General features: G+C 50.3%; 58 protein-coding genes (2 of these 58 cut by a window edge). 41 read left to right on the top strand and 17 right to left on the bottom strand.

The window, feature by feature from the left end; genetic code table 11:
- A protein-coding gene (gene tsaE, locus P2W84_RS16930; RefSeq protein WP_276091343.1) for a tRNA (adenosine(37)-N6)-threonylcarbamoyltransferase complex ATPase subunit type 1 TsaE crosses the window boundary here: on the bottom strand, window positions 1-272 show its 5' portion. Its footprint begins 157 nt before the window's first position; only the first 272 of its 429 coding nucleotides appear in the window; it begins with the start codon at window positions 270-272; its stop codon lies off the left edge, out of view.
- 196 nt (window positions 273-468) lie between these two features.
- A complete protein-coding gene (locus tag P2W84_RS16925; protein WP_276091342.1) occupies window positions 469-2,022 on the bottom strand; it encodes a bifunctional response regulator/alkaline phosphatase family protein in 1,554 nt (517 codons plus the stop codon).
- Window positions 2,023-2,117: 95 nt separating this feature from the next.
- On the opposite strand from P2W84_RS16925, the gene P2W84_RS16920 reads away from it, so the two are divergent.
- From P2W84_RS16920 to P2W84_RS16890, 7 genes are all read left to right on the top strand, one after another.
- On the top strand, window positions 2,118-3,341 hold the full coding sequence (locus P2W84_RS16920; protein ID WP_276091341.1) for an HD domain-containing protein: 1,224 nt from the start codon (window positions 2,118-2,120) through the stop codon (window positions 3,339-3,341).
- Between the two features lie 216 nt (window positions 3,342-3,557).
- Window positions 3,558-4,640, top strand: a complete 1,083-nt coding sequence (lpxD, locus tag P2W84_RS16915) for a UDP-3-O-(3-hydroxymyristoyl)glucosamine N-acyltransferase (RefSeq protein ID WP_276091340.1) — start codon at window positions 3,558-3,560, stop codon at window positions 4,638-4,640.
- Window positions 4,630-6,042, top strand: a complete 1,413-nt coding sequence (locus P2W84_RS16910; RefSeq protein ID WP_276091339.1) for a bifunctional UDP-3-O-[3-hydroxymyristoyl] N-acetylglucosamine deacetylase/3-hydroxyacyl-ACP dehydratase — start codon at window positions 4,630-4,632, stop codon at window positions 6,040-6,042. The genes lpxD and P2W84_RS16910 overlap by 11 nt, the downstream gene beginning before the upstream one ends.
- Window positions 6,039-6,824, top strand: coding sequence for an acyl-ACP--UDP-N-acetylglucosamine O-acyltransferase (lpxA, locus tag P2W84_RS16905; protein WP_276091338.1), 786 nt, complete (start codon window positions 6,039-6,041; stop codon window positions 6,822-6,824). The genes P2W84_RS16910 and lpxA overlap by 4 nt, the downstream gene beginning before the upstream one ends.
- Before the next feature lie 8 nt (window positions 6,825-6,832).
- Window positions 6,833-7,456, top strand: coding sequence for an ABC transporter ATP-binding protein (locus P2W84_RS16900; RefSeq protein WP_276091337.1), 624 nt, complete (start codon window positions 6,833-6,835; stop codon window positions 7,454-7,456).
- Between the two features lie 95 nt (window positions 7,457-7,551).
- Window positions 7,552-8,112, top strand: a complete 561-nt coding sequence (gene efp, locus P2W84_RS16895; RefSeq protein WP_276091336.1) for an elongation factor P — start codon at window positions 7,552-7,554, stop codon at window positions 8,110-8,112.
- A gap of 301 nt (window positions 8,113-8,413) precedes the next feature.
- Window positions 8,414-8,977, top strand: coding sequence for a 5-formyltetrahydrofolate cyclo-ligase (locus tag P2W84_RS16890; RefSeq protein WP_276091335.1), 564 nt, complete (start codon window positions 8,414-8,416; stop codon window positions 8,975-8,977).
- A gap of 21 nt (window positions 8,978-8,998) precedes the next feature.
- Here P2W84_RS16890 and P2W84_RS16885 read toward each other — a convergent pair whose 3' ends face one another.
- Both P2W84_RS16885 and P2W84_RS16880 read right to left on the bottom strand, forming a co-directional pair.
- Window positions 8,999-9,781 (bottom strand): exodeoxyribonuclease III, encoded by a 783-nt coding sequence (locus P2W84_RS16885; protein WP_276091334.1) that lies wholly within the window; start codon window positions 9,779-9,781, stop codon window positions 8,999-9,001.
- A complete protein-coding gene (locus tag P2W84_RS16880; RefSeq protein ID WP_276091333.1) occupies window positions 9,778-10,527 on the bottom strand; it encodes a peptidylprolyl isomerase in 750 nt (249 codons plus the stop codon). The genes P2W84_RS16885 and P2W84_RS16880 overlap by 4 nt, the downstream gene beginning before the upstream one ends.
- Window positions 10,528-10,634: 107 nt before the next feature.
- Between P2W84_RS16880 and P2W84_RS16875 the strand changes: the two genes are divergently transcribed.
- The 9 genes from P2W84_RS16875 to P2W84_RS16835 all read left to right on the top strand — a co-directional run bounded on the left by P2W84_RS16875 (window position 10,635) and on the right by P2W84_RS16835 (window position 16,733).
- Entirely contained in the window at window positions 10,635-11,033 is a 399-nt protein-coding gene (locus P2W84_RS16875) for a hypothetical protein (protein WP_276091332.1), read from the top strand.
- A gap of 146 nt (window positions 11,034-11,179) precedes the next feature.
- Window positions 11,180-11,713 (top strand): heavy metal-associated domain-containing protein, encoded by a 534-nt coding sequence (locus tag P2W84_RS16870; RefSeq protein WP_276091331.1) that lies wholly within the window; start codon window positions 11,180-11,182, stop codon window positions 11,711-11,713.
- Complete coding sequence (locus P2W84_RS16865; protein ID WP_276091330.1) at window positions 11,710-12,549, top strand: hypothetical protein; 840 nt, start codon at window positions 11,710-11,712, stop codon at window positions 12,547-12,549. Before P2W84_RS16870 ends, P2W84_RS16865 begins: the two co-directional genes overlap by 4 nt.
- A gap of 69 nt (window positions 12,550-12,618) precedes the next feature.
- Window positions 12,619-13,191 carry a YceI family protein gene (locus P2W84_RS16860; protein WP_276091329.1) on the top strand — a complete coding sequence of 191 codons (573 nt, stop codon included), beginning with the start codon at window positions 12,619-12,621 and terminating at the stop codon, window positions 13,189-13,191.
- A 6-nt stretch (window positions 13,192-13,197) separates the two neighbouring features.
- Entirely contained in the window at window positions 13,198-14,025 is an 828-nt protein-coding gene (gene ygiD / locus P2W84_RS16855) for a 4,5-DOPA dioxygenase extradiol (protein ID WP_276091328.1), read from the top strand.
- Between the two features lie 183 nt (window positions 14,026-14,208).
- Window positions 14,209-15,378: an FAD-dependent oxidoreductase gene (locus P2W84_RS16850; RefSeq protein ID WP_276091327.1), complete on the top strand. Its 1,170-nt coding sequence runs from the start codon at window positions 14,209-14,211 to the stop codon at window positions 15,376-15,378.
- A 147-nt stretch (window positions 15,379-15,525) separates the two neighbouring features.
- Entirely contained in the window at window positions 15,526-16,158 is a 633-nt protein-coding gene (locus tag P2W84_RS16845) for a peroxiredoxin (RefSeq protein WP_276091326.1), read from the top strand.
- An 18-nt stretch (window positions 16,159-16,176) separates the two neighbouring features.
- The gene (locus tag P2W84_RS16840) at window positions 16,177-16,485 is read left to right on the top strand and encodes a thioredoxin family protein (RefSeq protein ID WP_276091325.1); all 309 of its coding nucleotides are present in this window, start codon (window positions 16,177-16,179) and stop codon (window positions 16,483-16,485) included.
- Window positions 16,485-16,733 (top strand): hypothetical protein, encoded by a 249-nt coding sequence (locus P2W84_RS16835; RefSeq protein ID WP_276091324.1) that lies wholly within the window; start codon window positions 16,485-16,487, stop codon window positions 16,731-16,733. The genes P2W84_RS16840 and P2W84_RS16835 overlap by 1 nt, the downstream gene beginning before the upstream one ends.
- 78 nt (window positions 16,734-16,811) lie before the next feature.
- Here the strand turns inward: P2W84_RS16835 and P2W84_RS16830 are convergent, their stop codons facing one another.
- From P2W84_RS16830 to P2W84_RS16795, 8 genes are all read right to left on the bottom strand, one after another.
- Entirely contained in the window at window positions 16,812-19,400 is a 2,589-nt protein-coding gene (locus tag P2W84_RS16830; protein WP_276091323.1) for a phosphoenolpyruvate carboxylase, read from the bottom strand.
- A gap of 243 nt (window positions 19,401-19,643) precedes the next feature.
- Entirely contained in the window at window positions 19,644-21,191 is a 1,548-nt protein-coding gene (locus P2W84_RS16825; RefSeq protein ID WP_276091322.1) for a DHA2 family efflux MFS transporter permease subunit, read from the bottom strand.
- A gap of 2 nt (window positions 21,192-21,193) precedes the next feature.
- A complete protein-coding gene (locus P2W84_RS16820; protein WP_276091321.1) occupies window positions 21,194-22,237 on the bottom strand; it encodes an HlyD family secretion protein in 1,044 nt (347 codons plus the stop codon).
- Between the two features lie 21 nt (window positions 22,238-22,258).
- Window positions 22,259-23,593 carry a TolC family protein gene (locus P2W84_RS16815; RefSeq protein WP_276091320.1) on the bottom strand — a complete coding sequence of 445 codons (1,335 nt, stop codon included), beginning with the start codon at window positions 23,591-23,593 and terminating at the stop codon, window positions 22,259-22,261.
- 2 nt (window positions 23,594-23,595) lie between these two features.
- A complete protein-coding gene (locus tag P2W84_RS16810) occupies window positions 23,596-24,231 on the bottom strand; it encodes a TetR/AcrR family transcriptional regulator (RefSeq protein WP_276091319.1) in 636 nt (211 codons plus the stop codon).
- A gap of 249 nt (window positions 24,232-24,480) precedes the next feature.
- Window positions 24,481-25,035 carry a DUF2911 domain-containing protein gene (locus P2W84_RS16805; protein WP_276091318.1) on the bottom strand — a complete coding sequence of 185 codons (555 nt, stop codon included), beginning with the start codon at window positions 25,033-25,035 and terminating at the stop codon, window positions 24,481-24,483.
- A 1-nt stretch (window position 25,036) separates the two neighbouring features.
- A complete protein-coding gene (locus P2W84_RS16800; protein ID WP_276091317.1) occupies window positions 25,037-25,219 on the bottom strand; it encodes a hypothetical protein in 183 nt (60 codons plus the stop codon).
- 77 nt (window positions 25,220-25,296) lie between these two features.
- Entirely contained in the window at window positions 25,297-25,479 is a 183-nt protein-coding gene (locus P2W84_RS16795) for a hypothetical protein (RefSeq protein ID WP_276091316.1), read from the bottom strand.
- An 87-nt stretch (window positions 25,480-25,566) separates the two neighbouring features.
- Here P2W84_RS16795 and P2W84_RS16790 point away from each other — a divergent pair, with 87 nt between their 5' ends.
- The gene (locus P2W84_RS16790; protein ID WP_276091315.1) at window positions 25,567-26,025 is read left to right on the top strand and encodes an NUDIX domain-containing protein; all 459 of its coding nucleotides are present in this window, start codon (window positions 25,567-25,569) and stop codon (window positions 26,023-26,025) included.
- A gap of 21 nt (window positions 26,026-26,046) precedes the next feature.
- Here the strand turns inward: P2W84_RS16790 and P2W84_RS16785 are convergent, their stop codons facing one another.
- Together P2W84_RS16785 and P2W84_RS16780 are read right to left on the bottom strand one after the other, a co-directional pair.
- Entirely contained in the window at window positions 26,047-26,550 is a 504-nt protein-coding gene (locus P2W84_RS16785; RefSeq protein WP_276091314.1) for a DinB family protein, read from the bottom strand.
- Window positions 26,528-27,745: a HAMP domain-containing sensor histidine kinase gene (locus P2W84_RS16780; protein ID WP_276091313.1), complete on the bottom strand. Its 1,218-nt coding sequence runs from the start codon at window positions 27,743-27,745 to the stop codon at window positions 26,528-26,530. The genes P2W84_RS16785 and P2W84_RS16780 overlap by 23 nt, the downstream gene beginning before the upstream one ends.
- Before the next feature lie 45 nt (window positions 27,746-27,790).
- Between P2W84_RS16780 and gltX the strand changes: the two genes are divergently transcribed.
- The 8 genes from gltX (at window position 27,791) to P2W84_RS16740 (ending at window position 37,208) form a co-directional block, all read left to right on the top strand.
- A complete protein-coding gene (gene gltX / locus P2W84_RS16775; RefSeq protein WP_276091312.1) occupies window positions 27,791-29,302 on the top strand; it encodes a glutamate--tRNA ligase in 1,512 nt (503 codons plus the stop codon).
- Between the two features lie 111 nt (window positions 29,303-29,413).
- A complete protein-coding gene (locus P2W84_RS16770; RefSeq protein WP_276091311.1) occupies window positions 29,414-30,250 on the top strand; it encodes a neutral zinc metallopeptidase in 837 nt (278 codons plus the stop codon).
- 98 nt (window positions 30,251-30,348) lie between these two features.
- Entirely contained in the window at window positions 30,349-31,473 is a 1,125-nt protein-coding gene (locus tag P2W84_RS16765) for a hybrid sensor histidine kinase/response regulator (RefSeq protein WP_276091310.1), read from the top strand.
- Between the two features lie 18 nt (window positions 31,474-31,491).
- Window positions 31,492-35,076: a response regulator gene (locus P2W84_RS16760; RefSeq protein ID WP_276091309.1), complete on the top strand. Its 3,585-nt coding sequence runs from the start codon at window positions 31,492-31,494 to the stop codon at window positions 35,074-35,076.
- Window positions 35,077-35,079: 3 nt separating this feature from the next.
- On the top strand, window positions 35,080-35,445 hold the full coding sequence (locus tag P2W84_RS16755; RefSeq protein ID WP_276091308.1) for a response regulator: 366 nt from the start codon (window positions 35,080-35,082) through the stop codon (window positions 35,443-35,445).
- A 2-nt stretch (window positions 35,446-35,447) separates the two neighbouring features.
- The gene (locus P2W84_RS16750) at window positions 35,448-36,269 is read left to right on the top strand and encodes a protein-glutamate O-methyltransferase CheR (protein WP_276091381.1); all 822 of its coding nucleotides are present in this window, start codon (window positions 35,448-35,450) and stop codon (window positions 36,267-36,269) included.
- Entirely contained in the window at window positions 36,266-36,844 is a 579-nt protein-coding gene (locus P2W84_RS16745) for a chemotaxis protein CheB (RefSeq protein WP_276091307.1), read from the top strand. The genes P2W84_RS16750 and P2W84_RS16745 overlap by 4 nt, the downstream gene beginning before the upstream one ends.
- A 7-nt stretch (window positions 36,845-36,851) precedes the next feature.
- Window positions 36,852-37,208, top strand: a complete 357-nt coding sequence (locus P2W84_RS16740; RefSeq protein ID WP_276091306.1) for a response regulator — start codon at window positions 36,852-36,854, stop codon at window positions 37,206-37,208.
- Window positions 37,209-37,211: 3 nt separating this feature from the next.
- On the opposite strand, the gene P2W84_RS16735 is transcribed toward P2W84_RS16740, so the two are convergent.
- The gene (locus tag P2W84_RS16735; RefSeq protein WP_276091305.1) at window positions 37,212-38,906 is read right to left on the bottom strand and encodes a Zn-dependent hydrolase; all 1,695 of its coding nucleotides are present in this window, start codon (window positions 38,904-38,906) and stop codon (window positions 37,212-37,214) included.
- A gap of 127 nt (window positions 38,907-39,033) precedes the next feature.
- Here P2W84_RS16735 and P2W84_RS16730 point away from each other — a divergent pair, with 127 nt between their 5' ends.
- Entirely contained in the window at window positions 39,034-39,867 is an 834-nt protein-coding gene (locus tag P2W84_RS16730) for an N-acetylmuramoyl-L-alanine amidase (protein WP_276091304.1), read from the top strand.
- 7 nt (window positions 39,868-39,874) lie between these two features.
- Here P2W84_RS16730 and P2W84_RS16725 read toward each other — a convergent pair whose 3' ends face one another.
- On the bottom strand, window positions 39,875-41,536 hold the full coding sequence (locus P2W84_RS16725; RefSeq protein ID WP_276091303.1) for a glutamine--tRNA ligase/YqeY domain fusion protein: 1,662 nt from the start codon (window positions 41,534-41,536) through the stop codon (window positions 39,875-39,877).
- A gap of 78 nt (window positions 41,537-41,614) precedes the next feature.
- Between P2W84_RS16725 and P2W84_RS16720 the strand changes: the two genes are divergently transcribed.
- The 8 genes from P2W84_RS16720 (at window position 41,615) to P2W84_RS16685 (ending at window position 49,234) form a co-directional block, all read left to right on the top strand.
- Entirely contained in the window at window positions 41,615-42,394 is a 780-nt protein-coding gene (locus P2W84_RS16720) for an enoyl-CoA hydratase-related protein (RefSeq protein WP_276091302.1), read from the top strand.
- 128 nt (window positions 42,395-42,522) lie between these two features.
- On the top strand, window positions 42,523-43,923 hold the full coding sequence (locus P2W84_RS16715) for a sigma-54 dependent transcriptional regulator (protein ID WP_276091301.1): 1,401 nt from the start codon (window positions 42,523-42,525) through the stop codon (window positions 43,921-43,923).
- Window positions 43,924-44,010: 87 nt separating this feature from the next.
- Window positions 44,011-45,567: a PAS domain-containing protein gene (locus P2W84_RS16710; RefSeq protein ID WP_276091300.1), complete on the top strand. Its 1,557-nt coding sequence runs from the start codon at window positions 44,011-44,013 to the stop codon at window positions 45,565-45,567.
- 5 nt (window positions 45,568-45,572) lie between these two features.
- Window positions 45,573-47,030 (top strand): hybrid sensor histidine kinase/response regulator, encoded by a 1,458-nt coding sequence (locus tag P2W84_RS16705; RefSeq protein WP_276091299.1) that lies wholly within the window; start codon window positions 45,573-45,575, stop codon window positions 47,028-47,030.
- 9 nt (window positions 47,031-47,039) lie between these two features.
- The gene (locus P2W84_RS16700; RefSeq protein ID WP_276091298.1) at window positions 47,040-48,092 is read left to right on the top strand and encodes an AI-2E family transporter; all 1,053 of its coding nucleotides are present in this window, start codon (window positions 47,040-47,042) and stop codon (window positions 48,090-48,092) included.
- A gap of 45 nt (window positions 48,093-48,137) precedes the next feature.
- The gene (locus P2W84_RS16695; protein WP_276091297.1) at window positions 48,138-48,404 is read left to right on the top strand and encodes a YtxH domain-containing protein; all 267 of its coding nucleotides are present in this window, start codon (window positions 48,138-48,140) and stop codon (window positions 48,402-48,404) included.
- A gap of 19 nt (window positions 48,405-48,423) precedes the next feature.
- A complete protein-coding gene (locus tag P2W84_RS16690; protein ID WP_276091296.1) occupies window positions 48,424-48,807 on the top strand; it encodes a phage holin family protein in 384 nt (127 codons plus the stop codon).
- Window positions 48,785-49,234: a hypothetical protein gene (locus tag P2W84_RS16685; RefSeq protein ID WP_276091295.1), complete on the top strand. Its 450-nt coding sequence runs from the start codon at window positions 48,785-48,787 to the stop codon at window positions 49,232-49,234. Before P2W84_RS16690 ends, P2W84_RS16685 begins: the two co-directional genes overlap by 23 nt.
- Before the next feature lie 55 nt (window positions 49,235-49,289).
- On the opposite strand, the gene aspS is transcribed toward P2W84_RS16685, so the two are convergent.
- On the bottom strand, window positions 49,290-51,035 hold the full coding sequence (gene aspS / locus P2W84_RS16680; RefSeq protein ID WP_276091294.1) for an aspartate--tRNA ligase: 1,746 nt from the start codon (window positions 51,033-51,035) through the stop codon (window positions 49,290-49,292).
- Between the two features lie 145 nt (window positions 51,036-51,180).
- Here aspS and P2W84_RS16675 point away from each other — a divergent pair, with 145 nt between their 5' ends.
- From P2W84_RS16675 to P2W84_RS16645, 7 genes are all read left to right on the top strand, one after another.
- Window positions 51,181-51,732: an RNA polymerase sigma factor gene (locus P2W84_RS16675; protein WP_276091293.1), complete on the top strand. Its 552-nt coding sequence runs from the start codon at window positions 51,181-51,183 to the stop codon at window positions 51,730-51,732.
- Window positions 51,729-52,265: a hypothetical protein gene (locus tag P2W84_RS16670; RefSeq protein WP_276091292.1), complete on the top strand. Its 537-nt coding sequence runs from the start codon at window positions 51,729-51,731 to the stop codon at window positions 52,263-52,265. The genes P2W84_RS16675 and P2W84_RS16670 overlap by 4 nt, the downstream gene beginning before the upstream one ends.
- Window positions 52,262-53,458 carry a hypothetical protein gene (locus P2W84_RS16665; protein ID WP_276091291.1) on the top strand — a complete coding sequence of 399 codons (1,197 nt, stop codon included), beginning with the start codon at window positions 52,262-52,264 and terminating at the stop codon, window positions 53,456-53,458. The genes P2W84_RS16670 and P2W84_RS16665 overlap by 4 nt, the downstream gene beginning before the upstream one ends.
- A 93-nt stretch (window positions 53,459-53,551) precedes the next feature.
- Entirely contained in the window at window positions 53,552-54,346 is a 795-nt protein-coding gene (locus P2W84_RS16660; protein WP_276091290.1) for a TerC family protein, read from the top strand.
- Window positions 54,347-54,363: 17 nt separating this feature from the next.
- On the top strand, window positions 54,364-55,422 hold the full coding sequence (locus tag P2W84_RS16655; protein WP_276091289.1) for a nucleoid-associated protein: 1,059 nt from the start codon (window positions 54,364-54,366) through the stop codon (window positions 55,420-55,422).
- A 61-nt stretch (window positions 55,423-55,483) separates the two neighbouring features.
- Window positions 55,484-57,019, top strand: a complete 1,536-nt coding sequence (locus P2W84_RS16650; protein ID WP_276091288.1) for an MFS transporter — start codon at window positions 55,484-55,486, stop codon at window positions 57,017-57,019.
- 22 nt (window positions 57,020-57,041) lie between these two features.
- A protein-coding gene (locus tag P2W84_RS16645; RefSeq protein ID WP_276091287.1) for a DUF6814 family protein crosses the window boundary here: on the top strand, window positions 57,042-57,149 show its beginning. It continues 156 nt past the right edge of the window; 108 of the gene's 264 nt are visible here — the first part of the coding sequence; the start codon lies at window positions 57,042-57,044; the stop codon falls past the right edge of the window.

Here is a 57,149-nt window from a genome sequence, read left to right as displayed (position 1 = left end):
TAGGCCTCCCGCAGGTCCCTGATGCGGTAAAAATCAAAATGATAGACAATGGTATCGCCGGCATGATATTCATTGACGATGGAGAAGGTCGGGCTGGAGACAGTCTCTTTTACCCCCAAAGCACTGGCCAGCGACTTGATGAGGGTGGTTTTCCCCGCCCCCATGCTACCCCTGAAAATAAAAATCCGTTCATTTCCCGCATGCTCCAGAATGACTTTGGCCACTTCGTCCAGTTCCTGCGGGCTGCTTACAGAGATTTCGGTTGTTTGCATGTCCAAATTTAAGAATGATTCTTCAATCATTGCCACAACGCTGCGATCAGGATCGTATTGCCAGCATGTTCAGGGCAAATTGAATCCACGTTGAGTCCATGTTTTTTATATAAAAAGGTGGACTTAACGTGGACTCAACATGGACTCAACACGGACTTAAGGTATAGTATCACCCATCTCAGGCCAAATGGTAAGCTTATCTTGAAGAATACGTAACCACAGGAATGATCATTTCCTCCAGGGAAATCCCGCCGTGCTGAAAGGTTTCGTTGTAATAATTGACAAACTGATTGTAGTTGTTCTGGTAGACGAAATACTGGTCCTCCTTGGCAAAGATGTAATTGGAACTGATATTGATCTTAGGCAGCTGGGCCTCATGCGGGTTTTTGACCAGGAAGACCTCCTTTGGATTGTAATTGAGGTTGCGGCCCTGTTTATAGCGGAGATTGGTATTTGTGTTCCGGTCGCCAATGACCTTGCTGGGATGCTTAACCCTTATTGTACCGTGATCGGTCGTGATGATGAGCTTTACGTTTTTCTGCGCCAGTTTCTTGATCAGGTCCATAAGCGGAGAATGCTCAAACCAGGATAGGGTAAGTGAACGGTAGGCGGCATCGTCATTGGCCAGTTCCCGGATCATCTGCATATCGGTGCGCGCATGGGAGAGCATGTCCACGAAGTTGTAGACGATGGCATTGAACTCATTTTGCATCAGGTTATTGACCTGGTCGTTAAGCGACCTGCCCTCGTCATAAGTGAGGATCTTATGGTAGCTGAATTTACAGTCTTTGCGTAAACTTCTTTTGATCTGATCGGCGAGAAAAGTGCCCTCGTGCAGGTTCTTGCCCCCTTCATCGTCATCATTCTGCCAGAGGCCGGGGAAGCGTTTTTCCATTTCCAGGGGCATCAGGCCGGAAAAGATGGCATTTCGTGCATATTGTGTGGCGGTGGGAAGAATGCTGCAGTAGATGTCTTCTTCTTCCAGGCGGAAATGTTCCGTGATGAGCGGGTTAATGATGCGCCACTGGTCATAGCGCAGGTTGTCAATGAGGATAAAAAAAACCGGAACACCGCCGCCAAGCAGCGGGAACACTTTTTTTTTGAGCAGTTCACTGGACATTAACGGGGCCTTGCTGCGGTCCTTGATCCAGTCCAGGTAGTGATCTTCCACGAACCTGGAGAACTGGGTATTGGCCTCCGATTTCTGCATGGTCAGGATTTCGTGCATTTGCGGATCATCCAGCTTTTCGAGTTCAAGTTCCCAGAAGACGAGTTTTTTGTAGACGTCTACCCATTCCTCATAGCTGAGCTTGTCATTGAGGGTCATTCCGATGCTGCGGAAGTCCTGCTGGTAGGCCATGGAGGTTTTTTCGCTGACCAGCCGCTTGTTGTCGATGAGCTTCTTGATCGTGAGCAGGACCTGCTTGGGATTGACCGGCTTGATGAGGTAATCGTCGATCTTGGAGCCGATGGCATCTTCCATGAGATTTTCCTCCTCGCTCTTGGTAATCAGTACTACAGGAACATCGCTGCGGATGTTCTTAATCGCGCTGAGGGTCTCCAGGCCGCTCATGCCAGGCATGTTCTCATCGAGAAAGACCAGGTCATAATGGTCTTTGTCAAAGGCCTCCAGGGCATCATTGCCATTGGTGAACGTGGTGACCTGGTATCCTTTTTCGTTGAGAAGGAGAATATGGGGCTTCAGAAGATTGATCTCATCATCTGCCCAGAGAATTTTGGTTTCCTGCATCTTTTGTTTCCGCTATTGGATTTTGTTTCGGCTATCGGATAAAATTAGCAATTTTTGTACCGTAACATTTGCTTGTCCACATTTAGCTTTTCACTTTGAATAAAAAGAAAATCATTAACGATCCGGTGTACGGCTTCATCAGCATCCCTTCGGCGATGGTGTTCGACCTGATCGCTCATCCGTATTTTCAGCGGCTCCGTTATATTAAGCAACTGGGTATGACGCACCTGGTGTATCCGGGTGCACTGCACACGCGCTTTCACCATGCCCTGGGCGCCATGCACCTGATGGGTCTGGCGATCGAGGTGCTGCGGGGCAAGGGCCACGTGGTGACACCGGGAGAGGAAGAGGCGGCGACGATAGCGATACTGTTGCACGACATCGGACACGGCCCGTTTTCACACGCGCTGGAACATTCTCTGGTAAAGGGCATCAGGCACGAGGACATTTCGATGTTTGTAATGGAGCGCCTGAATGAGGAATTTGGCGGCAGGCTGGAGGCCGCGATAGCGATTTTCCGGGGACGCTATCCGAAGAAGTTCCTGACCCAGCTGATCTGCAGCCAGATGGACCTGGACAGGATGGATTACCTCAACAGGGACAGTTTCTTTACCGGGGTCAGCGAGGGCGTGATCAGCTTTGACCGGATCATCAAGATGTTCAATGTGCTGGATGATGAGCTGGTCGTGGAAGAAAAGGGAATTTATTCGGTAGAGAAGTTCCTGATTGCGCGGCGGCTGATGTACTGGCAGGTGTATTTGCACAAGACGGTGGTGGCGGGAGAGATGGTACTGGTGAAGATCCTGAAAAGGGCCAAATCACTGGCCGCCGCGGGTGAAAGCCTTTTCGCCTCACCTGCACTGGCGCATTTCCTGAAGCAGGAGGTCTCGGAGGCAGAATTTTTTTCGGGAAATTTCCACCTCCGGGAGTTTATGAAGCTGGACGACCAGGATATTTTTACTTCGGTGAAGGTCTGGTGCGACCATCCGGACCGGATCCTTTCACGTCTTTGTCATATGCTGACGGACCGTAACCTGTATAAGGTGGAGATTGGAAGCGTGGTGCCGAATCCGGAGCGGGTAGCGATGCTCAGGGAAAATGCCATGCGCCTGTTCAGGCTTTCAGCGGAGGAAGCGGGATATTTTGTGTTTACTGATGTGATCATGAACAGGGCTTACAATGCGGGCATGGGAAATATTAATATCCTGCTGAAGAACAGCAGCATCATCGATATTGCGAAGGCCTCGGACCTGTCCAATCTGGAGTCCCTGGACCGGACGGTGGAGAAGTATATCCTTTGTTATCCGAGATTGATTTAAGCGGATAAATGGGATTTAGCATTTTTTAACAAAATATCTGGTTTTTTATGCCGTTTTTAGTTTTTCTAAACAACTAACCCGGAATCTGGCATGATCAGAACAATTCTGAGCATCGGCGGATCTGTATGAACAATGAAAAACCATTACTGCAAACGGATAAAAACGGGCCTAAGGAGGTTTATTTGTTCATATCAATTTAACATTTAACTTTGTAGAATGCAATTTACTGCCAAGCAGATAAGCGAATTTATAAATGGTTCTGTCGAAGGTGATGCGGGCGTCAAGGTCGGTGAACTTTCGAAGATAGAAGATGGTAAGGAGGGCTCGCTCTGTTTTCTGTCCAATCCTAAATATGAGGGTTTTTTATACTCGACGAAGGCTTCTGTGGTCATTGTAGGTCAGGATTTCGTGCCTTCCCAACCGGTGCAGAGCACGCTGATCAGGGTAGCAGATCCCTATAGTGCTTTCTCATTATTGCTGGAAAAATACAATGAGGCGGTGAATATGGCGGGTGCCCGGTCGGGGATCGAACAGCCGAGTTTTATCCATCCTTCGGCCAAGATAGGCAGGAATGTTTACGTCGCCGCTTTTTCCTACATCGCGGAGGATGTGGAGATCGGTGACAATACAAAGATTGAGGCGCAGGTATATCTGGGTGCAGGAACAACGGTCGGATCGGACTGTATACTTTTCCCTGGAGTGAAGGTTTACAACAAGTGTGTGATCGGCGACCGGGTGGTGCTGCATTCAAATACGGTGATCGGAAGCGATGGCTTTGGCTTTGCGCCTCAGCCTGATGGTACTTATTCGAAGATCGCACAGATCGGGAACGTGGTGATCGAGGATGATGTGGAGATCGGGGCGAATACGACGATCGACCGGGCTACGATGGGCTCTACATTTATCCGGCGGGGAGTAAAGCTGGATAACCTGATCCAGATCGCACACAACGTAGATGTGGGCGAACACAGCGTAGTGGCCGCACAGTCGGGCATTTCCGGCAGTACGAAGCTCGGGGAGAAATCTGTGGTGGGGGGGCAGGTCGGTATTGCAGGCCATCTTTCCCTGGCACGCAGGACGCAGATCGGCGCCCAGGCCGGCATCAATTTCAGCATTGCTGAGGAAAACAAGCAGTGGCACGGCAGCCCGGCGCAGCCCCTGCGCGACTGGATGAGGGCTTCTGTGATCTTCCGGCAGCTGCCCGCGGTAGAGAAGCGCATCGGTATGCTGGAGACCAGGCTTGCTGAACTCAGGTCATTAATCGAACACAACAGTACAACACAAAATAATGAACGTTAAGCAAAAAACGATAAGAAACGAGGTCTCTGTTACAGGTGTCGGACTCCATACCGGCGTGAACGTAACGCTGACCTTTTGTCCGGCCCCGGAGAACCATGGTTTTAAGTTCCAGCGTACGGATCTTCCCGGGCAGCCGGTGATCGATGCGGACTGTGATAATGTAACGGATACGGCAAGAGGAACAACAATCACCCAGAACGGCGCCAGCGTAAGCACGGTCGAACATGTCATGGCTTCGCTGGTCGGCATGGACCTTGACAATGTGCTGATGAAGCTGGACGGCCCCGAAACGCCGATCATGGACGGTAGTGCCATCCAGTTTATTGATGCGCTGGAAAACGTGGGCGTGCAGTTGCAGGACGCTGACCGCGAGTATTTTGCGATTCCCCATAACATTACTTATACCGAACCCGACAGGAAGGTGGAGATTGTGGCGATGCCGCTGGATGACTACCGCTTTACCTGCATGATCGATTATAATTCGCCGGTACTGGGCAGCCAGCACGCGGGTATTTCAAGCATCGGTGAATTCAAAAAGGAAATTGCTTCCTGCCGTACGTTCTGCTTTCTGCATGAGCTGGAATACCAGCTGCAGAACAACCTGATCAAAGGCGGCGACCTGAATAATGCGATCGTGATCGTGGACAAAGAGGTGACTAAGGACGAGCTGGACCACCTGGCGCTGATCTTTAACCGCAAGGCGATGGAAGTGGCTCCGCAGGGCATACTGAACAATATGGAGCTGCGTTACCAGAATGAGCCGGCGCGGCATAAGCTGCTGGACATGATCGGTGATCTGGCGCTGGTGGGTGTGCACCTGAAGGGGCATATCATGGCAGCCCGTCCGGGACATGCCGCAAATGTGGCTTTCGCCAAGAAGATCAAGGCGGCGATGAAGAAGGAGAAGAACAAGAAGGTGCAGCATGTATATGATCCCTCAGTGAAACCTCTGTACGATACCGTGCAGATTATGGACATACTGCCGCACCGGCAGCCGTTCCTGTTTGTCGACAAAGTGCTTGAACTTTCCAAGACCCATGTAGTTGGCGTAAAGAACGTGACGATGAACGAGGAGTTCTTCAAGGGACATTTTCCTGGGCAGCCGGTGTTTCCGGGCGTGATCCAGATTGAGGCAATGGCGCAGACCGGAGGTATCCTGGTGCTGAGTACGGTACCTGATCCGAAGAATTACCTGACGCTGTTCCTGAAGATTGACAATGTGCGTTTCAGGGCTCAGGTGGCGCCGGGCGATACGATCGTGTTCCGCTGCGACCTGATGGAGCCGATCAGACGCGGGATCGCGCAGATGAAAGGTGTGGGCATGGTGGCCGGCAAGGTGGTGGTGGAAGCCGAGATGATGGCGCAGATTATAAAAGTAAAAGATAGCGAACCGATAGCATGATACAACCTTTAGCGTATATACATCCGCAGGCTAAGATTGCGGACAATGTAGTCATTGAACCTTTTGCGGTAATCCATAAAGATGTGGTGATCGGGGAAGGAACCTGGATCGGTTCAAACGTGGTGATCATGGACGGGGCCCGTATCGGCAAGAACTGCCGGGTATTTCCGGGATCGGTGATCTCCGGCATCCCCCAGGACCTGAAGTTTGCCGGAGAAGTAACGACAGCGGAGATCGGCGACAATACGACGATCCGCGAGTGTGTCACGATCAACAGGGGAACGAAGGACAAATGGAAGACGGTGATCGGAAGTAACTGCCTGATCCAGGCCTATTCGCATATTGCACATGACTGTGAGGTGGGAGACTATTGTATTTTTTCCAATAGTACGACGCTGGCAGGCCATATTACGATCGGTAACTACGTCGTGCTGGCAGGCCTGGTAGCGATCCATCAGTTTGTGAAGGTGGGGGCACATGCGTTCGTAACCGGCGGCTCGCTGGTGCGAAAGGATGTGCCACCGTATGTAAAAGCTGCCAGAGAACCGCTTTCCTATGCGGGTATCAACTCGGTGGGCCTGAGGCGCAGGGGGTTTTCTTCGGAGAAGATCAACGAGATCCAGGAAATTTACAGGGTGTTGTTCGTAAAGCACAACAATGTGACTAAGGCGCTGGACATGATCGAGGCCGAGTTTAAGCCGACGGAGATCAGGGACGAGATTGTGGATTTTATCCGTAATTCCAACCGGGGTGTCATGAAGGGCTTCGGCATGGGTAGCTGATCTTTCAGATGACCATTACGCTCGAGAATGCAGGCCGCAGGTTTAATCAGGAATGGATTTTCCGGGGTATGGATTATGTGTTCAGCAGCGGCGAAAGCTACGCTGTGCTGGGACCGAATGGTTCGGGCAAGTCTACCTTGCTGAGCCTGCTGATGGGGGCATTGTCCCCTTCCGAGGGCAGGGTTTCGTATGTTTCCGGCAGCCAGGTGGAGGTGGACCAGGTGTATAAGCATTTGAGCTTTGCCGCTCCTTATCTTGACCTGATCGAGGAGTTCACGCTGCGGGAAACGATCAATTTTCATTTTAGTTTTAAGGGTTTCGTTGCCGGGCTGGACGCCGGATCGGTGATGGAATTGCTGGGGCTTTCGGGGGCGAAGGATAAGGCATTGAAATATTTTTCCTCGGGAATGAAGCAAAGGGTGAAACTGGCGCTGGCATGTTGTTCGGATTCAGACTTGTTGTTACTGGATGAACCGACATCTAACCTGGACAGGCAGGGCCTGAGGTGGTACCATGACCTGATGGGCCGGTTTTCCGAAGGAAGGCTGGTTGTGGTGGGGTCTAACCAGGAAGAAGAATATACTTTTTGCAGGCATTCCCTGTACATTACAGATTACAAAACGGGCAAATAAAAATTTTCAAAATATCTATTGTTTAATTTAAAAATAGTCTCTACCTTTGCGGCACGAAAAAAAGCCGGTAGCAGAGGCTGAATTTCAGAAAAAAAATGGCAAAAGCATCAGACGTAAAAAGTGGTAACATCCTCCGTTTCAACGGAGATCTGGTACAGGTTGAGGAATTTATTCACCGTACTCCTGGTAACCTGCGCGCTTTCTACCAATCAAAAATGAGGAACGTAAAGACCGGGAAACTGGTGGAATACAGGTTCCGTGTAGACGAGGAAGTAGAGATCTGCCGGGTAGAGACCAATGACTACCAATATTTGTATGAAGATGGTGACGGGCTTGTGGTGATGGATAACAACACTTTTGAGCAGTATACGATTCCTAAGTTGTTGTTTGGAAAAGGAGTAAGGTTCCTGAAGGAAGGTATGAATGTGATCGTGGCCTTTGAGAGTGATGAGCCGATCATGGCGCAGACACCTTCGCATGTGGAACTGGAGATCACTTATACAGAGCCTGCCGTTAAAGGCGATACTTCCACTAATGCAATGAAGTACGCGACCGTAGAGACCGGGGTAGAGATCAGGGTACCTATGTTCATCAATCAGGGTGACAAGGTAAGGGTGGATACCAGGACCGGTGATTACATGGAGAGAGTAAAATAAGAATTTTCATAGTTTAGTTTTAGGTTTAGGTTGATTGTGGCTTCGGAGTGGTTCCCGAAGCCATTTTTTTTGCGCGGTTTTTTTCGGGCTGGAAAGCAATGTGCGCCTCAGCGGCTGGAATTGTTGCGGCGCTGCGCTTGCAACATCCCTATGCCGCTTCAGCGCAACATTGCTTTCGCCCCTGAGGCGCAGAACGGGGCGTAAAATTGATGGTTTCGGAAACGGGGGGATCGGGTGATGTTGGGAGCGCGGAGATTGGGTGGTGATTTTTGTATTTTTGGCTGGAATAAATGCGGAAAGAATGACTAAGGCAGAACTTAGGAAGCAGTCGCTGCGGGCGCGTAAGGCGTTGTCGGAGCATCAGGCGGAGGTTTACAGTAAGATGTTGCTGGAACAGTTTAAGCGACTGAATTTCGAAGGCGTGCGGGCAGTGCATCTGTTTCTGCCGATCCTGGAGCAGCGGGAGCCGGATACTTTTCTTTTTATTGAGTGGCTGGAAAGGGAGTGGCCGGAGGTGAAGGTCATCGTGCCGAGGGCAGATTTTGATACCGCTTTGATGACGCACCATGTTTATCGCGGGCGGGAAGAGCTGGTGAAGAATTTGTACAATATTCTGGAACCACCGGCGCGGGAATGGCATACCGGGGATATAGATGTGGTGTTGGTGCCGCTTTTGGCGTTTGACCTCAGGGGATACCGTGTGGGATATGGCAAGGGGTTTTATGACCGTTTTTTGGGGGCAATGCAGACCAGGAAGGTCGGCCTTTCTTTTTTCGGGCCGGTTGAGCTGATCGATGACGTACACCAGGATGATGTGAGACTGGATATCTGCATTACGCCGGAGCGTATCTATGAGTTTTCCTGAAAAAGGAGCCTTTCCCTTGTCTTAAATGGTCTGTGTGTCCTGCAGTTCTAACAATACCGGGCAGTGATCGGAGTGGACGGCATCCGGTAAAATAGTGACGCTTTTGAGCCGCTTGAGCATGGGTTCAGTAGCCAGGTGATAGTCGATGCGCCAGCCCAGGTTCTTGGCTCTTGAATTGGCCCTGAAGCTCCACCAGGTGTAATGGTGCGGATCTTTATTGAAGTGCCGGAAGGTGTCGATAAAACCATTGTTAATGAACAGGCCCATCCATTCCCGTTCTTCCGGCAGGAAGCCGGAGGAATTGGCATTGGATTTCGGATTATGGATGTCGATCTCTGTATGACAGATGTTGTAGTCTCCCGAGATGATCAGGTTGGGAACGGTCTTGCGCAGCTCCCGGATGTACTGGTCAAAAAAGCGCATGAACTCATACTTTTTTACCTGGCGTTCATCGCCGCTGGAGCCTGAAGGCATATAAAGGCTCATGAGCGAGAAGTGGCCAAAGTCCGCACGGATGATGCGCCCCTCCCTGTCGATCCATTCTTCGCCGCAGCCATATTCAACGTGATCAGGCTTGATCCTGGTGAATATGGCGACACCGCTATAGCCTTTTTTCTCTGCCGGGAACCAGTAGTGGTGGTAGCCGAGCTGGTCGGCCAGCGTGAGGATGTCCGGGATCTGGGCCGGAAGGGCTTTGACTTCCTGGAGACATACCATATCCGCGTCTACGGCCTGGAGCCAGCCGAAAAAGTTCTTGGTAGCGGCGGAACGGATGCCGTTTACATTGTAGGATATGATCTTCATAATTTGCGGTTTAGTTGGTTCAGCAGGGAGTATCTGTTTTCAGGGTGCTGCGGGTTTTGCAGCTGCAGCTGCTTTTCAAGTTTGCGTGCTTCCCGGCGTTTCAGCAGGCTTACGCTCATGTTGATGTCTTGCCGTGGACGGTAATTTCCATCTTTTTCCTGTGCGGCGATGCGGTCTACCATATCCAGGCCCGATACGATTTCACCAAATACCGTGTAATTGCGGTCCAGATGAGGGGCGCCGCCCAAAGTTTTGTAGACTTCGCGCTGCCATCGGGGGATGACCAGTCCCGGCCGGTTCTGCTGCAGCGCATCCAGTTGTTCGTCGGTGAATACCTTGCCCTGTACCAGGTAGAACTGGCTGCCGCTGGAGGCTTTCTCGGGGTTGTCGTCCCTTGCGGCGGCAAGAGCCCCTTTTTTATGGAAAAGGCTGTCCCGGAACTCGGCTGGAACGGTGTAGCCAACACTGCCATTCCCAAGCAGGATATCGGGTGCGGCTTTTTTGGAATCAGGATCTCCGCCCTGGATCATGAAATTCTGGATGACACGATGAAATAAGGTGCCTTCAAGTACCTTTTTCTTAACCAGACGCACGAAGTTGTCGCGATGCAGGGGCGTTTCATTATAGAGCATGACAATGCATTCTCCAAGGCTGGTCTTGATTTTTACGTACTGATGCTTTGGCTTTGCCGCGAAGGCACAAGAGAAAAGCAGACAGCCAAGCAGCGTAAATAACTTCTTTTTCACATTTGCGAAGTTAGTTATTTTTTACGCGGTGCTAACACGGGTTGTATAGCGCTTCCTGATATTTTGCTACATTTGCAAATGTACTGACTGAGTACATACAGGAATAAATGAAGATCCGTCAGAGAACAGCATTCGGCCTTAGCCTTTTTTACCTGGTCACCGTGATCGGGCTGGCGCTGAATTTGCATTATTGCGGCGGGAAGCTGTCCTCGGTAAAACTCAACGCACCTGCGGAATGCAAAGTTTGTAAAAATGAACGCAAGATCGCTTCTGGCCGGGACTGCTGTAAAACAACCGGTTTCGAGCTTAAGGTAAAGGACAGCCACCAGGCAGGCTTTAAGGTGAAGCTCCCTTCAGATTTCGGCATACAGTTATTTCTTGTACCTGTAAGTACAGTCTTCAACTCCCTGAATGCGGCTTTCGTACAGGTAGCCCGGGGAAATAAGGCTCCGCCCCGTGCGGCGATAGTGCCCCTGCACCTCTTCAACTGCGTTTTCAGAAATTAGGATCCGGACACCTCACATTCGGCCGGATTCCGGGGGCATCGCAGCCTCCGGTCAGGTAGCACCCTATTATTTTTTAGTTCGGGGACGGGTACCGGCAGTTGCTGTGTACTTGTCGAAAACTGAACATCAACACCATACATACAAACATGAAAACGATCAGATTATTTATCATTATACTCCTATCCGGAGCTGCAGGCGCTTCTGCCCAGCAGATCTCCACCGCTGAACTACAGGTAACCGGGCTGACCTGTTCTATGTGTTCACAGGCCACAGAGAAATCGCTGCGGTCACTGGATTTTGTAGAATCCATTAAACCCGACCTTAATAAAAACATCTTTATGATCAGCTTTAAAAAAGGCAGGCCGATAAATGTTGACCAGATCCGTAAAAAGGTTCAGGACGCCGGCTTTTCCGTGGGAAACCTGAGTGCAATGTTCAGTTTCAGCAATCTGAAGGTCGATGCGCAAGGTCAGGCAACAGACGGAGGTACGGTCTACAAGTTTGCCAATGCGAGTGAAAGAACGCTGAACGGCGAGATCAGGGCGACCATTATTGACAGGAACTTCATCTCTCCCCAGGCCTTCAAACAGTATGCAGCCAGGCTGAAATCACCCGCTTATGCCAGCGGTTACGGTGAGGTCAATGGAAAGAAAACGCGGATCTATCATTTGTCGATATGAGGCAGACAGCAACTGGCAGGCGCAGCCTGCGCGCGCGGTTAAGTTTTTTTGCCGTATTGATGCTAATGCCCGGAATCGCAGCCGCGCAGGAGCTGTATGTATTTACGGAGCCTGCCAGTAACATGCCGGCTAAGTCCATTGGTTTGAGGTTAACGAATGAAGGACTGTTCCGTCCGGAATTTGTCAGCCGGACTGTTCCTGAAGTCATGTTTGGGTTCAGTAAGAACCTGATGGCACACGGGCAGGCTTTCCTGTCGGATATGGACGGACGTTACCGGCTGGAAGGCGGGAGCTTATATGCGAAATACCGCTTTCTGTCGCTTGATGGCCTTAAAACCCATTCCAGGGCTTCGGTATTTGCGCGGGTAAGTACCAGCAAAAGGCCGACTTATACGCAGGACATTAACCTGGAGGGCGACAACAGCGGGGTGCAGGGCGGTCTGATCTTTACCCAATTGCTGCATAAACTTGCGCTTTCTGGTACACTGAGCTACATGCGGTCTTTCCGCGACCCGGACAAGCAATTGCAGGGCATGCCGGAGCCCCGGGAAATGCTGGGCTACAGCCTTTCTTCGGGATACCTCCTGCTGCCCTTTGTATACCGCGACTACAAGCAGCCAAATCTCAACCTTTACTTTGAGGTGCTGGGCAAGACAAACCCTTCAGACGGCAGGTCTTACCTCGACCTGGCCCCTGCTTTACAACTGGTCCTGAACAGCCGGACAAGGGTTGATCTGGGTTACAGGTTTGAGGTCGCCGGTAATCTGCCGGGCCGGTATACCCGCAACATGTATCTCGCCAGGGTGGAGTTCAATTTCTTCAATGTGCTGCAATAGATTTCTTAACATAGATCAAGGTGCAGCAGGCAGGCCTTACGTTATCTTTGCTTATCCAAAAATTCATAAATGATGAAAAAGATATTTTTATTCCTGATCGCCCTTGCCGTTAGCGTGTCTTCATTTGCACAGACCAAATGGGTTGTCGATCCGATGCACTCTTTCGTGAGCTTTTCCGTAAAGCACATGGGCATCTCCTTTGTAAATGGGTCATTCAAAAAGTTTGACGGCAGTGTCGTCGCTTCAAAACCGGACCTTACCGATGCGAAGATTGCCTTTACCGTAGATGTGAACAGCATCTCTACCGATGTGGAGCAACGCGACAAGCACCTGAAGAGCGATGACTTCTTCAACGCGGAGACCTATCCGTCAATGAAGTTCGAAAGCACCGGGTTCAAAAAACTGAGCGGCAGCAATTATGAGCTGAGCGGGAAACTGACTATCCGCGACGTGACTAAAGATGTGAAGTTCAATGTGGTCTATGGCGGCACTGCACAGCAGCAGGGCAAGACTAAAGCCGGCTTTACTGCGACAACAACCATCAACAGGTTAGATTACCATGTAAATTTTGATCAGAGCGGTGCAGGAGTGGCAAAAGATGTTGCCATTACCCTTAACCTGGAGTTTGTGGAGGCAAAATAAACGAGCATGTCATCTGTAAATGCATTTAAACAATTTACCGGCTCACTTCCCCTGAGGGAGGAGGTGATGCCGGTTTTGTTTATCGGGCATGGCTCGCCGATGAACGGCATCGAAGACAACGAATTCAGCCGTGGATGGGCAGAGATGGCCAAAGAGATACCGGTACCGGCTGCGGTGCTGGTGGTTTCTGCGCACTGGTTTACCAGGGGCACTTATATTACGGCGATGGACTTTCCTCAGACCATCCATGATTTTGGCGGGTTCCCTCAGGAGCTTTTTGATGTGGTATATCCTGCGCCGGGTTTCCCGTCCCTGGCGATGGAAACAGCGGGTCTTGTAAAAAGTACCGAAGTGGTACCTGACCATGACTGGGGACTTGACCACGGAGCCTGGACTGTAGTACGCAGAATGTACCCGGAAGCGGACATTCCCGTGCTGCAACTGAGTATAGATTATACAAAAGACCCCAGGGCGCATTATGAGCTGGCTGCCGAGCTGGCCCTGCTCCGCAGGAAGGGGGTGCTGATCCTTGGCAGCGGCAATATCGTCCATAACCTCAGGATGCTCAACTGGGGCATGATCCATGGCGGAGGCTATGACTGGGCCCTGGACATCAGCGGCAGGTTTAAGGAACTGATCCTGAACAATGACCACAAGCCCCTGCAACAATACCAGAGACTGGGGAAAGAGGCTATGCTGGCTATCCCGACGCCGGAACATTACCTGCCCCTGATGTATACGCTTGGGTTGAAGACTCCGGATGAACCGGTCAGTATCTTTAATGACAAGGCTGTAGGAGGCTCCCTGACCATGACCTCTGTCAGGATAGGCTGATCTTGCCGCCGGAAGCGTGTTAAAAATGGTTAAATATGCGCGCTTTCGTTAGATTTACGACGAAAATACAAGCTTTTGCTGGATATTTATGTTTTTAATAACCTGATCTGGATAAGGTCGTCTGTGTCCTGATATTAAGATAATTTGATGAAAAGAGGATTTTTAGTTCTATCTATTTGGCTGATGGCGCTTGGAACGCTGACTGCGCAAACTGTAAAGACCGGGGTGCTGGTGACCGGTGACGGCAGTAATGCAGTAGCCGCTAGTATACAGGCTGCGGTATCTGGCGCAAAGACGATACTGGTCGTGAATGAGAAAGGCTTTAAACTGTCCCCATTTGACAAAGATCAGCACTCCGGGATTGCTGCTGAATTTTTGAAGCGTGCAGGAAAGGCCTCAGGCAGGAAAGACAGCACCGCGTATTTCAGTATGAGCGATGCGGTGAGCAACGAAGTGCTCAGGACCTGGATGGACAGCCTGAAAAACCTTACGGTGATCCGGGGCGTCGAATGGCAAAGGATGAAACGGTCAGGTAGCGGGTGGTCAATGGAGCTGAAGGACGGGCGTACGATCCGGGCTGAAATATTCGTCAATGCCGATCGTACGGGAAGAGCGGCTTCGGCACTGGCGCTTCCCGTTTCCCCGCAGCTCTGGCAATCCTTCGGATACCAGGACAACAGTTCAAGGACCAGCGTTGCTTCGGGATATTTTTATAACGGCAGCCCTGCCCATGTCATTTCACTGTACACCTTACTCAACCCCCAACAGGAAAACCTGATTGCCCTGGACCAGGAACAGCAGAGCTTCGCCGCCGGTCAGGCGGGTGGCGCGATAGCCGCATATGCCGCAATTTTCAAAACTAAGGTCTCTGTGGCCAGTCTGAAAACGGTACAGGGCGAGCTGATTAATTATAAGCTGAACCTCGTGCCTTTCAGTGACATCAGTGCTATTGACAGTAACTGGAAGGCCATACAATTTACCGGGCTCATGGGCATACTGAAGGCAGAGCTTAGCGGCGGACAAGCCTGGTTCAGACCGGAGCAACTGGTCATGCGGGCGGAGATTGAACCTGTACTGCGGGAATATTTCTATAAGGCCCAGCTCTGGTTTGATGATCACAAAGAAGCGAAGATGACCCTCGCATCTGTATTGAGCCTGGTTTGTACCGTTGGCCATAAGGCACTGAAGAATACAGAAGATGAGGTCAGGAAACGCTGGAACGCCAGTTACCGTTTTACCACCCCATATGAACCATCCAGGCCTGCGACCAGGAGGGAGTTTGCTGTGCTGGTCAATGATTATCTGAAGCCTTTCAATGTCAATATAGACCGTAACGGCAGGGTGCTGCGCTGATATTACCGAGAACTATTTTGTTTGTCTTCGGCTATAGATTTCCTCTATAAGGTATTGATATTTAATATAGGGCGATGCCTTATTTCCATTGCATTTCAATATGGCTTGCCGTACCTTTGTGCTATAAACTTTAAAACAAGAATCATTATGGCAATAGTAGGAAAAAAATTCCCGAATGTAACTGTAGATGCGATCTCTGAAATGGGCGATGACTTAAGGATCAATATATTAGAAGAAGCGGTAAGCAAAGGCAAAAAAGTATTGCTGTTCTGGTACCCAAAGGATTTCACTTTTGTATGTCCTACAGAGCTGCACGCTTTTCAGGCCGCTTTACCTGAGTTCGAAAAACGCAATACCATTGTGATCGGTGCTTCCTGCGATACCAACGAAGTGCACTTTGCCTGGTTGAATACCCCTAAAGACAATGGTGGTATCGAAGGCGTAACCTATCCGATCCTGGCAGATACCCACCGCGCTTTGGCCAATATCCTGGGCATTGTGGAACAGGAAGTAGAATACGACGAAGAAGGAAATGAAACCTTCTCTGGTTCTAACGTAACTTACAGGGCAACTTACCTTGTAGACGAGACCGGCAAAGTATTCCATGAGAGTGTTAACGACATGCCTGTGGGCAGGAACGTAAAAGAGTACCTGAGGCTGATCGATGCTTATGCCCACGTACAGACACACGGCGAGGTTTGCCCTGCCAACTGGGAAGAAGGCAAGACCGCAATGAACGCCAACAGGAACAGTGTTGCGGAATACCTGAGCCTGAACTAATTTAAGAAAGGAAAAAGCATGTTTTTAGAATTAACAGAAGACAACCTTCAGGAGTTCGTGTCCGGCAACCAAAAGGTCATGGTTCAGTATGCCGCCTCCTGGTGCGGCAATTGCCGGATCATGAAACCGAAGTTTAAAAAGCTGGCAGCAGACAACGAAGATGTGGCTTTCCTGATCGTGGACGCGGAAAAGTTTCCGGGATCACGGAAGCTGGCTCATGTAGACAACCTGCCAACCTTTGCTGCCTTTGAAGGCGGTGCCCTGGTGGGTCAGGTTCAGACCAATAAGGCAGAAGTGTTGAACGAATTATTTGACAAGATAAAATAATGAAAATACCAGTTATCAGACAGCTGTTTGAAAGCAGCAGTCCGGAAGACCTGGAGGCCACGCTGAACGTACTGGAAGCATTTTGTGAATTCAGAGGCGTGCACCAGGAAGAGATCGATGTTGCAGGGGAACTGATCACCAATATCTGCGGTGCGCTGGAAGTACATGCCAATGTGCAGTCCGGTACAGCAGAAAGGGATGCCCTGAATGCCTTTGCGCAAAAGGTAATGGGTTCTATCGACCGGTAGTCCCGGTATCTTGAAATAAAAGGGGCCCGCCATTCGGCGGGCCCCTTTTTTAATATGGAGATTTCAAATAACGGTCTGTTATGCTAAATTCCGCCCGGCATTCACAATACCATACACGGTCCTGATCGCCAGTTTTTCATAAGACTGTCTTTCCTGCTCCGGCAACTCGTTCTGCAGTTGCTCCAGGGCGTAGTGCTGGATCAGCACCAAAGGCAGCACGATCTTCTCCCTGACCGCAATAGATCGCTTCTCTACAGGGTAATTCTCCATTAAGGTCTCATGCCCTGACAGCTTTAACAACATCGTCCTGGACAACTCGAATTCGTCGTGCAGTGTTTTCCAGAACGCTCCGTATTCCTTATCGTTTACAAAGTGCGCGGTGATCGAAAAATCTGACTTGCTCATCGACATCATGCAGTTGTCAATGATCGTCCTGAAATAACCGGATTCATGATAAGTTTCAACGACCTTGTCCCAGTTACCCTGCACTTCCTGGTTCTTCAGGGCGGTACCCATGCCATAGAAGCCAGGAATGTTTTGTTTCAGCTGGCTCCAGGAAGTCACGAAACTGATTGCCCTGAGGTCTTCCAGTTTCAGCTTAGCCCCGGAGTTCCGTTTTACCGGTCGGCTACTGATCGTGATCTTCGACAACAGCTTCAGTGGTGAGTATTTCTCCAGGTAACTCAGAAACAAGGGGTGGTTGCGCAGCGATACAAAGGCATCGAAGCTGTCCTCTGCCATGTTGTCCAGGAGGTTCTTATGTACAGGGTCCAGCAAAATATTGTGTTTTTCACGGATACCGGCAGAGATACCCGCATTGATCAGCTGCTCAATGTTGAACTCGGCACTGTCCAGCGAACCGTACTGAGAACTGATGGTCTGACCCTGTATGGTCAGCTGGATGTTCTTATTGGCAATTTCCTTACCCATAGACGCATAGAAACGGTGCGTCTTGCCGCCGCCTCTTGAAGGCGGGCCGCCCCTGCCGTCAAAGAAGGCCAGTTGTATGTTGTGTTTTTCCGCCACAGCGGTCAGCGATACCTTTGCGTTGAATATAGACCAGTTGGCCATTAGGTAACCGCCATCCTTGGTGCTGTCACTGAAGCCAAGCATGATATCTTGCTTATTTCCCCTTTTTTCGAGATGCTTTTTGTAAAAAGGATGTGAATACAATGTTTCCATGATCTCCGCTGCACCGGCAAGGTCATGGACGGTTTCAAACAGGGGCACAAAATCCATGGTCAGGTCATCTTCATGCCAGCCGTTCCAGAGGAACAATTCGATCAGTTGGAGGATATCACTGGCTTGCTGGCAGTTACTGATGATGAAACGGTGACAGGCAAGCTCGCCGTTGCTTTCCTGGATCTGCTTTACTTCCGCAATGGTCTGCAGCGTATCCTCTACCAGGTTATCGCCCTTCCCGGCATAGGTCAGCTTTGCACTCTTGAATGACAATACCTTCAGTTTTTCCTGCTCGGAAAGGCTGTCGTAATTTTCCGGGAACAGGGATACGATCGGCTTGCTTTGCCTGCAATAGGCATGTACATCGCGCAGTACACGGCTGTCCTGACGCAGGTCAAGCGAGGCAAAGTGCGCACCGTACAGCTCCACCTTGCGGACCAGGTCAGACACCAGGTCTGCAAACAGGCCGTCATGGTCTTTCTCCAATGTGGCTTTGATCCCCTCCAGGTGCCCGATCACCTCTTCGGAAATGTTCTTCAGTTCGATGTTCGGATTGAAGGCATTTTCGTACAGCAGGTCATGCACCAGCGCGATATTGTCTTCCACACCGCGGAAGGTAATGCGGCGCTTCAGGTTCTTGAAGTCCCGGTAATAGCAGCGGAACAAAATCTGACGCAGCATTTTCGATACCTGTATGGTCGAGTCCGTGTGCACATTCGGATTGCCGTCACGGTCGCCGCCGGGCCAGAAGCCCAGCTCGATCACCTTCCTGGTTTCCAGATTGAAGTCGCTCAGGTTCTTATCGATGCCCCGCTGGATATTGGCTGCCGCACAATAGAATACATTTTCCAGGTACCAGGCCAGGCTGAGGGCTTCGTCTACCGGTGTCGGTGACTTCTTGTTGAAGAAAGGAGTCTTGCCCAATTGTTGCAAGAGCAGATGTATGGTGGAAATGTCATTGGTCTTGATGGCCGAGGTCAGGTCGGTAATGATCGCCAGGACACTGCCCGGATAGAACTGTGTCGGGTGTGCGGTCAGGACCAGCCGCAGGGAAAACTCCTCGATGAGCTTTTCGATCTTGTCGCTCAGCGGGTGATTGTCTACGCCCTTTTTCAGATAGGAAAGCAGCGCATTCTCCTCGTCTTCGGCATTCAGTTTGTTGAAGGCAGCGTCTTCAATGGCATCAAACAAGACCACCTGGCGCTCGATATACTGTATGAAGCGGAAAAGCAGGTCAATGACGTCCTTATTCGCGTTAGTCTGAGTATATTTCTTAAAGAAAGCGATGATGATTTCGGCAGGTGTCTCCCGGTTATGAATACCATCTTCGCAGTACTTAATGAACAGCGGGAGTAAGGTGCCGGTGTCTTTGATCTTATAGAACGGAAGGGTAAGGAAAAGGCTGTTGTAGAGCTCGAAACGGGATACAACTTCGTTATTGAATACCGACTCTCTCTGGCCTTTCGCACGTTGTTTCTGCATCATATCTGGTGTGTGTTATTTCGCGCTCCAAGCTACCAAAAATCATCCATAAAACCCACTCCGGGCCATCCATTATTTTAAATTTGATAGTTTCTCAAAAATCTGTAACTTAGTACCATAGAGGTTAAACAAAGATTTCTAAACGTATCTGCCCGTCAGGCCTTATAAATGCAGGCCCCGGGGCAAATTAATTGTTAATTTTTTGGGGTAGAACAGCCGGTAAAGACCTTACCGGCTGTTTGTTTATTAATGTACGTCTGCAGGAACGTTCGCATTCTTCTTGAATTTTTGCAGGAATACCAGCGGGATAGAGAAGAGCAGGATGATCCCGGCAACCCAGTAGGCATCGGAATAGGTCAGCAGAAAGGTCTGCTTGGTTACCGTTCCTTCTATCGCTTTAGCAGCCAGTGTCTTGGCATCCAGGTAAGTATAACCTTTGGCCATGAAGTTCTTCACGAAGCCGTTAAACCTCTCCGTAAAAGCAGGATTGTATTCGTTGATGTTGACCAGCAGGTTACTCCTGTGGAAACCCTGGCGCACATGGATCAGTGTGGTCAGCGCAGCAATACCGAAAGAGCCACCCAGCTGCCGCATCATGTTGTTGAGGCCGGAGCCCTGACCTATTTCCGGACCCTTAAGGTCCTGTATCGCCAGTGTGGTCAGCGGTACGAAGAGCAGGGCCATGCCTACGCCGCGGATAACCAGGGGCAGGAAGAAATCACCTGTACCTGAAGCCAGTGTAGATTTGCTCAGCATCCAGCAGAATACGAAGAACAGCAGCATGCCCGTTGCTGCCATGAACTGTGCCGGAACGCCTTTTTTTAGCATCATCCCGATAAAAGGCATCAGTATAATGGTACAAAGGCCACCAGGGAACAGGAGTTCGCCGGTCTGCAGGGGTGAGAAGCCCAGCAGGTTCTGGCAGAATACGGGGAATACGAATACAGAACCGTACAGTCCGAACCCGAGGATAAAGGAGGTGACCATGCCGACGGAAAAGCTCCGGTGGCGCATGATCTTAAAATTTACGATCGGGTGGTCGGTCGTGGTTTCACGCCAGATGAAGCAGAGCAGGCCGATTACCGAGGTAACTGCGAGTGCAGTAATGTAAGGCGTGGCAAACCAGTCTTCGCTCTCCCCCTTTTCCAGGACTGTTTGCAGGCTGCCTACCGCAATGGCCAGCAAAGCGATGCCCCACCAGTCTACCGGCAGGCCCTTCGCATCTTTCGGCGTCTCCCTGACAAAGGTATAGGTACAATAGGCCGCGAGTATGCCCACAGGGATATTCACATAAAAGATCCAGGGCCAGTTGCTGACCTCAAGCAGATAACCGCCGATGGTTGGCCCCACGGTAGGGCCGACAACTGCGCCAAGCCCGAACAAGGCCGTAGCGATACCTACATCTTCACGTGGCCAGGTCTCGATCAGGATGGCCTGGGCAGTGGAAATCAGCCCGCCACCTGCAAGGCCCTGAAGGATACGGAAGACGATGAGCTCTTCCAGGCTGGTCGCATTTCCGCAAAGGAACGAAGCGATCGTAAAAAGGATAATGGAGGCAAGAAAGTAGTTTTTCCTGCCGAAACGGCTGCCCAGCCAGCCCGACATCGGTAAGACGATGACGTTGGCTACGGCATAGCCGGTAGACAACCAGGCGACGTCCTCAAGGGTAGCGCCCAGGTTGCCCTGTATCTGTGGTATCGCTACGTTCACGATGGTGGTATCGATCAGCTCCAGTAAGGAAGCCGTGATCACCGTGAAGGTAATGATCCACTTTTTTAAACCATGTTCGGCCATTACTATTCGTTTATAGAAACAGAAACTTTTACACTCATACCCGGACGCAGCTTTTCCAGTATGTCCTTAGGCGCATTGGTGATCCTGATCTTTACAGGAACGCGCTGTACTACTTTCACGAAGTTACCGGTGGCATTATCCGGGGGTAACAGAGAGCCCTTAGCGCCGGTAATGGGCGCAAAATTGTATACTTCTCCCCGGACATCCGCAGCGGGATAGGCATCCACTTCTATCTTCACTTTTGCGCCTGATCTGATATCTTCCAGCTGGGTTTCCTTAAAGTTAGCCGTTACATAAATGCTGTTTTCGTTCACAATGGAAAACAATGACTGCCCTGCCTGGACCAGCTGCCCTTTCTGCACGTTTTTCCTGGTAACTATACCAGTGGCCGGGGCCTTGATCTCGGTATAACCTAGTTGCAGCGAAGCAAAATCCACGTCAGCCTGGTGCTGGGTAACGCCTGTGCTGCTGACCGCAAGCTGGCTCTGGGTTGTGCCCACCTGTTTCTGAGCGGCGACCAGCTGGTCTTTTGCTGCGGTGTAGGCGGCTTCGGCGGCTTCCCTGGTTGCCCTGGCCTGATCAAAGGCCTGCTGGGTGATCGAGCCATCCTTAATCAGGTTTGCATAACGCTCAAAGTCTTTTTGTGCCAGTACCATCTTCACTCTTGCCGCCTCCGCATTGGCTCTGGCAGTCGCCGTGTTTGCAGCTGTTGCCGCAATCTGTGACTGCGATACGGTTACCCCTGCGCTTGCGCCTTTTTGTCCGGCCACCGCCTGCTCCAGTTTCACCTTGTAGTCGCGGTCATCCAGCTTTACCAATACCTGGCCTTCCTGCACGCGGGTATTTTCCTCGAACCGGATGTCCTCTACGTAACCGCCTACACGTGCTACTACCGGGCTGATGTCCCCGTCAATCTGGGCGTCGTCCGTATCGACGTGGTGGCTGTAATAGATATATTCCCTGATGCCGAAAATCGCGCCGATCACGATGAGTACCGCCAGTATGATGGGAACTATTTTGCTCTTTTTTTTCTTTTCAGTTGTCATTTCAGTATTTGTTATGGTCTTTTATTGGGAGATTTTTCCTGTAGATTTTAGTAACGTATAATAAGCCAGTCCGGCATCTGCCTTTGCGATCTCCAGGTTGATCTTTGCCTGGTACAGCAATGTTTCTGCGTCGATGCGGTCAATAGCTGATGCCACGTTGTTCCTGTATTTCGATTCCAGTAATTTGTCGTTTTCTGCGGCCTGTGCGATCGAGGTTTCCAGTATCCTGATCTTGTTAAGTGCCAGCTGATAGTCCTGAAAGTTTTTGTTCACTTCCTTTTTCACCTGGTCAGATATGATGTCCCTTTGAAGCACTACGTTCTTTTGTTGTACCCGGGCTTCACTCACCTTGTTCTTATTCGTCCAGAGGTTGCCGATGTTCCAGGAGACATTGGCTCCCAGGGTGATCGGAAGGATATACTGGTCAACCGGCGGGATGAACTTGCCGCTTGGGTTGATATAGTACAGGTTTGCGCCGAGGCCCACGGTCGGCAGGGTGTTCGCCCTGATCGATTTAATGTATACATCCGCTACCCGGTTTTGCAGGTCCAGTTGCTTCAGTTCCTGGCGGTTACCATAGGCCATGTCCAGATAGGTGTCCAGCGTGCCGCCGGGTCTCTGTGTGTTGTCGGGGTCTGAGATCTGCAGTTCCGTGCCTTCATCCAGGCCCAGCAGGATATCCAGGTTGTAATTAATGATCTTGCGGTTGTTCTCAATCTCCATTTCGGTCAGCGATACATTGGCCTGCTGCAACTGGAAGCGCAGCACATCGTTCTTGGTCACAACGCCCTGCTCAAAAAAACGCTGTGCCTGCTTCAGCTGTCCGGCGATCGCCTCCAGGTTCTGCCTGACGACTTTCTTGCTTTGCAGGACCTTGAACAGGGAGTAATAGCTATTGATCACTGCATAGCTGATCTCCTCCTTATCTTTGTCCGCATCCAGCCTGGCCACTTCGGTCAGCAGACGGGTCGATTCCTCTGCATACTTCAGCTTGCCACCTCCGTAGACCAGTTCCTCCACCGCGGCGGTGCCTACAAAAGCATCAGCCCGGTTGGGCAGTCGGATAGGATCCGCACCACCGATACTTAGTTTATTGGTCGGAATCTCGGCATGGTTGTACATAAATGAAGCTTTGGCCGTAGGCAGCGCATTGTCCCTTACCGTGGCCAGTCTGGCAACCGCCTCGTCAATCTTGCCCTGGGATAGCTTCAGGTTCTTGCTGTTGGCGATCCCAAGGGAAATTGCTTCGGGAAGGTCCAGTTTTTTTACCGGTCCGGCGGCCGGGGCCAACTGGGCAAAGAGCGCTGAGGGCATCAGCAAGACTGAAAAAATGATTTTATACAAATTGCGTGTCATTTCTATGGTTTTAATTGTTGCTTTTCAGGTTTTAAATAATTTATGATCAGATCCTTCAGGTGAGCAATCAGCCTCTCGGTGATCACCTTTCTGTCTTTTTTATTATTGATGTCAAGCCCTGTGCCTGAGGTGATCTTAGCGGGGGATACAGCTACTTTGCTGATCGTCCCCATCAGCGTGAGTATCGTCATACGCACATCTACCGGCCGGAAACTGCCATCTTCAATGCCCTCATAAATGATCTTTTCGATCACGGCCTGATTGTCGGCCATTGCCGTTTCTATATTGGTAAACATTTCCGGGCGATGGGGCAGCGAGAGTTCCCGGTGCATCATCTTATGGAAAGTATGGTTGCAAAGTACACGGTCAGCATAACCCTCCACTACCTTCAGCAGCTTTTCCATACCTGTCAGGCTGCCCTGACTGATTTCGTTCAGTTGCTGTTTGAATGCCGTGATGCGGCTGGTCATGATTTCCATAAATACGCCCTCCTTAGAGCCGAAGTAATAGTTGATCATGGCCATGTTCGCCCCGGCTTCCCGGGCGATCTGCCTGGTCGAAGTCGCCTCGTAGCCCAGCTCCGAGAACAGCTTCTCAGCCGCAGTCAGGATACTGGTTTTCTTGTCTGTCTTTTCCATGTCTGTCTTCTTTGCTTTTCTGCCGTGCAGTTTTTACAGGCTAGGCCATTTTCTTATTACCTCTTTAACCCACGCCGGATATTAATGTTTTGACGGCGCAAAATTAATCAATCGATTGATTAGTTGGCTGCTTTTTTTTGCTTTGTTGCTTTGTTGACTTTTTGCTGACAAAGGTCAGAATGACAGCAAAAAAAAAGGGCCGAACGATCGTTCGGCCCTTTTTTGTTTTTTATACCAGCAATATTGTAGTTATCTGATCGTAACGGGCAGTTCTACGATCGAGCTATCCCAGCCGATGACCAGGTTGGCCCCGTAAGCCTGGGTGGTAAAGGTTATGGACATCACTTCAATTGGTTTGTCCAGCGCCTTTACTTCTACATCTGTACGCAGGATGTCCTTCGTCTCATCGTAGGTAAATGCCCCCCATTTATCGGTTTGCTTATTGATAATAATGGTCCATTTGTCTTTATTGGGAATAACGAAGAGGCTGTAGGTGCCAGCTTTTATCTTTTTACCGCCAATCGTCGCAGTCTTATAGAAGCGGATCTCGGTATTTTCATTGGCTCCCGCCCGCCATACCTTCCCGAATTGTTCAAGTACGCCAAAGACTTCCCTGCCCTTTTTGGAAGGACGTGAATAAACGACCTTGATCAGTGGCACAGCAGCATCTTTTGCCTTAGCTACATTCAGCGGATAGTAAACGATATCTGCAGGGCTACTGTCCAGTGCCGGAAACTTGATGTCCTGTGCATGTAAAATGGTGGCCGCACAGGTAAGGAATGCAATAAGGACAGATCGTTTCATCTTAGTATTCCCTGCCCTTAACGATGCCGTTCAGGAAGATCGCACCGAAAATAAAGCCCAGGATACCGCCGAAAATGGCCCAGAAGAAATTAGCGGTGATGGCCAGTGTAGTGGCGATGCCCGCAATCAGGCCCAGTACATAATAAACCCAGTCGAAAGTATTGTTGTTTCCTTGTTCTGTCATGGTTAAAAATCTTTGGCCCAAAGATATTGATTATTTTTTTTGTACTCTATAAAATATGGTATTTGTGCGTTGCCTGATTATACCTTCAGGGTAATGCTCCTGCCGGTCACCAGGAGAAAGGTGTAAATTTTATAAAGGCCGTCATCGGTAATGGAAATGTCCTCAACGATACCGGTCTTACTGAACGTATCGGTAACGAGATCTCCTTTTTTGATGTCGTTGAGTATTTCTGAGGGGGTGTCCTGGTTAATGCGAATCATTTCGGCTATATTGATGGATTCATCGGGTTAAAGTCAAAGATAGCGAAAGGAAAACAGGATTCCGGTACCAGTTGTTTAAATGCGGCTATGAAAAAAAGCTTTGGTATACTGATGTACCGTAAAAGGACTGCCGAACCGGAGTTCCTGCTGGTGCATCCAGGCGGACCGTTCTTTAAGAACAAAGACATGGGAGTATGGTCTGTGCCTAAGGGCGAGGCAGATCAGGAAGGTGAAGCGCCTTTAATGACGGCCATCCGGGAATTTGAGGAGGAGACCGGGCTAAGGCCGGATGGGGATTTCATCGCGTTGACCCCAGTGCTGCAAAAGGGTGGTAAACAGGTGTTCTGCTGGGCGGTGGAAGGAGATTTTGACCCTGCAGCCCTTAAAAGTAATACTTTTTCGATGGAATGGCCGCCGCGCTCGGGACGGTATATGGAAATACCAGAGGTTGACCGCGCTGGCTGGTTTTCCCTCGAAGAAGCACGCCGGAAGATCAATGAGCGACAGGTACAGCTGCTGGAACAGCTGACGGACCTGCTGGCTTAACAGTTGACGAATGGGATGATCTTAAAGATAGCGCTCTTTAATGATCTTGGTGTGATGGATGACATGCCCCGCTATGACAAACAGCAGGGCCCGGACACTGATCTCTCTTCCCGAGGCGGTGCCTGAGCGGTTGAGCTCCTGCTCAGTAAGTGAGCGGAAAAGGTAGAGGTTAGCTTTCCGGAGCAGGCTGAACTCATGAGACAGGCTAAGCAGGCTTCTGTCTTCAAAGTGTGCGTGGCTCACGTATTCGTCTTCATCGAAGCCCGGAAGCGCTTGTTGTTCTCCGCGGGCGAAGCAGGTGAGGCGATAGACCAGGATGCGCTCCGTGTCAACGATATGCCCTGTGAGCTGGCGGATGGTCCACTTGCCGGGCGCATAGGCATAATCTGCCTTGTCGACCAGGCTGTTCGCAAAGTCGGCAAACTCGTTCGCCTGGCTTTCCAGGATTTCAATGACGTCGTCTTCGACTAATTTAATGTACTGTTCGCCCCATTTGGGGTATTCATACGGTTGTGGCCGGTTCATAGGTAATGCTGCTTTTTAAAATGATACGAAAGGTGGTGCCTTTGCCGGGTTCGGAGTCCTTCACAAAGATTTGTCCGTGATGGTAATTTTCTACGATCCTGCGGGTAAGAGAGAGACCCAGGCCCCAGCCGCGCTTCCGGGTCGTGTAGCCGGGCTGGAAAACTGCGTCGAACTTACTGCGGGAGATGCCGCTGCCGGTATCGCTGACGTCGATAAAGACTTCTTCCTTAGCCAGGTTCTCGATGATATTGATGGTAATGCGTCCTTCGTTTTCGATGGCATTGGCAGCGTTTTTCAATAAGTTCTCTATCACCCAGTCAAAAAGCGGAACATTGATCATGGCACGCACCTGCTCGTCGCCGGTAATACTGAACCTGACCTTATCGGAGGTGCGGAGCCTGAAGTACTCGACGAAATTGTAAATAACAGTATAAACGACATGGTCTTCCGTAACCGGCTTGGATCCGATCTTGGAAAAGCGGTCTGTGATTACCTCGAGACGCTTGATGTCATTCTCCATTTCGGAGATCAGGGGGTCTTCCTCGGCATTGAAGCGCGATTTGATGAGTTCCACCCAGGCCATGAGCGAGGAAATGGGGGTGCCCAGCTGATGAGCGGTCTCCTTGGCGAGGCCTACCCATACCTGGTCCTGTTCGGCCTTGCGGGCAGAACTGAAGGCAACGTATGCAGTAATGAGAAACAGGGCGATCACGCCCAGCTGGATATAGGGGAAGTAGCGCAGCTGGGTCAGCGTAGAAGAGTCTTTGTGATAAATGTACAATGTCACACCGTCCAGGCCTGTGATCGGCGTGGGGCGCCGCTGCTCTTTCATTTTCCGTAGCTCGCGTCTGAAGTAGCCGGGGTCATAGGTCACGTTCTGCCTTTTCTGGATGTCGTAATTGGTTTTCGTAGAGTCCAGGCCCTGGTAGGAGACGATCTCCCCTTTGGCGTCGGTAACGATGACCGGCAGTTTGTTATTGGTGCGGATGAGGTCGATAAGGCCGGTATAACGGTCGTCGTCATACATCGCGAAGGTCTGCTCAGTGACCTTGACATAAAGCTGGAACTGCAGCTGCTCCTCACGTTCCATCTTTTTCACGAAGAAATCGCTGTAGAAGACGGAGGCAGTGCCGATCACAATCGCAAACACCAGGAGAAAGAATTTCCACCGCCGCTTCTTTTCGTAAGGATTCATAGATTATGAAGGCAAATTACAAAAATATATCTTTGCGGGAGCTATATGGAAAAGAAAGTTCGCGTAAGATTTGCCCCCAGCCCGACTGGCGGATTGCACCTCGGCGGGGTGCGTACAGCCTTGTTCAACTACCTGTTTGCGAAACAGCATGGCGGTACTTTTGTACTGCGGATAGAGGATACTGACCGGACCCGTTTCGTAGCGGGCGCGGAGGAATATATCCTTTCCTGCCTGAATTGGTGCGGCCTTGAACCAGACGAAAGTCCGGAGAAAGGCGGCGCATACGGCCCTTACCGGCAGAGTGAGCGGAAGGCGGGCTATCGTCAGTATGCTGAACAACTGGTAGCCTCGGGCCATGCCTATTACGCCTTTGATACACCAGAGGAGCTGGAGGCAAAGCGGGCGGAAGTGCCAAACTTTACCTACGGGCAGAAAACGCGGGCACAGATGCGCAATTCGCTGACCCTTTCTGCAGATGAAGTTTCGGACTTGCTGGCTTCAGGTGTTCCGCATGTGGTGCGCATCCGGATGCCGGAAGACGAAACGGTCTCCTTTCACGACCTGATCCGGGGACATGTGAGCTTTGATACGAACTTAATTGACGATAAGGTCCTGCTGAAGGCCGATGGCATGCCGACCTATCATCTCGCCGTGGTGGCCGACGACCGGGCCATGGAGATCAGCCATGTTTTCCGGGGTGAGGAATGGCTGCCTTCTGCTCCGATCCACATCCTGCTCTGGCGTTACCTGGGTTGGGAGGCGGAAATGCCGGAGTGGGTACACTTGCCGCTGATCCTGAAGCCAGATGGGAATGGCAAACTGAGCAAGCGCGATGGAGACAGGCTCGGCTTCCCGGTCTATGCGCAAAACTGGACCGACCCTAAGAGTGGTGAACTGACGAAAGGCTTCCGCGAGCTGGGTTTTTTGCCTGAAGCTTTTGTAAACCTGCTGGCTCTGCTGGGCTGGAACGACGGCACAGACCAGGAGCTGTTTTCTTTGGGGGAGCTGGCAGATAGATTTTCGGTGGAGCGTATTAGTAAGGCCGGAGCAAAGTTTGATTTTGAAAAAGCAAAGTGGTTTAACCAGGAATGGCTCCGCAGGACTGAGGCAGGAGCACTGGCGTTGCTGGTAAAGCCGGTGCTGGAAGAGGCGGGTATAGCCGTAAATGACGCTGCCCTGCTGCTGAAGGCCGTGGAGCTGGTGCGGGACCGCTGCAGCCTGCTGAGTGATTTTGTGCCCCAGGCGCGTTACTTCTTTGCGCGGCCTTCGGAATATGATATTGCAGCGGTAAAGCCGAAATGGTCTGCGGAAAAAGCAGGATTCTTTAAGGAGTTTGCAGCGGGGATCGCCGACGGGGCGACTGCTGAAAGCCTGGAAGCAGCCTTCAAAGAACTGGCCGCGGCGAAAGGCCTGAAGCCGGGGGAGTTGATGCTGCCCTTCCGGATCATGCTGGTGGGCGGTAAGTTCGGGCCGGCGGTGTTCGATATCGCCGTAGCCCTGGGTGGACAGGAAACCATACAGCGCATCGATATTGCGGCAGCCCTGTTCTCCGAATAGGGCTTTGCGCCCAATATATTCTGGCTTCTTGGCCATAAAATGTGGTTTTTTATACATTTTGGTATAACTATTGACGCAAAATTGTGATCAAATGACATTATCCTGTTTTCTATGCAATGGTTTGGAAAAGGCAGTGGTAATATTGACGACCGGAGGGGGATGAGCGGAGGCGCCATCGGAGGCGGTGTCGGTATCATCATTGTTATCTTAGGTTTACTGTTTGGAAAGGATCTCACCGGGCTGGTGAGCCAGTTGCCTGTGCAGGATATGACCCAGCAGGAGGGCGCAAAGGGCGATCCTCAGGATGCGGAGGGAAAATTCGTGGACGGAGTGCTGGAATCGACCAATCAGGTATGGGAAAGGCAGTTCAGTGCGATGAACATGACCTATGAGCAACCGGTCATGGTGCTGTTTAACGACCGCGTGGCCTCTGCATGCGGAACCGCCAGTTCGGCAGTCGGGCCCTTTTATTGTCCGGGCGACCACCAGGTATATATCGATCTTTCTTTTTACGGGGAACTGCGTGACCGCTTCGGGGCTGCGGGAGACTTTGCCCAGGCTTATGTGATCGCCCATGAAGTAGGGCACCATGTGCAGAACCTTATGGGGATATCTGCTAAAATGGACCGGGCACGAAGAGAACTGAGCGAGCGGGAATACAATAAGTTATCCGTAAAGCTGGAATTACAGGCTGATTTTCTGGCCGGGCTCTGGGCACACCACGCGCAGAACCTGAAGGATTTCCGGCTGGACGAAGGAGACCTCGAGGAGGCGCTGAGGGCTGCAAATGCCATTGGCGATGATAAGTTGCAGCAACAGGGCGGAGGCGAGGTGGTACCGGATGCCTTTACGCACGGAACTTCGGCACAGCGGGTTTACTGGTTCAGAAAGGGTTTTGAAACCGGAGACATCAGACAGGGCGACACATTTAATTCAACAGAACTATAGTTTAGTATTTTCAATTCAACCAGACCAAATAAACAGTAGATGACAAAAAACATACCCGCAAAAACCAGTTCTGTACAACCACAAAACTTCAGGGGACGATGATACTGATCGTTGATGATACGCCAGAGAACCTGATCTCGCTCCGGCGGGTTCTCGAGCGGCACCATTTTGAAGTAGATACGGCCGCCTCCGGAGAGGAAGCACTGAAGAAGGTGCTCAAAAATGAATATGTACTGATCATCCTGGACGTACAGATGCCAGGTATGGACGGTTTTGAAGTGGCTGAGGCGATCTCGGGATACAGTAAGGCCAGGGAAACAGCGATCATTTTTCTTTCTGCGGTGAACAAAGAGCTGAAATTCATTACCAGGGGCTATTCCTCCGGTGGTATCGATTACATTACCAAGCCGGTAGATATGGATATACTGTTACTGAAGGTGAAGACCTTTTACCGTATTTATGAACAGAGCCGCAAGCTGATCGAGATCCAGAAGGCCATGCAGGCAGAAATTGAATTCAGGAAACAGGCAGAGCGCAAAAAGGATGAGTTTATCAGTATTGCGAGCCATGAGCTGAAGACGCCGCTCACGAGCGTGAAAGGATATATGCAGCTACTGGGACGCAGTATAGAGAAGGGTGATCTCGAAAAGGTAAAGAACCACCTGGGCAAGGCCCAGGTCCAGCTGGAAAAACTGAACGAGCTGATTGCCGACCTGCTGGACATCTCCAAGATAGAGAGCGGTAAGCTGAAGTTCAATAAAAAGCGTTTCGTAATGGACCAGCTGCTGGATAATGTGACGGACATCATCCGGCAGTCGAACCCGGAATTCAGTATTGTCCGCAAGGGTAAGGCCGCAGAGGAAATTTATGCCGACGAGATGCGGATCGAACAGGTGATCCTGAACTTTCTGACCAATGCGATCAAATATGCGCCGGGAACCCGGGAAGTACAGATCAATCTGAATATTAAGGACGGAGAACTCTATCTGGGTGTGCGTGATTATGGCATCGGGATAGAACCTTCGCAGCAGAAGCTGGTTTTCGATAAATTTTACAGAGTGGAGGAAACTGCGATCCATTTCCAGGGACTGGGCATCGGGCTGTATATTTCTGCTGAGATCATCCGGCGGCACGGCGGAAAGATCGGCGTGAAGAGCACCATAGGCGAGGGCTCTGAATTTTATTTTATTATACCGGTAGATACCGGGGAGGAAACGGACTGATGTCATTTTAACGCGTTTATGGAAAAAGTATCATTGAAGAATAATTTGCGCTTAGGTCTCGGGCTTTCGCTCCTGATCCTGTTCATCTCTTCCTTTGCATCATACAAGAGCATCAGGAATCTGATCGCCAGTGCAGGCCTGGTGTCGCACAGCAACGCTGTCATGTCTGATCTGGACGGGGCTCTTTCTGCGCTTAAAGACGCAGAGACGGGACAGCGCGGGTACCTGCTGACCGGTGACCGGGTATTCCTGGAGCCTTATTCAGGGGCCAAGGAGCAGGCGGTAGAACTGCTGAACAGGGTAACGGCTGACACAAAAGACAATCCTTTTCAGCAGCAAAATGTAAAGCGGCTGCACGAGGTGATCGAAAGCAGGCTGAATATCCTGGAAAAGCTGATCCAGGGCAAGGACCGGGGAGAAAGTATTACGGTGGCGGAACTACTGGAAGGAAAGCAGTATATGGATGCGGCCCGTTCGCTGATCACGACTATGCAGGGCGAAGAGAAACGGCTGCTGGAGGAAAGGACCGGCGAACTCAACCTGCAGGCAGGCTATACGCCGATCGTGATCCTGATCGCGGCAGGTATGGCGGTACTGATCACATTGTTCTTTTATATGAAGGTGTCGCGCGATCTGGACGAGCGGATGCGGCTCCAGGATGAGCTGACGGCGAAGAAGGCGGAAATGGACCTTCGTATAGAGGCGATACAGCGCATCGCGGGGCAGATTTCCAACGGAGACTACCGGTTGCGGCTGAATGATGAGCTGAAGGACGGACTGGGAAGCCTGGCGCTGTCGCTGAATGCGATGGCGGAGTCTTTGCAATATTCGTTTTCGCTGCTGGCCGATAAGGAATGGCTGCAGGCAGCCATTGCGGGCCTGAACGATAAAATGGTAGGGGAAAAGACAGTGGAGGAGCTGGCGGAGGATATCCTGGAGAACCTTGTAGGGCATACGAACAGCGTGGTTGCCGCTTTCTATCTCGTGGGCGAAGACATGCGGCTGCATCTGGAAGGTGGTTATGCATTGAATACTGAGCGCAGGACATTAAACGCCGGCGACGGCATTTCCGGCCAGGTATTCAAATCGGGGACGCCGTTGATGATCACAGACGTTCCTGATGGTGAAATGACCATCAGCTATGCAACAGGGCATACGAAACCAGGCTATATCGCGGCCTTTCCGGTGCTGCGTCACGGAGAAGTGTTAGGGGTATTGGAACTGGGTGCGCTGAAAGCCTTCACGCCCTTGCAGCAGGAGCTGCTGAAAAGTGTTTCGCACAATATCGGGATCGCTCTCCACGGGGCGCAGAGCAGAAAGAAACTGCAGGACCTGCTGGAGGAGACCCAGGCCCAGGCGGAGGAATTGCAGGCCCAGCACAGTGAACTTGAGGGGCTGAATGCAGAGCTGGAAGCCCAGACCCAGAAAATACAGACTTCGGAGGAAGAACTGAGGGTTCAGCAGGAGGAGTTGCTGCAAAGCAACCAGGAACTGGAGGAACGCACAAGCTTGCTGGAAGAAAAGAACCAGATGATCGAAGAGCGTAACCGGGAAATACAGATCAAGGCGGAACAACTGGAACAGAGTACTAAGTACAAGTCCGAATTCCTGGCGAACATGTCGCATGAACTGCGTACACCTCTGAACTCGATCCTGCTCCTTTCCAAGCTGATGGCGGAAAATAAGGACCTGGACAGTGAGTATACGGAATATGCTGAAGTAATCCAGAGTTCGGGACAGGGGCTGCTGGGCCTGATCGACGAGATCCTGGATCTTTCCAAGATAGAGGCAGGCAAAATGAAGCTTGAATTTGCCGACCTTAATCTCCGGGAAGTAGTTACAGACATGCGTTCATTGTTTGATCCGCAGGCAAAAAATAAGGGGCTGGAGCTGGTCGTCGACGTCGATGACGAAATCAGGACGTTCAATACCGATAAGATGAGGCTGGAGCAGATCCTGAAGAACCTGTTGTCCAATGCGATCAAGTTTACTGAGCGCGGCAGGGTCTCGCTGACGGTGAAACGGTTGCCTGAACAGAACCTGGTAAGCTTCAAGGTGACGGATACGGGCATCGGGATACCTGCCAGCAAGCAGGGTCTGATCTTTGAAGCCTTTCAGCAGGCAGATGGTTCTACCCGTCGCAGGTTTGGCGGAACAGGCCTTGGATTGTCGATCAGCCGGGAACTGGCAAAGTTGCTTGGGGGGGAGATTGACCTCAGCAGTAAGGAAGATATCGGCAGTGAATTCACGCTGCTGCTCCCGGAAGACCGCTCAAAGATAGCCCCACAGGATAATACAGCGGGCGAACGGCATTCTGCTCCCGCGCAGGATACGGAAGAGGTATCTGCTGCTGAGCGCTTTACCGTAGCGCATATCCCTTCAGATGTGGAGGATGACCGCGATCATATTGGTGCGGGAGATAAGTCCATTCTGATCATTGAGGATGATACTTCTTTCGCTAAGGTGCTGCTTGACTTTACCAGGAAACGGGGCTACAGGGGGATTGTAGCGGTAAGGGGAGATGCCGGTATAGAACTGGCCCGTCGTTACCGGCCACTGGCCATACTCCTTGACATCCAGTTGCCGGTAAAGGATGGCTGGCAGGTGATGGAAGAGCTGAAGTCGAACCCGGAAACCAGGCCGATCCCGGTACACATCATGTCTTCGATGGAGGTGAAGAAGGAAAGCTTGCTGAAAGGTGCGGTGGACTTCATCAACAAGCCGGTTGCACTGGAGCAAATGAAGGTGATCTTCCAGAAACTGGAACATGCGCTGAGCAAGTATCCGAAAAAGGTATTGATCGTTGAAGAGAACAAGCAGCACGCGGAAGCATTAAGTTATTTCCTGAGCAATTATAAGATCAATACAGAGGTAGCCAATAATGTGAAAGCAGGGATCGGAGCATTGCAGCGCAGGGATGTGGACTGTGTGATCCTCGACATGGGTATACCTCACAAGAATGCTTATGACACACTGGAAGCGATCAAAAAAACGGAGGGGCTCGAAAACCTGCCGATCATCATCTTTACAGGCAAGAATTTGTCTAAGGGTGAGGAAAGCAGGATCAAACAATATGCGGACTCTATTGTGGTGAAGACGGCGCATTCCTACCAGCGCATTCTGGACGAGGCTGGGCTGTTCCTGCATCTTGTGGAAGAGAATGCCACGGAAGCCCGTCAGAGAAAACCTGTACCGGAGAAGCTGGGCGGGCTATATGAGGTACTTAAGGGCAAGACTGTACTGATCGCAGATGACGACGTGCGCAATATCTTTTCACTGACTAAGGCGCTTGAGCAGCATAAGATGAAAGTGCTGGCAGCAACTGATGGCCGGGAGGCCCTGCAGTTGCTGCGGGATAACCCGGCGGTGGACATCGTGCTTATGGATATGATGATGCCTGAAATGGATGGTTATGAAAGTACGCGGGAGATCCGCAAGATGCCTGCTTATAAACATTTGCCGGTGCTTGCTGTTACTGCAAAAGCAATGATGGGAGACCGGGAAAAGTGTATTGCGGCCGGCGCTTCAGATTACATTTCCAAACCGGTGGATATTGACCAGCTGATCTCGCTGTTGCGGGTATGGCTTTACAATAAAATATAAGTTATGGCAAATAAGGTATTGATCGTCGATGATGATAACCGGAACATCTTCGCACTAAAAGCGGTGCTGAAGGCTAAAGGTTACCAGTGCCTTTCCGCTCCCGGTGCGGAGGAGGGTATCCACATGCTGGCCAACAATCCTGAGATTGGTGTGGTGCTGATGGATATGATGATGCCGGGTATGGACGGTTATGAGGCGATGGCTAAGATGAACAGCGACCCGGTGTTGAAGCACATTCCGGTAATCGCTGTTACGGCGCAGGCAATGCTGGGGGACCGTGAGCGCTGCCTGGAGGCGGGGGCGGTAGGTTATGTGTCCAAGCCGATCAATGTGGAAGAACTAACGAAACTGCTTACCGAATACGTTTGACCTTGGAAGGAGGGCTGATCAACGAAGAACAAGTAGAGGTATTGCTTTCAGACCTTCTGGAACGGTACGGCTATGATTTTACGGGTTATTCCAGGGCGTCGATAAAGCGGCGTATCGTCAGGTTGTATACCCTTGACCGGGCGTTGAGCTTTAGCGAGTTCCGGTACAGAATAAACCACGATGAGGCTTACTTCAGGCGTTTTGTGGAACAGATCACCGTAAATGTGACCGAGATGTTCCGGGACCCGGATTTCTTCAGACGGCTCAGGGAAGAAGTCCTCCCCAGACTGGGTACTTATCCGTTCATCAGGATATGGCTGGCGGGCTGTTCTACCGGGGAGGAAGCTTATTCTATTGCGATCCTGCTAAAGGAGCTTAATCTGCTGCACAAGTCGCTTATCTATGCAACGGACATCAACCCAACTGTACTGGAACGGGGGGAACAGGGAATGTTTAGTCTGGGGTATATGCGGCAGTATTCTGAAAATTATATTCTCTCTGGGGGTACAAAGGATTTTTCCAGCTATTATACCGCGAATTATTCGCTTGCCAAGTTTGACGACGAACTCCGGCGAAAGCTCATTTTTTCCACGCATAACCTGGTCTCTGACCATTCCTTTAATGAGTTCCAGCTGATCATGTGCAGGAATGTACTGATCTACTTTGACCGCGAACTGCAGCAAAAGGTACTGCAGCTTTTTGACGATAGCCTGGAGGAACTTGGTTATCTTGCCCTGGGCACTAAGGAAACGATCAGTTATGCAGGTTTCAATAATAAATATAAACGGCTCGGTTCGGAGAAGATCTGGAGGAAACTGGGATGATGAAACGTTGTGAGGCATTGGTCATCGGAGGGTCTGCCGGGAGCCTCGACGTCTTGCTGAAGGCTTTGCCGGCTATGCAGGGTCCGCTGAGTTTCCCCATAGTGATCGTAGTACACCGCAAGCACGGAACGGATTCCCTGCTGCCGGACCTGCTTTCCAGCCGGACACCGATGCGTGTAAAGGAGGCCGATGAAAAAGAAGTTCTGGCTGCGGGAACGATATATATCGCTCCTTCTGATTATCATCTGCTGATCGAGCAGGACCGCACGTTTTCGCTGGACTACTCAGAAAAGGTAAATTATTCACGACCCTCTATTGATGTGACCTTCCAGAGCGCGGCTGAAGTCTACGGGGACCACCTGGCCTGTCTGCTCCTTTCAGGGTCTAATGCTGACGGGGTCAATGGCCTGAAAACGGTAAAACAGCTGGGCGGAATGGTACTGATACAGGATCCCGCTACCGCCCAGGTGGCCTATATGCCGGCCCAGGCGCAGCTGAATGTAGCCATAGATAAAGTGCTGAAGGCAGAAGAAATGGGAGAATTTATTAACTTGCTCTCTGAACGCAGACCTTAAAATAGAAATGGCAAAAAAAGTATTCGTTTTTGACGATAATATAGACATATTGGACCTTTGCAGGATCATTCTGGAAGATGCGGGTTATGAGATCCGTACTTCTTCTACTTCAAACGAGATCATTGACCAGGTTGCTGCCTATATGCCGGACATCATTTTTATGGATAACTGGCTGCCTGATGTAGGCGGTATCGATGCTACACGTGCGCTGAAAAGCAATGAACAGCTACGGCACATCCCCGTGATCTATTTTTCTGCGAACAATGATGTTGCTTCACTTGCTGCACAGGCGGGCGCTGACGATCATCTGCCCAAGCCCTTCGATATTCAGGCGCTGGAAGACATTATCCATAAATATATTTAGAGGTTACCTGGCGCCAAGCACATCCCAGCCCTGTTCAAAGATGATATCCACAGGGATCCCTTTTGAAGTCAGACGGTCGAGGTCTTGCTGAAGTTCAGGTAAAATAACCGCTTTTTCCCGCGCCGCTTTTTCCACGGCCATACGGTCACCGTTGCCCTGCATGATCAGGATGTTTGCTGCGAGTTTCTTCATGGCCCCTTCAAAGCGGGCATAGTCGACCTTATAGGTGCCGTCAGCATTGCGGATGAAAGCGCCCTGTTCCTGGAAGAAGTTGAAGCACTGCATATTTGCTTTCCCGTGGGCACTGGCTGCCCCGAAACGTACAGAGCGCAGGATACCCGCCATATAAGTAGTGTAATACTGCCGGATGTCGCCCTCAAGCTCTTTCCGTTTAAGGAGGTCGGTGACCATATAGAGGCCAAGTACGTCGGCCTTGCCTTCCTCGAGCCAGGAATATTGTTCCTGTAATGCTTCCTTCACAAAGCCCTTACCGGTCACTGTCTTCTTGATACCCAGTCCGTGAGCGACTTCATGGAACATGACGTTGGCAAAGAAGGCATCAAAATTAATGTACTGCTGTTGTTCTTTGTCGATGAGCTCACCGGCAACGGGAAGCAGGATCCTGTCAAACTTGGCCTTCATCGCATTTTTCAACTGCAGACGGCGGGTGCCTTTCTTCTGCTGGATGATCTCGTCGTTAGGCAGGTTGACGGCAATGGTCTTGGAGCCTGCATTGCAGTCTCCGGCATAATAAACCACGTCATAGGCATTGAGTTCGGAATCGGTGCCCGGCTTTTCCTTTTTATATTTTGGAGCTACAGGAAGGCCCTGCTGGAGCGACGGAAGCAGCTTTACATATTTGGCCAGGCGTTTGCTCCAGGCCTTGTCCTTGATGAGTACGTATGCTTCGAAGGAAGCACGGGCATTAAAGAGTTTGTCTTCATAGTTCTCAATGGGGCCGATGATGATGTCCAGGGTATTGTCCTTCATATCGAGCCAGGCGTAATCGCTTTTGGTATATTGGTCTGTAACCAGGGCATCTGCGCGCTGGTTGAGGTAATACCGCAGGGCCTTGTCTTCTGCAGTCACTGCGGCAATCTTCAGCAGGGAGGTTGCCCGCTGCAGCTCTGTTTCGAAAGCGACAGAGTAAGGAACAGACGATAATTTACCGTAAGGGTCACGACGGATCACAGAATACTGGCCGTATTTGTCCTTGACATCAGATTCATCCAGTTCCTTTTTGGTAAGTCCAGCGGGGTAGAAAGTACCTCCTGCCGGTTTGGGGCCAACGCCTGCAACAAAGGGTTTGTCTCCGTTCAGACGGTCCCAGGGGCCATAGTTGATCATCAGGAAAGCTTTGGTCTTTTCGTCCTTAATCGTACTGAGAAGACTGTCGCGCTGCGGATAAGCCTGCTTCCAGAAGATAGCATCCATAACCTGGGCGGCCTGGATGAGGAGGGGAAGGGTTTTGCGTTCGCTAACCGACAGGCTGTTAAGATCAGCAGTAAGTCTGACCTTTTCATAAATGGGCAGGCGCTCGTTAACATACTTCCTAAGGCTGTCCTGCGTCTTCTTCAGGCTGTCACTGGTCCTGGCGGTACTGTCTGCGGCAGTATGGTCTGAAGACTGGTCATTGGTACATGAAGTGAGTACTGAGCATCCGATAAGAAAAAAGGCAATCCCCGTTATTGATCTCATAATTAGTTAGTTAATGTGTTGTCTGTTGTACAGGTCTTATCGTTAAGTGATCATTGCCAGGCATATAAGCCCGGCTTTTCGGCTAAAATAATAAAAAATAGTAATTTTATGCGTTGATACACACCAGATGAAAACTACCGTAAATCACCTTTTGAACGGCTTTGCAGGGCTCTTAATTCTGCTGATGGCTTCCTGTGCTACGGGCAAATATGCAGCAACAGATAAGATATATAAGCAACAGGCAAAGGATTATGCCAAGCTGATCCGGAGTCCTGCTCCACAGGACCAGGGACTTTCGGGCTTTCCGAAGGAGGACCAGTCTTGGGTGAGTTCTGTGAATTTTGGTATCCGCAGGCCCAATTTCGTGATCCTGCACCATACAGCACAGAACTCATCAGACCAGACGCTGAAAACCTTTACGATGAAGAAGACGGAGGTGAGTGCCCATTATGTGGTCGGCAGAGACGGGAAGGTTTTTCAAATGGTGAATGACTACCTGCGTGCGCAACATGCCGGAGCCGGGAAATGGGGAAATGATACCGATCTGAACTCTTCTTCAATCGGTATAGAGATCGATAATAATGGTAGCGAGCCTTATCCGGATATACAGATCCGGAGCCTAGTGGAAGTACTGACAGTTTTGAAAAAAAAGTACAACATCCCGACGGCAAATTTTATCGGCCACATGGATATTGCGCCATCACGCAAGCCTGATCCGGCCAGTTTTCCCTGGAAGGCCCTCGCGTTGAAGGGTTTTGGTTTCTGGTATGATGATGTGCTGAAGATGCCGCCGGCTGAATTTGACACGACCGCTGCGCTGCGGATCATCGGCTATGACACGAAGAACCTTTCTGCAGCGATCGTTGCGTTCAAAAGGCATTTTGTGCAGACAGATGTTACGCCTGCCCTGACTGCGGCGGACAAGCTGATCCTGTTCAATCTGTATAAGAAATATCTGTAACAGCGGCCTATTTATTGGCCTTGGCCCAGGCATCCTTAAGGGATACGGTGCGATTGAAGACCAGGTGTTCCGGAGTGGAGTCCTTATCCAGGCAGTAATAGCCCTTGCGGATAAACTGGTAGCGCCCCCTTTGGTCTGCCTTGGCAAGATAAGGTTCTATATAGGCATCCCTGATCACCTCGACACTTTCAGGGTTCAGGTAATCTTTGAAGTCCCCTTCTTCGGCATCCGGTGATTCGGAAATAAAGAGCCGGTCATATAAGCGTACTTCAGCCTGTTTTGCATGCGCACGGCTTACCCAGTGTATGGTGCCTTTTACATGAATACCGCTTGTGTCCGAGCCGCTTCGCGATTCGGGGATATAGCGACAGTAGACCGTGGTCACATTGCCTTCCGCATCCTTCTCGAAGGTTTCACACTTAACGATATAGGCATGTTTTAAGCGGACCATTGCTTCCGGTGCAAGACGGAACCACTTCTTTGCCGGAGTTTCCATAAAGTCCTCCCTTTCTATCCAGAGCTCACGCGAGAAAGGAATCTCCCGGCTGCCGCCCTTGTCTTCAGCTTCAGGGTTGTTTTCTCCGAGCAGGATTTCCTCCTGGTCTTCCGGGTAGTTCGTGATCACCAATTTAATGGGGTCCAGCACAGCCATGACGCGGGTAGCGGTCTTATTAAGGTGTTCGCGGATGCAGAATTCAAGCAAACTGAGTTCGATGATGTTTTCCCTTTTAGCGATGCCGATCCGGTCGCAGAACTCGCGGATACTTTCGGGTGTATAGCCTCGTCTGCGCAGGCCACTGATGGTAGGCATGCGTGGGTCATCCCAGCCGCTGACGACGCCATCATTGACCAGCTGCAGTAGCTTACGCTTGCTCATGACCGTATAGGAAAGGTTCAGCCGGGCAAATTCATATTGTTTTGAGGGGAAGATGCCCAGTTTTTCGATCAGCCAGTCGTAAAGCTCGCGATGGGCTACATATTCCAGCGTGCAGATGGAATGCGTAATTCCCTCAATACTGTCGCTCTGTCCATGGGCAAAGTCGTACATCGGGTAAATGCACCATTGGTTGCCGGTGCGGTGGTGTTCAGCATGCTTGATGCGGTAAATGATCGGGTCGCGCATGAGCATATTGGGGCTTGCAAGGTCAATCTTTGCTCTTAGTGTGCAGGCCCCGTCGGGGAATTCCCCGGCCTTCATCCTGCTGAAGAGGTCAAGATTTTCTGCAATGCTGCGGTCACGGTATGGTCCGGCAGTTCCGGCTTCGGTAGGGGTGCCTTTTTGCGCTGCGATCTCTTCCGCAGTGCTGTGGTCAACATAGGCCAGGCCCTTTTCGATCAGTATAACGGCATAGTCATACAGTTTTCCGAAATAATCGGAAGTATAAAGCTCGTTCTTCCACCGGAAGCCGAGCCATCTGATATCTTCCTGCTGGCTGTTTACGTACTCGGTTTTTTCGGTAACCGGGTTGGTATCGTCAAAGCGCAGGTTGGTATAGCCACCGTATTTCTGAGTGAGGCCAAAGTTCAGGCAGATGGCCTTGGCATGACCAATGTGCAGGTAACCGTTGGGCTCAGGGGGAAAACGGGTGACCAGTTCCTGGTACTTTCCGCTTTTCAAATCGTTCTCAATGATTTCTTCGATGAAGTTCAATGATCTTTCCTCACTCATAAACAGTATTTTTAGGCCTCAAAGTTAATATAAAACGGCTAATTTGGCTACATTTACCTGTCAACTACTGTATAATTTATGAGTGCCGGACGGAATATCCTCAGAGAACTGAAAGAACAGGTATTGTACCTGACGATCAACAGACCAGACAAACTCAATGCCCTGAACCGCGAAACATTGGAAGAACTTGCGCAGCAAATCGAATTTGCTGCGCAGACCCGGGAGGTAAGAGGGGTTCTGCTGACGGGAGCGGGTGAAAAGGCTTTTGCGGCCGGAGCCGATATTTCTGAATTTGCAACCCTCGGCCCGGAGGACGGTGAAGCGCTTGCAAGGAGAGGACAAGAGCAGGTATTTGATGCCATTTCAAATTGCCCTAAGCCTGTGGTCGCAGCGATCAATGGTTTTGCGCTGGGAGGCGGGCTCGAGCTGGCGATGGCCTGCCATATCCGCGTCGCATCGGATCAAGCCAGGTTCGGGCTGCCGGAAGTGACACTTGGCCTTATCCCGGGATACGGCGGGACCCAGCGGCTGGCAGGGCTGATCGGAAGAGGCAGGGCAATAGAAATGATCACTACGGCAGAAATGATCGGGGCGGAACAGGCGGAGAAGATAGGCCTCGTCAATTATGTCGTGCCGGGAGCAGAACTGCAGACCAAATCGGTATCGATATTGGAGCAGATCAGGTCAAGGGCGCCGCTGGCGGTTGCCGCCGCAATAAGGGCGGTGAATGCTTCCGGGGGCCGCGAAGGTTTTGAAACCGAGATCCGTGAGTTCGGCCAATGTTTTGGAACGGCTGACTTCAGAGAAGGAGTAGCGGCATTTCTGGAAAAAAGAAAAGCTTCTTTTATTGGAACGTGAGCATTGATTATCAGTAGGTTGTCGTTGATATTGGGGGATTTTTTGTTAAAAAGTGTAGAGAAAATTTCCCACTAAAGAAAAACTAACTATATTTATTTCCCAGTAAAGAACGCCTTAACCCTGGCCCTATGAGAAAGATATTGATCGTCGATGATGAAGTCAACATCGGCGTGCTCCTGTCCAGATTCCTGATGAGAAATTCCTTCAGTGTTTCCACTGCGACAAGCGGTGTTGCCGCCATGGAATACCTTACCAAAGAGTCCTATGACCTTGTATTGTGCGACTACCGGCTGGAAGATACAGACGGCAAGGAAATGCTGATCAGGATCAAGGAAAAATACCCGAGCACAGGAGTGATCATTATTACGGGATATTCCGACATCAAACTGGCAGTAGAACTGATCAAGCTGGGTGCCTATGACTACATTACCAAGCCATTGTATCCCGATGAGATCCTGAACACCATCAACAAGGCCATAGAAACGCAGCTTGCCCTGAACACGGCTGCTCTGGAACCGGCGCAGGATGCTCCCAAGCAGAAGTCCGCTAAACTGACCTATAGCCCGGCGGAAAACTTTGTGTCCGGAAACAGCCCTGCTTCCCGTGAACTGATGAAGCAGATCCAGCTGGTAGCCCCGACGCCTTACAGCGTGATCCTGATGGGGGAAAGCGGCACAGGGAAGGAATCGGTGGCTAAGGCAATACATTTGAACAGCCCAAGGAAGAACAATCCCTTTGTGGCTATGGACTGCGGTTCTCTGACGAAGGAGCTTGCGGGCAGCGAATTTTTCGGACATGAAAAGGGCTCATTTACCGGAGCGTTATTCACCAAGATCGGGCATTTTGAGATGGCAAACGGAGGTACGCTGTTTCTGGATGAAGTGGGCAACCTGTCTTATGATATCCAGGCAGCGTTGCTGAGGACAGTGCAGGAACGTAAGATCAAGCGTATCGGCAGTACCAAGGAGATCGATCTGGATGTACGTATTATTGTGGCGACCAACGAGAACCTGTCGGCCGCTATTCAGAAGGGAAGGTTCAGGGAAGATCTTTTTCACCGGTTCAATGAATTTTCCATTGATCTGCCGCCGTTGCGCAACAGGGGCAAGGACATTATGATCTTTGCCGGTACCTTTCTGGAAATGGCCAACCATGATCTCGGGAAAAATGTGAAGGGCTTTTCGGAAGAAGTGGAAGAATGTTTCCTTACCTATAACTGGCCGGGCAATGTCAGGGAACTCAAAAATGTGGTCAGAAGGGCTGCTTTGCTTGCGGAGACAGACATCATCCAGGTAAAGGCATTGCCATTGGAGATCTCTACCTATGCCAAGGCAACGGCAATAGAAAACTCGATCACGAAGACGGAAAAACCCAGAGACCTGAAAAATGCGGCCCAGGAGGCCGAGTACGAAACGATCCTCAGGGTTTTGCGCGAGGTCAATTTTAACAAGACCAAAGCGGCCAAGGTACTGAATATAGACCGAAAGACTTTATACAACAAAATGAAGGCGATCAACCTTGAAAATTAAACCTTGCTGATCACAGCCGCCATAGCCTTTGCAGCTGTACTGGGGTTGCTGTATTGCATTTTTCGCGAAGTGCGGAAAACGGCGGGAATGAGGAACGAAGTATCGGCGCTGAAAAAACAGGTTGTTCAGCTTTCCGCAAAGGCGGAACTGCTGTCCCTGGCCGGACGTGTGTCGAGCCTGGGGACCTGGGAATATTTTCCGGAGCAGGAACTGCTGAACTGGTCAGAGGAGCTGTACCGGATTTACGGGATTGAAGACAGGAAGTCAGGGCTGACGGTAGCGGCAAGTGAAGCCTATATTGTCCCAGAATATCGTGAGAAAGTCAGCAAGGAACTGCAGTCTGCCATCCGCAACCAGTCTGCTTTTGCCGTAGAGTATCAGATTATGTTGTCTTCCGGGATCAGGAAATATGTGCTGGCCCAGGGCTTTTATATGGTCCAGGAAAATAAACTCGTCGGTACCCTGCAGGACATTACACAGCAAAAAGAGGCCGTGCTGAAGCTGAAGATTAATGAGACGCTGCTGCGGGAGGCAGAAATGGTGTCGCACAACGGCAGCTGGGAGTGGATAGAAGACCGGGAGTTTTTACTCTGGTCAGATGAAATGTACAATATTCATGGTTTCCTGCCGCATTCGGTGTTCGTAAGTCTGCCCTGGTACGCTTCGCTGGTACATGAGGAAGACCAGCGGTTCTTCGCACGCGATTTCCTGGCTGCTTTGAAGACCAAGCGATCTTTCAGGACGAGCTACCGTATCGTCAGGCCTTCAGGCGAGATCAGGTATGTATTGTCTACTGCTGAATACCGGAAGATCGGTCTGAACGATTTTGCTTATATTGGTAATACGCAGGACGTAACTGAATTACGAAAGGCACAGGTACAGCTGGAGGAAAAGGTGACAGAATTGAACAGGTCGAATCAGGAGCTGGAGCAGTTTGCTTATGTAGCCTCACATGACCTGCAGGAGCCGTTAAGAAAAATAAAGGCTTTTGGGGAGCGGTTGAAGGCGCTTTTGCCAGAACAGGAAAATACTGAGGCCGTGGATTATCTTGAACGCATGGGCAATGCGGCAGAACGCATGCGCATATTGATCAATGACCTGCTGGCCTTTTCCAGGGCGACCAGGGCCCACCGCGATTTTATCCCCCTTGAACTAGGGGTGTTGTTGCGGGAAGTACTGCAGAGCCTGGATTATACCATTGAACAGCAGCAGGCAAAAGTGGAACTGAAAGCTGAACAGGTCATAGACGGGATTCAGTCCCAGCTGTACCAGCTTTTTATGAACCTGCTGGGCAATGCACTTAAGTTTACGGTACCGGGCAGGTTGCCGGAGATCTCTATAGTCGGCAGGGTGATCTTTGGCCACGAACTGGAAACGGGGGAACTGGTTCCAGGTGCGCAATATGCGGAGCTGAGCATCCGCGATAATGGGATCGGGTTTGATGCGGAAGATGCGGGCCGCATCTTTGATATTTTCCACAGGCTGAACCCGCGTGCCGAGTACAGTGGCACGGGGATTGGACTGGCCATTTGTAAAAAAATTGCGGATAACCACTCAGGGTTGATCCGTGCAGAAGGACAAAAGGGCAAGGGAGCGGTATTTACCGTTTTTCTACCGGTGAAACAAACTAAAAGGAACCAATAACATAAATGAAACAGGTAAAGGTTTTACTGATTGATGACGACGAGGATGATTATGTGCTGACCAGAACGGTATTCAGGAAGCTGGGGGCGGCCTTTCAGCTGGACTGGGCCGATAGTTATGAGAAGGGAATCGGAGGAGTACTTAAACGGGCATATGATGTATACCTGGTCGATTACAGGCTGGGAAAGAGAACTGGCATAGACCTGCTGAAAGAAGCCATCAATTCTGGTTGTATGGAGCCGATCATCATTCTTACCGGTAAAGGTGACCGGAATATTGATGAACAGGCCATGGACCTGGGAGCGGCCGACTATCTGGTGAAGGATGATATCGATGCTGGTGTTCTGGAAAGAAGTATCCGTTATTCAATGAAGCAGGCGGCGGGGTTGAAGGCAGTCCGGGACAGTGAGCGTCGTTACAGGGCCGTGTTTGAGCAGGCCAATGATCCGATCCTGGTGTCTGACCCCGCAGGAAGGATACATAGCATCAATCCGGCAGGGGAAAGATTTTTTGGCTATAGCCCCGGAGAATTGCTTCAGTTGCCCGATGCAATATTGTTCAGGCGTATTGAAGATGCAGAGCGATTCCGCAACCTGCTGGAGAAGAACGGTTCACTGAACGATTTTGAATGTGAACTGAAGGGACGTGAGGGGCAGTATTACCATTGCAGTTTGTCTTCTTTTATCCAGACCGATCTGGTAAGCGTGGCAGAGGTCTATCATACGATTATCCGCGACCTTAGCTACAGAAAACATATCGAGGAAAAATCTGTTAACATGGGTAAGATGTCGATTTCGGAACATATCGCCAAGGGACTGGGAGAGGAGATCCGGGACCCGTTGTCTACCATTAACCTGGCGGTAGACGAACTGGCCTCTGACCAGGAGCTTTCCTATAATGAGTCGGTACAGGGTTGCCTGGAGATCATTAAGACCAACTGCGACCGTGTAAGCCAGCTGATACAGAACTTTATTTCCAGTACAGAGACGAAAACGCTTAACCTTCAGCGACACAGCCTCAGTGAAGTGATCGAGGAGACGCTGAAAGAGGCTGAAGAACTGATTGTCGGACATGGCATCCGGCTGACCCGGGAATTGGAGGAACCTGGACATAAAGTCCTGCTGGACAAGGCAAAGATCAAGGTGGCCCTGAGTAGCGTGATCAGGAATGCAGCAGAGGCCATGTCTGCATACCCGAAGGAAATACGCATTTCGAGTACTTCTGATCAGGCGATGTTTGAGATCCGTATCGAAGACAACGGCGGCGGGGTTAGCCCTGCAAACAGAGATAAGATATTTGAACCCTTCTTTACCACCAAGAAACGGGCGAATGGCCTGGGCCTGACCCATGCCCAGCGTGTCCTGACAACGCACAACGGAAGCATTGCGCTGAAGCCGCTGGATAAGGGAAGCCTGTTCCTGATCCGTATACCGGTATATCATGAAGGGCCTGTCTGGCAGTAAGTTTGGAAAATGTCAATATTTAACTATAAACAGCGGACCCAGATCAACCTGTTGATCATCATTGTACTGGGCATTATCATTCTGTACTCGTTACAGGGAATATTCGGCGCTATTCTGAGCACCCTGGTCCTCTATACGATTCTGCGCCCCGGATTTATCTACCTGACTTCCGGCAAGAGGTTTAACCGGGGCGTAGCTGCTGTGCTTCTGCTGTTTGTTTCAGTTGTCGTGCTTGTATTGCCGTTTTATGGGCTGAGCAGTATGGTTCTGGAAAAGATCGCTGAACTGCAGAACAATCCCGGATATTTCAAGGATACGTTGTATAAACTTAAACATCTGCTGCCGATCAGCGGAGATTTGCAGGATCTGGTGGAAGATGGGCTGCAAAAGGCGGGTGTATGGGCAACAGGGCTTTTCCCTTCGCTGATCTCAGGGGCCTTCAATATTGTACTTGGCCTGTTGCTGATGTATTTTCTGCTGTATTTTATGCTGGTAGAGCGGGAGAAGTTTGAAGGGGCCTTGCTGAAATACGCCCCTTTCAGGGCCCAGAATGCGCAGCGTTTCGCGGAAGAAATGCGCAATACAACCTATGCCAATGTGCTTGGGCAGGGATTCATTGCGATGGTTCAGGGCGCTCTGGTCGGGCTGTCCTTTTATGTGCTGGGATACCGGGACCCTATGTTCTGGGGAGTGATTACAACGTTTATCTCATTTGTGCCGGTATTGGGTCCTCCGGTTGTCTTTGTGCCTGCGGCTTTAGTACAGATTGCCAATGGCAACAATTTTTCAGGCTGGGCAATGCTGATCTTTGGTTTTGTGGTCATTATTAACATCGATAATGTATTGAGGTTCATGATCGCTAAACGTGTAGGTAATATCCATCCTGTAATCACGGTACTTGGCGTGGTTATTGGTATACCTCTCTTCGGAATTTTAGGCCTCGTTTTCGGCCCGCTATTAATCTCTTATTTCGTATTATTGGTCAAAATATATGAAACGAGTGCTATGGCTTCCGAAAGACTCGAAAGAATAAAAACAATTTCGGAACAAGACGAGTTATAGTAAAAGTTCCAGCAACTGATTGTTTAACAAAAATTACAAGGAATCATGAATGACAATTCAAAAGTATTGGTAGCCTTACTGGCTGGTTTAGCTGCCGGAGCGGCATTGGGACTCTTGTTCGCACCGGATAAGGGAAGTGAGACTCGTGACAAACTAAGCCAGTCGCTGAAAGATCTTGGCGAGTCGATCAAAGATCGTGCTGCTGATGAAATCAACAGCCTGAATGCGCTGAAGGACAAGGTGGTTGGTTCAGTGAAAAGCAAACTCCGCCAGACAGAGGAAGAATTTGCAGACGATATCGAACACGCATAGGGACGCCTGAACACAACCGATGGAGCAACGAGACAAAGAAAAGAGTATTGAAGACCTGTACCATGATGTCCAGGCCTACCTGGACACGCGCATTGCGCATACCAGGCTGTATCTTTTGGAAAAGACCTCAAAGATATTTGCTGACCTGGTGACCAATGCTACGGTCGTCGTCTGCTTTGTGCTGGCCTTTTTGTTCGGAACAGTTACCCTGGCTTTTTTCCTGTCGGATATATTGGGCAGTTTTACCAGGGGTTTTGGCTGCGTTGCGGCGATCTACCTGTTCCTGGCTTTACTGGTATACTGGACGAAGGACAAATTTATCGAAAAGGCGATCATCAATTTTACCATCAGGAATTACTTCAACAAACTGGCAGATAAAGATGAGGAAGAGCAGAAAATATGACATTAAGAACCTGGAAGAGCTGCATGCAATGGTCTGCCAGCTGAAAGCGGAGCATACCCTTCAGGGGGAAATGCTGGTGAAAGACGTGAAGATTTATCTGCACCAGTTCACTCCCGGTGCGGTCATTAAGAAGTATGCTGCACCGTCGGCGCTGCTTAAGGTTGACGAAAAATACAATATCAGCAGTACGATTATGTCATGGGTATTGCCCTTGCTGATGAACAGTACCTTATTCCGTGGATCGGGTATCCTGACCAAGGCTGTTGTCGGACTTGCTTCCGGCAAGGTTGGCAAAGCCCTGGACGCAGAACATCTTTCGGCAATTTTCAATTCGGTAAAGTCGTGGTTTACCGGCGCTAAAAAGAAAAAGGTAAAGACTGAGACGGTCATCGACTATGGTATTCCGCCGGACAGTGAATCGTACTGACCTTAAACAAAAAGGGCCGCGCATGCGCGGCCCTTTTTGTTTGGTATCTGTCTGTTTACAGGACAGACCTGATCTTCAGTTCGTTCATTTGCTTTTGGTCTATGGTTGCGGGGCTGTCGATCATCACGTCCCTTCCGGAATTGTTCTTGGGGAAGGCGATCACGTCGCGGATACTGTCCAGTCCTGCGAAAATAGAACATAACCTGTCGAAGCCAAAGGCGATCCCGCCATGCGGAGGGGCGCCGAACTCAAAGGCATCCATCAGGAAACCAAACTGCTTCTGTGCTTCCTCAGCCGAGAAACCGAGATGTCTGAACATCAGCGATTGCAGCTCCCGGTCGTGGATACGGATAGAGCCGCCACCGATCTCTGTACCATTGATGACCATATCATAGGCGTTGGCACGGACTTCGCCCGGGGCTGTGTCCAGCATGTCAATGTCCTCAGGTTTCGGAGAAGTGAACGGGTGGTGCATGGCATGATAACGATTGCTTTCTTCGTCCCATTCCAGTAAAGGGAAGTCCAGTACCCAAAGTGCGCTAAAGGTATTTTTATCTCTCAGGCCAAGCCTGGTGCCCATTTCCAGACGGAGCTCGTTCAGTTGTTTTCTTACCTTGTCTTTTTGCCCGGCCATGATCAGAACCAGGTCACCTGGCTCAGTGTTAAAGGCTTGGGCCCAAAGTTTCAGGGACGCTTCGTCATAAAACTTATCTACAGAAGACTTCAGGGACCCGTCCTCATTATGGCGCATATAAATAAGACCGGTGCCCCCGATTTGCGGGCGCCGGATAAAGTCGGTCAGTTCATCCATCTGCTTGCGGGTATAACCCGCGCAGCCTTTGGCGTTGATACCCACCACCAGTTCCGCGTTGTCGAACACGGCGAAGTCTTTTCCCTTTACTACATCATTCAGCTCGGTGAATTGCATACCGAAACGGGTATCTGGTTTGTCGGAACCATAAAGGCGCATGGCATCTGAGTATTGCATACGGGGCACTTCTGGCAGATCAATACCTTTGATCTCTTTGAAAAGGGTGCGTATAAGGCCTTCAAAAACATTCAAAATGTCTTCCTGCTCGATGAATGACATCTCACAGTCGATCTGGGTAAATTCCGGCTGACGGTCTGCCCTCAGGTCTTCGTCCCGGAAACATTTCACGATCTGGAAATAGCGGTCAAAGCCGGATACCATCAGCAATTGTTTGAAGGTCTGCGGGGATTGGGGCAATGCATAGAATTCACCGGGGTTCATGCGGCTGGGTACGACGAAGTCCCGGGCTCCTTCTGGTGTGGACTTGATCAGTACCGGAGTTTCTACTTCTATAAAATCCTTTGCGTCAAGGTAGCGGCGCACAGCCTGGGCCATCTTATGGCGCAAAACCATGTTATTGCGTACCGGATTCCTGCGCAGGTCCAGATAACGGTATTTCATCCTCAGGTCGTCACCGCCATCGGTCTCGTCCTCGATCAGGAACGGGGGCAGTTTGGCGGCATTAAGTACGTTGAGACCAGTCATTTTAATCTCGATCTCGCCCGTGGGTATTTTCAGGTTCTTATTGGAACGTTCGACCACCATGCCTGTTGCGCTGATCACAAATTCCCGGCCGAGATTACGGGCAGCTTTGCAGAGGTCCTGATCGTCATCCATATTAAATACCAGCTGAGTGATGCCATAGCGGTCCCGGATATCAATGAAAGTCATCCCGCCCAGGTCCCTGGATTTCTGTACCCATCCGCAGAGGGTAACTGTTTCCCCTAAATTACTGATCGTCAAAGCGCCGCAAGTAGTTGTTCTTAACATTCAAAAAAATATTTGCGGCAAAAATATTGATTTTGAACAACATATTTTATCCACCGGTGATTTTAAAAACTATATTTAAAATATTTCACGCGGCTGTGCAACGTTTTAAAATCCTCCGCTGTCCTTTAGGCAAAACCAACCAACCTTGGAAACGGCATACATTGATAAACATAAAGACCTGGTCACTCAGTGCCGCAACGGCAGCCGGAAGGCGCAGTTTGAACTATATAAACTGTATGTGAAGGCGATGTACAACGTTGCCCTGCGTATTCTCAATCATGCTGCAGAAGCGGAAGATGTATTGCAGGAAGCTTTTCTGGATGCCTTTACCCGTCTGGAGAACTTCCGGGGCGAAACGACTTTCGGATTGTGGATGAAGCAGATCGTGATCAACAAGTCGATCAACCTGCTGAGAAAGCGCAAGGCAGAACTTGTCCCCATTGAAGATGTCGATGTTGCGGAGCCTGAGCAGGAGGACGCCTTGGAGTTGGAACTGCGTGTAAACGAGATAAGGGAGGCCGTTGCGATGCTGTCCGATGGTTACCGGGTGGTACTGACCCTATATCTGTTTGAGGGATATGACCATGAGGAGATTGCCCATATCCTGAAGATATCGGAGAATACCTCGCGCAGCCAGTATATGAGGGCAAAAATGAGATTAAACAGCTTACTAGAAAAGAGAGGAGTACAGAGATGAGTAAAAAACTGGAAGAATACATCAGGGAACACCGGAAGTCGTTTGATGCCGATGGGCCTTCGGACCAGCTTTGGAGCAGAATTGTGAACGAGCTGGACAGGGAAAAGCTAAAAAAGCCCTGGAGGGTGCCGTTGTGGTTAGGTATAGCTGCATCCTTGACCGTAATCCTGACGGCTATTTTTATATATACCTATCGTGATCAGCAACATAAGCCAGCCCTTGCAGGACTGAACCCAACGTTGGCCAGGAAGGAAATGCAGTTTGCCAGCCTGATCGAAGAAAAAAAAGATAGTCTGCAGATATATGCAAAGGCAAACCCGAAGCTCTACCGGCAGTTCAGTGCCGACCTGGATCAGCTGAGCGCAGACTACGATCAGCTGAAAAACGAGCTGAAAACGAGTCCGAACCCAAGGGCGGTGGCGGGTGCGATGGTAAAGAACCTGAAACTTCAGCTGCAGGTCATTACCCAGCAGCTGATGATCATCAACGAAGTCAATGAATACAGTAACACGAATAAAGAAAACAGCATATGAGAAGAATAGTATTAGCAGTCATCATGACATATGCCACGGCGGTGGCATATGCCGGCACCGGAGACCCCGGGCAGGCAGCGGACGAAGGCCTGTCAAAAACCTTCAGTAAAAGCTTTCCCGCAGATCGCGGCGATAAGATCGTTATCAGCAATCAATACGGATCTACCCAGGTGAAGACCTGGGACCGGAAGGAGGTAAAGGTTGATGCGGAGATTAGAGCATACAGCACTAAAGAAGGCGAAGCAAGAAAACTGCTGGATGATGTGGTTATCGAAGCCGGCAAATCGGGAGACCAGATTGTATTCAAAACAAAGATGGACCAGGGCGGTGACTGGGGCAGTGGCAGCAAATGGGGTAAGAAATGGAGAAGAGAGGTAAAGATCGATTATGTAGTGTATCTGCCGGCGTCCAACTCGCTGACCATGTCGCAGAACTATGGCAACATTACGATGGGCGATTTTTCGGGACCTTTGTATATTAAAGTGCAGTATGGCAATCTGAACGCAGGTAATCTTGATAATAACAGCAACTATGTTTCCGTGCAGTATGGCAATACCAATATCGCCAGGCTGAGCAATGCCACCGTGAAGCAGCAGTACGGCTCCGGCCTGAACATCAGTGCAGGTGGCACCCTGGACATTGACGCTCAGTATACAGCCGTAAATCTGGGCAGCCTCAGCGGTGATCTGCGCATTAAACAACAATACGGAGCGGGACTGACCATTGCCAGCGTAGACAACCTTGATCTCAATGCCCAATATACCAATGTGAAGATCAACACCATTAAAGGTAACGCGCAGATCAGGCAGCAATACAATAACCTCAGTATCGGTTCGGCAGGCAAGATCAGCCTCAATGCGCAGTATACGGGTACCAGTATCGGGAGCCTGAAAGGAGACGGCAGTTTTAACATGCAATACAATAACCTGAACATCAGTAATATTTCTCAGGCCTGCAAGACGCTGGTGATAGACGGGGGATACCTCAACATCAACCTGGGCTTTGTGTCCGGCTACGATGCAGACCTGGAAGTCCGCACCAGTTATGCGGGTTTCAATTATGGAGATGGAGTCTCAGTAAAGACATCTGGCAACGATTCGGGGACATCTAAAAATTATACTGGCCGGATTGGTAAGGGCGGAGGGGGCTCCGTACGCATCAAGTCAGACTACGGTGGCGTTACGATCAAGTGACCCGGTCCGGGGAATATCCAAACAAACACGACTAAAGCTTGTTGATGATTTCAGCAAGCTTTTTTTATATCTTAGCCCCATATTTGCATCGCTATGGAATTTTTGAGCAGCCCGGAAGCCTGGATCTCACTTCTTACCCTGACTGTACTTGAAATCGTACTCGGTATAGACAACATTATTTTCATTTCTATCCTTTCCGGCAAACTGCCGGCCGGGCAGCAGAAAAAAGCCCGGCAGTTAGGGCTTGGGCTTGCCATGATCACACGTGTGCTGTTGTTGCTTTCCCTGAGCTGGGTAATGACGCTCACCAGCCCGTTGTTCAGTATGGGGGGATGGTTTAGTATAACTGATCCGGAATGGCTGCACAAGCTGGAGATTTCGGGAAGGGATCTGATCCTGATCATCGGGGGGCTCTTTCTAATCTATAAAAGCACGCATGAGATCCATGACAAGCTCGAAAGTGAAGAGGAGAAGCAGGCCAAAGGTAAAGTGCATTCCTTTTCCGGTGTGATTGTGCAGATACTGTTACTGGATATTGTCTTCTCCCTGGATTCTGTCATTACAGCAGTGGGTATGGCGGAACACGTAGAGGTGATGATTGCCGCGGTGGTCATTGCCGTGATCATTATGATGTTTTCCGCAAATGGCATCAGCAACTTTGTGAACAACCACCCTACAGTAAAAATGCTGGCGCTTTCTTTCCTGCTGCTTATTGGCGTTTCCTTGCTGGCCGAAGGGCTTGACCAGCATATCCCTAAAGGGTACATCTATTTTGCCATGGCCTTCTCGGTGATGGTGGAGATGTTGAACCTGAAGATGAAAAAGAACGCCGAGAAGCCGGTAAGATTAAGGAACACCCCAGCAGAGGAAGACGAGCTGCAATCATAACCTTACCTTAATTACGGATGATCTCCTTCTATGAAGCCTCCCTGGCGGAGCTGTCGGTCCATAGGGTCGGCAATAAATCACAGGATGAATTTTATGTATTGTCTGAACAGCCGGTTAACCTTCAGGACAACCTGCTCAGCAACATCCTGCAACAGTATTTCCTGTCACCTTTTGAAAAGAACAACGAAATCTATCGTTTTTTTCATGCCAACTCCGATCTGAACCTTAATGAAATCTATCATTTCGCGTCAGAGATCTTCAGGGACGACAGCCGTTTTCATGAGTTTAGCCAGGAGGTGGCCAAACACCTGTTTGAAGTGTCTGGCCATCCTAAGATAAAAGCAGGAGAACTTTATGTGGCCTACTTCGAGAATGTACAAATGGAGGGGCAGCTATATGACGCGATCGGTTTGTTCAAGTCTGAAAACAGGGATACTTATTTAAGGGTATATCCTGAAAATGCCGGTTTTGGGCTGAGCTATGAGCAGGATGCGATCAATATCCATAAGCTGGACAAGGGTTGCCTGATCTTCAATACCGACCAGGAAGAGGGCTACCGTGTTGCGGTCATCGACCAGACCAACCGCAGTTCGGAAACTGCGGTATACTGGAAGGACGAATTCCTTAAACTGCGCATACGGAATGACAATTTTAACCAGACTGCAAGCGTCCTGGGCGTATACAAGAACTTCGTTACTGAAAAGCTGGATGAGGAATTTGAAATTTCCAAAGCTGATAAAATCGACCTCCTGAACAAATCCATGAAGTATTTCAAGGAGAAGGAAAGCTTTGATCTGGAAGAGTTTTCCAACGAAGTGATCGGAAATGCCGAAGGTATCGAGTCCTTCAAAAACTACAAGAAAAGCTACGAGGAAGAATTCGATACGCCGATCCCCGATAGTTTTGACATCTCTGATGCCGCTGTAAAAAAGCAGGCGCGGGTCTATAAAAGCGTGCTGAAGCTCGACAAGAACTTTCATATCTATATTCATGGGAACAAAGATCTCATCGAGAAAGGGTTCGACGACGACAAGTCAATGAATTATTACAAGGTATATTTCCGGGAAGAGCAGTAAATGTTCAGGTTATTCGGGGATTAATTGTAGCTTAGTCTTTAAGCCAAATTTAAACCCCAGTATGCAATTGGAAACACAGAACAACAGTATTTTCAAGGTTATCGGTGCGTCTTCTCTCGGCACCCTGATCGAATGGTATGATTTTTATATTTTCGGTAGCCTGGCTACCATTATCGGAGCCCAGCTCTTTCCTGCAGATGCGGGCGCTTCCGCACTGATCAATACCCTGGCTATTTTCGCGGCGGGGTTTATCGTAAGGCCATTCGGGGCATTGGTCTTTGGCCGTCTGGGCGACCTGATCGGACGCAAGTATACTTTTCTGCTTACGCTGGTGCTGATGGGTGGTTCTACCTTTCTGATCGGCCTGATCCCTTCTTACAGCAAGATCGGCTATGCGGCACCTGTCCTGGTACTGCTGCTGAGACTGGTCCAGGGCCTCGCGCTGGGTGGCGAGTATGGCGGTGCGGCAACTTACGTGGCCGAGCATGCGCCTGCGGGAAAGCGGGGCTTCTTTACCAGCTGGATACAAACTACGGCGACAGGCGGGCTCTTCCTGTCGCTGGGCGTGATCGTTGTGACCAAGAATATGCTTGGAGCAACTGTTTTTGCAGATTGGGGCTGGCGTGTGCCTTTCCTGCTGTCTATTCTGCTGGTCGGCGTGTCCATTTATATCCGGATGAAGATGCATGAGTCACCGCTGTTCTCAAAACTGAAGACGGAAGGCAAGGTTTCCAAAAACCCGCTGAAGGAGAGCTTTAGTCACAAGGAAAACTTTAAAATGGTTTTGCTGGCCCTTTTCGGGGCAACGATGGGCCAGGGGGTGATCTGGTATACAGGCCAGTTTTATGCGCAATCCTTTCTGGAGAATACCTGTAAGCTTGATTTTAATGACTCGAGATACATTCTGCTCTGGGGGATCGCCTTTGCAACGCCCTTTTTTGTGGTCTTTGGTTCCTGGAGCGACAGAGTTGGACGTAAATGGATCATGCTGACAGGAATGCTGCTGGGGATCTTGTTTTACCGGCCAGTCTACCAGGTTTTTTTGACGGATACTGATGTGAGCCATGTACAGCCTGAGGCGATATTCAGCAGCACGGACATTGCTCCGGTGATCACACCTGTCGGTGAGCGTGGGGACAGCCTCATCACGACCCAGACCCGGATCGTGCTTAAGGATGGCACGGCTTATACCCGGGCAGCGCAACTGACCCGCTTCGCAGATCCTTCGAAAGCTCCTTTGCAGGGCGAGACCTTGTATAAGGATAAACAACTCCCCGCCCCCGTGTTCTGGAAGTTTGTAGGGCTGATCTTCTTCCAGATCCTGCTCGTTACCATGGTTTACGGACCGATTGCAGCCTTTCTGGTAGAGCTGTTTCCTACCAAGATCAGGTATACCTCGATGTCCCTTCCGTACCATGTCGGCAATGGGGTTTTCGGTGGCCTGGTGCCTTTTATCGCTACCCTGATTGCCAGTTTTAAGGGCGCTACGCCTTTGTCGGGGTTATGGTATCCGATTGGTATTGCGACACTGAGCTTTGTCGTTGGCGCGGTCTACCTGTCGAACAGGCAGCCGGAACATCATGAACCAGAACATTGATTTTAATGATTATAAAGAAATTATGAACAGATTAAAAAGAATGCTCGGGCTACTATGGATGATACTTGGCCCGGCCGCAGTTGTTTTCCTGTTTATGCAGGCCAGGGAAAAGACCGGCCTGGCGGCAGAA

This window comes from Pedobacter sp. JY14-1 (genome assembly GCF_029269825.1).
GTDB lineage: Bacteria > Bacteroidota > Bacteroidia > Sphingobacteriales > Sphingobacteriaceae > Pedobacter.
Note: the sequence above shows the minus strand (reverse complement) of the source record. Positions and strands in the feature narration are given on the sequence as shown.

Bases quoted from the DNA above. Each gene is read 5' to 3' on its own strand.
- P2W84_RS16925 (WP_276091342.1), bottom strand. From the start codon at position 2,022: ATGCAGGAAACCAAAATTCTCTGGGCAGATGATGAGATCAATCTTCTG.
- lpxD (WP_276091340.1), top strand. From the start codon at position 3,558: ATGCAATTTACTGCCAAGCAGATAAGCGAATTTATAAATGGTTCTGTC.
- P2W84_RS16910 (WP_276091339.1), top strand. From the start codon at position 4,630: ATGAACGTTAAGCAAAAAACGATAAGAAACGAGGTCTCTGTTACAGGT.
- lpxA (WP_276091338.1), top strand. From the start codon at position 6,039: ATGATACAACCTTTAGCGTATATACATCCGCAGGCTAAGATTGCGGAC.
- P2W84_RS16900 (WP_276091337.1), top strand. From the start codon at position 6,833: ATGACCATTACGCTCGAGAATGCAGGCCGCAGGTTTAATCAGGAATGG.
- efp (WP_276091336.1), top strand. From the start codon at position 7,552: ATGGCAAAAGCATCAGACGTAAAAAGTGGTAACATCCTCCGTTTCAAC.
- P2W84_RS16890 (WP_276091335.1), top strand. From the start codon at position 8,414: ATGACTAAGGCAGAACTTAGGAAGCAGTCGCTGCGGGCGCGTAAGGCG.
- P2W84_RS16885 (WP_276091334.1), bottom strand. From the start codon at position 9,781: ATGAAGATCATATCCTACAATGTAAACGGCATCCGTTCCGCCGCTACC.
- P2W84_RS16875 (WP_276091332.1), top strand. From the start codon at position 10,635: ATGAAGATCCGTCAGAGAACAGCATTCGGCCTTAGCCTTTTTTACCTG.
- P2W84_RS16870 (WP_276091331.1), top strand. From the start codon at position 11,180: ATGAAAACGATCAGATTATTTATCATTATACTCCTATCCGGAGCTGCA.
- P2W84_RS16865 (WP_276091330.1), top strand. From the start codon at position 11,710: ATGAGGCAGACAGCAACTGGCAGGCGCAGCCTGCGCGCGCGGTTAAGT.
- P2W84_RS16860 (WP_276091329.1), top strand. From the start codon at position 12,619: ATGATGAAAAAGATATTTTTATTCCTGATCGCCCTTGCCGTTAGCGTG.
- ygiD (WP_276091328.1), top strand. From the start codon at position 13,198: ATGTCATCTGTAAATGCATTTAAACAATTTACCGGCTCACTTCCCCTG.
- P2W84_RS16850 (WP_276091327.1), top strand. From the start codon at position 14,209: ATGGCGCTTGGAACGCTGACTGCGCAAACTGTAAAGACCGGGGTGCTG.
- P2W84_RS16845 (WP_276091326.1), top strand. From the start codon at position 15,526: ATGGCAATAGTAGGAAAAAAATTCCCGAATGTAACTGTAGATGCGATC.
- P2W84_RS16840 (WP_276091325.1), top strand. From the start codon at position 16,177: ATGTTTTTAGAATTAACAGAAGACAACCTTCAGGAGTTCGTGTCCGGC.
- P2W84_RS16835 (WP_276091324.1), top strand. From the start codon at position 16,485: ATGAAAATACCAGTTATCAGACAGCTGTTTGAAAGCAGCAGTCCGGAA.
- P2W84_RS16830 (WP_276091323.1), bottom strand. From the start codon at position 19,400: ATGATGCAGAAACAACGTGCGAAAGGCCAGAGAGAGTCGGTATTCAAT.
- P2W84_RS16825 (WP_276091322.1), bottom strand. From the start codon at position 21,191: ATGGCCGAACATGGTTTAAAAAAGTGGATCATTACCTTCACGGTGATC.
- P2W84_RS16820 (WP_276091321.1), bottom strand. From the start codon at position 22,237: ATGACAACTGAAAAGAAAAAAAAGAGCAAAATAGTTCCCATCATACTG.
- P2W84_RS16815 (WP_276091320.1), bottom strand. From the start codon at position 23,593: ATGACACGCAATTTGTATAAAATCATTTTTTCAGTCTTGCTGATGCCC.
- P2W84_RS16810 (WP_276091319.1), bottom strand. From the start codon at position 24,231: ATGGAAAAGACAGACAAGAAAACCAGTATCCTGACTGCGGCTGAGAAG.
- P2W84_RS16805 (WP_276091318.1), bottom strand. From the start codon at position 25,035: ATGAAACGATCTGTCCTTATTGCATTCCTTACCTGTGCGGCCACCATT.
- P2W84_RS16800 (WP_276091317.1), bottom strand. From the start codon at position 25,219: ATGACAGAACAAGGAAACAACAATACTTTCGACTGGGTTTATTATGTA.
- P2W84_RS16795 (WP_276091316.1), bottom strand. From the start codon at position 25,479: ATGATTCGCATTAACCAGGACACCCCCTCAGAAATACTCAACGACATC.
- P2W84_RS16790 (WP_276091315.1), top strand. From the start codon at position 25,567: ATGAAAAAAAGCTTTGGTATACTGATGTACCGTAAAAGGACTGCCGAA.
- P2W84_RS16785 (WP_276091314.1), bottom strand. From the start codon at position 26,550: ATGAACCGGCCACAACCGTATGAATACCCCAAATGGGGCGAACAGTAC.
- P2W84_RS16780 (WP_276091313.1), bottom strand. From the start codon at position 27,745: ATGAATCCTTACGAAAAGAAGCGGCGGTGGAAATTCTTTCTCCTGGTG.
- gltX (WP_276091312.1), top strand. From the start codon at position 27,791: ATGGAAAAGAAAGTTCGCGTAAGATTTGCCCCCAGCCCGACTGGCGGA.
- P2W84_RS16770 (WP_276091311.1), top strand. From the start codon at position 29,414: ATGCAATGGTTTGGAAAAGGCAGTGGTAATATTGACGACCGGAGGGGG.
- P2W84_RS16765 (WP_276091310.1), top strand. From the start codon at position 30,349: ATGATACTGATCGTTGATGATACGCCAGAGAACCTGATCTCGCTCCGG.
- P2W84_RS16760 (WP_276091309.1), top strand. From the start codon at position 31,492: ATGGAAAAAGTATCATTGAAGAATAATTTGCGCTTAGGTCTCGGGCTT.
- P2W84_RS16755 (WP_276091308.1), top strand. From the start codon at position 35,080: ATGGCAAATAAGGTATTGATCGTCGATGATGATAACCGGAACATCTTC.
- P2W84_RS16745 (WP_276091307.1), top strand. From the start codon at position 36,266: ATGATGAAACGTTGTGAGGCATTGGTCATCGGAGGGTCTGCCGGGAGC.
- P2W84_RS16740 (WP_276091306.1), top strand. From the start codon at position 36,852: ATGGCAAAAAAAGTATTCGTTTTTGACGATAATATAGACATATTGGAC.
- P2W84_RS16735 (WP_276091305.1), bottom strand. From the start codon at position 38,906: ATGAGATCAATAACGGGGATTGCCTTTTTTCTTATCGGATGCTCAGTA.
- P2W84_RS16730 (WP_276091304.1), top strand. From the start codon at position 39,034: ATGAAAACTACCGTAAATCACCTTTTGAACGGCTTTGCAGGGCTCTTA.
- P2W84_RS16725 (WP_276091303.1), bottom strand. From the start codon at position 41,536: ATGAGTGAGGAAAGATCATTGAACTTCATCGAAGAAATCATTGAGAAC.
- P2W84_RS16720 (WP_276091302.1), top strand. From the start codon at position 41,615: ATGAGTGCCGGACGGAATATCCTCAGAGAACTGAAAGAACAGGTATTG.
- P2W84_RS16715 (WP_276091301.1), top strand. From the start codon at position 42,523: ATGAGAAAGATATTGATCGTCGATGATGAAGTCAACATCGGCGTGCTC.
- P2W84_RS16710 (WP_276091300.1), top strand. From the start codon at position 44,011: ATGAGGAACGAAGTATCGGCGCTGAAAAAACAGGTTGTTCAGCTTTCC.
- P2W84_RS16705 (WP_276091299.1), top strand. From the start codon at position 45,573: ATGAAACAGGTAAAGGTTTTACTGATTGATGACGACGAGGATGATTAT.
- P2W84_RS16700 (WP_276091298.1), top strand. From the start codon at position 47,040: ATGTCAATATTTAACTATAAACAGCGGACCCAGATCAACCTGTTGATC.
- P2W84_RS16695 (WP_276091297.1), top strand. From the start codon at position 48,138: ATGAATGACAATTCAAAAGTATTGGTAGCCTTACTGGCTGGTTTAGCT.
- P2W84_RS16690 (WP_276091296.1), top strand. From the start codon at position 48,424: ATGGAGCAACGAGACAAAGAAAAGAGTATTGAAGACCTGTACCATGAT.
- P2W84_RS16685 (WP_276091295.1), top strand. From the start codon at position 48,785: ATGAGGAAGAGCAGAAAATATGACATTAAGAACCTGGAAGAGCTGCAT.
- aspS (WP_276091294.1), bottom strand. From the start codon at position 51,035: ATGTTAAGAACAACTACTTGCGGCGCTTTGACGATCAGTAATTTAGGG.
- P2W84_RS16670 (WP_276091292.1), top strand. From the start codon at position 51,729: ATGAGTAAAAAACTGGAAGAATACATCAGGGAACACCGGAAGTCGTTT.
- P2W84_RS16665 (WP_276091291.1), top strand. From the start codon at position 52,262: ATGAGAAGAATAGTATTAGCAGTCATCATGACATATGCCACGGCGGTG.
- P2W84_RS16660 (WP_276091290.1), top strand. From the start codon at position 53,552: ATGGAATTTTTGAGCAGCCCGGAAGCCTGGATCTCACTTCTTACCCTG.
- P2W84_RS16655 (WP_276091289.1), top strand. From the start codon at position 54,364: ATGATCTCCTTCTATGAAGCCTCCCTGGCGGAGCTGTCGGTCCATAGG.
- P2W84_RS16650 (WP_276091288.1), top strand. From the start codon at position 55,484: ATGCAATTGGAAACACAGAACAACAGTATTTTCAAGGTTATCGGTGCG.